The sequence below is a fragment of the Neorhizobium sp. SOG26 genome (assembly GCF_003491345.1).
In the GTDB taxonomy this organism is placed as follows: Bacteria; Pseudomonadota; Alphaproteobacteria; order Rhizobiales; family Rhizobiaceae; genus Neorhizobium; species Neorhizobium turbinariae.
Window position 1 is genome coordinate 1053165 of record NZ_CP025513.1, and the last position, 57671, is coordinate 1110835.

Sequence of the window (57671 nt, forward strand, 5' to 3'; positions counted from 1 at the left end):
GCGGCGACATGACCTTCAGCCTCGGTGCACGTTTCCTCGACTCGTACTTCCTGAACCTCACCAACACCGGATCGTCGGAAAGTGCCGTGGTTTTCGACGCTGCCTTCACCTACAAGGTGGCGGAGAATACGACGCTCCAACTGAACGCCAGCAATCTGTTCGACGAAAAGCATATCGCCAGCCAGGACAGCGGTGGCGTGTACTACAATCCGGGTCGGGCCATCTACGCAACGCTGCGCCAGACCTGGTAATCGCGAAAAGCTCGTCTTGTCTCGGCAGGACGAGCGCCGTCCCTAGGTTAGGCCTTTCTTGCGTCGCCACGCCGCCGGTGTTTCGCCGGCGGTTTTGCGGAAAACCTTCGTCAGGTGCGCCTGGTCGGAAAAGCGGAGCTGGTTCGCGATCTCTGCGAGACTCAAGTCCGTCTCCCGCAACATCGTTTTCGCAAGCTCGATCCGCTTGCCCAGCTGCCATTGCAGGGGTGTCTTCCCCACGGTCTGCTTGAAGACACAGGAGAACCAGCTTTCCGACAACCCAACCGCGGCCGCCATTTCGGCGACCGACACCCGTTGGCCACAGCGCGCGTCGACATAGGCGTTCAGCTTGTTCATTTGCGCCTGGGTCAGCCGGCCGTTGGCTTGATCCTGTTGATCGCCGGTAAGGTCAAGCAACCCGGTGACGATGCTCCCGACGAGGCTTTCGACATAAGCACTGTGCCTTGATGGAGTTGCAAGTTCATCTATCACGAGGCCAGCGAGTGTCTCGACCGCATCCGCCTGTTGAAGCTCGACCGGGCGATTGATGGCTGCCAGAGCCGCGGACCGTCCAATGGAGGGGGCCAGATACTTGACCAATCGGTCCTTGTGCAGATGCAGGTTAAGATGCCCGAAGCGATGCCCCTTCTCGCTGCTTGTCCACATCGGCACACCAGCCGGGACATACAGCGCCTTCATCATCGGCCGGTAGTACCGTTGGATGTCTCCGCCGGTGTTGGACAAGCGGATGCGTGACGACACGTCGTTCCGGAAGATCATGATGCGCGGGTCGTCGGCGAGGTAATACCCCTTGGCGCCGGCCTGGCTTTCGGCCTCCCAATACACGCCGACCATGCCATCCATCTGTCGCCACCGTGCCGGGGCGACGGGCCGGATGCCCTCCGTATGCCAGATCATCGAGTGCCAGAAGTTCAATGTCACACATCCATCTCGCGCCGGGCGTCCTGAGAATGCGCCCGGCTTGCGCCTCGCCCCTACGGGTCAGGTGCCTCAAATTGGCGACGCCCCGTATAAGATGAGCGATAACATCATGTTTATATCGATGGCAACATAAACAGGTTCGGCTTGCGCCGTCGAAGGAGGCGATACCGCGTTGTGACGACGCGGTATCGGCTGGCTAAGGTCAGGCCTTCGCAGGGAAGGCTGCTTCAAACAGGCGCGAAAGCCTGTCGGCGAAGGCACGCGGATGCGCGGGTTTGTCACCGTCCAGAATGCGGGCTTCATCCAGCAGAAGCCAAACCGCATCCTCCTTTGCAGACGTCTCGGAGATGGAGGCAAGGCCCGAGATCAGCTTGCTCTGCGGGTTGATCTCAAGCACCGGCTTCGACGCGGTCGAGAGGCGGCCTGCCCCTTGGAGGATCTTCTCCAACTGGCGGTCAGGACCCTGCTCGGAGGCGACGAGGCAGACCGCACTTTCGGTGAGGCGTGAAGAGACACGGACTTCGGCAACTTCTTCCTTCAGCGTCTCGCGGGCGAATTCAACAAAGGCGGCCACCTCGTCAGACGGCTTGGCAGTGCTGTCTTCCTTGGTCTCGCCACCAGCGACCTTATCAAGATCGCTCAGACCCTGGGTGATCGACTTGAAGCTCTTGCCTTCAAAATCCTGGACGTTTGGAGCCCAGAAGCTGTCGACCAGATCGGTAAGCAGGAGAACCTCGATGCCGCGGGCTCGGAAGCCTTCCAACTGCGGAGAAGCATTGAGCTGCTCAAGGCTGGTTCCGGCAATGTAGTAGATGGCCGACTGACCTTCCTTCATGTCCTTGAGGTAGTCCGCGAGGCTCCGGTGCCCTTCACCGGACGCCGTGGTCTTGAAGCGGGCGAGCTTCAGCAGTTGCGTGCGACGCTCGAAGTCGTCGTAGATACCTTCCTTGAGGATCGCGCCGAACAGTTCCCAGATCTTGTCGAAGTTTTCGGTGTCGCTTTCCGCCTGCTTTTCCAGCGCCGTCAGGATGCGGCTCGTCACCCCCTTGCGGATGGCGGCGAGGATCGGGCTTTCCTGGATCATTTCGCGGGAAATGTTGAGCGGCAGGTCTGCGGTGTCGACGATACCGCGCATGAAGCGCAGGTAGCGCGGCAGGAGATCGGCATCATCGGTGATGAAGACGCGCTTGACGTAAAGCTTCATGCGGCCGTGACGCTCGACGTCAAAGAGATCGAACGGCAGCGAGCCTGGCACGAAGGCAAGCGCTGTATATTCGTGGCGGCCTTCCGCCCGGAAGTGCACGTTCAGGAGCGGCTCGTCATACTGTCCTGAAACGCCACGGTAGAAGTCGTTATATTCCTCCTTGGTGATGTCGCTCCGCGACTTCGTCCAGAGTGCAACGCCATCGGTCACTTTCGCGGGTTCGGCGCCAGCCTTCTCCACAAGTTCGATCGGAACCGGGACATGGCCAGACTGCTCGCGGATGATCCGCTCGACCGCCCACTTGCCGGTGTAGGACTTCGCGTCTTCCATCAACTGGAGGGTCACCCGCGTGCCTCGCGCCGGTGCATCCGCGGGGTCGACCGGCGATATGGTGTAGCTTCCCTTGCCATCGGACGACCACTTCCAGGCCTGGTCCTGGCCGGCACGGCGCGAGACCACGTCGACGCGATCGGCCACCATGAAGGAAGAGTAGAAACCGACACCGAACTGGCCGATCAGTTCGGCCTTGTCATTGGCCTTTGCGGCTTCGAGCCGCTCCATGAAGGCGCGCGTTCCCGAACGGGCGATTGTGCCGAGAGCATCGACCAATTCCTCGCGGCTCATGCCGATGCCGTTGTCTTCGACGGTCAGCGTCCGCTTGTCTTCGTCCAGTGAGATCAGGATGCGCGACGGTGCACCGTCCGCTGCAAGTCCCGGCTGTGAAATGGCTTCGTAACGGAGTTTTTCGCAGGCATCGGCCGCGTTGGAGATAAGCTCGCGGAGAAAGACGTCCTTGTCGGAGTAAACCGAGTGCACCATCATGTGCAGAAGTCGGCTGACGTCAGCCTCGAAACTGTGTTGTTCCGCGGCGTGTTCTTGCGTCATCGTGGTCATTGTCACCCCATCATGCTGGAAATCGCGCGACAGATGGTTTTCGCGCTGGCGGATTTCAAGCACCGGACCTGGGCAAGATCAACGAGTTTTCGGCAGGGGTGGCCGAGCGCCGCATGGAACGGCGCCCGGCATTGTCATGTCTTAGGCATGCAGATCGAAGCGATCTGCATTCATGACCTTGTTCCAGGCCGCAACGAAGTCGTTGATGAACTTCTGCTTGGAATCGGACTGCGCATACACTTCGGCGATGGCGCGCAACTGCGAATGCGAACCGAAGATCAGGTCGACGCGCGTTGCGGTCCACTTCGGTGCCTTCGTCTTGCGGTCATGGCCCTCATAGACGCCATCCTTGCCTTCGACCGGCGCCCATTCCGTGCTCATGTCGAGCAGGTTAACGAAGAAGTCGTTGGTCAGGGTTTCCGGCTTGTCGGTGAACACGCCATGCTCCGGCTGGCCAGCCTTCAGCACCCGCAGACCACCAACGAGCACCGTCATTTCCGGCGCCGTTAGCCGAAGAAGCTGAGCGCGATCAACAAGCGCCTCTTCCTGCTGCATGAACTGGTGCTTCGACGTGTTGACGTAGTTGCGGAAACCGTCTGCACGGGGCTCGAGCGGAGCGAAGGAATCAACGTCCGTCTGTTCCTGCGAGGCATCCATGCGGCCAGGCGTGAAAGGTACGACGACCTCGTGACCGGCGGCCTTCGCTGCCTTCTCGATGCCGACTGCGCCACCGAGCACGATCATGTCGGCAAGCGAGATCTTCTTGTTGCCGGTCTGGGAGGCGTTGAATTCCTTCTGGATGCCTTCCAGAACCGCCAGCACCTTGGCAAGCTGTGCCGGCTGGTTTGCTTCCCAATCCTTCTGCGGAGCAAGGCGGATGCGGGCGCCGTTCGCGCCGCCGCGCTTGTCGGAACCACGGAAGGTCGAGGCAGAAGCCCAGGCCGTGGATACGAGTTCCTGGACGGAAAGGCCGCTCGCCAGGATCTTTTCTGCGAGAACCGCCAGGTCCTTGTCATCCACGAGGTCGTGGTCGACCGCCGGAATGACGTCCTGCCAGATCAGGTCTTCTGCCGGTACTTCCGGGCCGAGGTAGCGAACCTTCGGACCCATGTCGCGGTGGGTCAGCTTGAACCAGGCGCGAGCGAAGGCATCCGCGAACTGATCCGGGTTTTCGAGGAACCGGCGCGAGATCTTTTCGTAAGCCGGATCGAAGCGCAGCGACAGGTCGGTCGTCAGCATGGTGGGAACGCGCTTCTTGGACGGATCGAACGGATCCGGCACGGAAGCCTCGGCACCCTTTGCACGCCACTGGTAGGCGCCGGCCGGGCTCTTTTCGAGTTCCCATTCGAAGTTGAACAGGTTTTCGAAGAAGTAGTTGCTCCACTGGGTTGGCGTCTGCGACCAGATAACCTCCGGACCACCGGTGATGGCGTCGGCGCCGTGGCCGGTACCGAATTTGCTCTTCCAGCCGAGGCCCTGCTCCTCCAGGGCGCCACCTTCCGGCTCAGCACCGATGAAGGACGGATCGCCTGCGCCATGGGTCTTGCCGAAGGTATGGCCGCCGGCAATCAGCGCCACGGTTTCTTCGTCATTCATGGCCATTCGGCGGAAGGTTTCGCGGATATCGCGTGCTGCTACGACCGGATCAGGGTTGCCGTTCGGACCTTCCGGATTGACGTAGATGAGGCCCATCTGCACGGCGCCAAGCGGTTCGGACAGCTGGCGCTCGCCGCTGTAGCGCTCGTCGCCCAGCCAGCTGCCTTCCGGACCCCAGAACAGTTCTTCCGGCTCCCAGGTGTCGGCGCGGCCACCGGCAAAACCGAAGGTCTTGAAGCCCATCGATTCGAGGGCGACGTTGCCCGTCAGGATCATCAGGTCCGCCCAGGAGATCTTGTTGCCGTACTTCTGCTTGATCGGCCAGATCAGGCGACGGGCCTTGTCGAGGTTGGCGTTGTCCGGCCAGCTGTTGAGCGGCGCGAAACGCTGCTGTCCGCCGCCTGCGCCGCCACGGCCATCGGTGATGCGATAGGTGCCTGCGCTGTGCCATGCCATGCGGATGAAGAGGCCACCATAGTGACCAAAGTCGGCCGGCCACCAGTCCTGCGAATCCGTCATGAGGGCGCGAAGGTCGTTCTTTACGGCCTCGAGGTCGAGCTTCTTGAACTCTTCGGCATAATTGAAGGACTGCCCAAGCGGATCACCGAGGCCGGAATTGGCGTGGAGAATCTGCACGTCCAGCTGGCTCGGCCACCACTCCTTGTTCGTTCTGCCGCGGGGCGTGTGTGCAACCGGACATTTGCCGGCGTTCTCCTTGGACTGAGCATCCATGACTGTTCTCCTAGTTTCCCTTGACCCGCGCAGATCGACCGATCGCGCCTGGTTCCCGTCCGGTGCAAGCTAGGGAGACGTAACAATCGTCCCCGCTTCCCCGGAGGTCTCTTAGCCCAGCTCCACGATAATTTTAAGTTGGATTTGCTGATTGCTGCGATAAGATGAGCTTATGAAGAACGTGACCCTGAAGCAGCTTCGGTATTTTGAGGCGCTTGCTCGCGACGGCAGGTTTCGGATTGCTGCGGAAGCCTGCGCCATCTCACAGCCAGCGCTTTCCATGCAGATCAAGGAACTGGAGCAGGAGCTAGGCAGCGCACTGTTCGAACGAAACGCAAGGGAGGTTAAGCTCACAGAATTCGGCAAGCTGTTTGCCTTGCGCGTTCGCGACATCCTGCGGGCCGTCGATGAACTTGGGGATTTTGCCCGCACCTCGCGAAACCACTTCCTGAAGCGGCTGCGCATCGGCGTCATCCCGACCGTGGCGCCTTACCTGTTGCCGGTCATCATCAATGACCTGAACCGCACCTTCAGCGGCATCGAGATCGACGTCCGGGAAACGCTGACGACGAAGCTCGTCCAAGAGGTCATCCAGGGTGGGTTGGACATGGCGATCGTCGCTCTGCCCGTATCCGAGCCAGCGCTCAAGGAGATGACGCTGCTCGAAGAACAGTTCGTGTTGGTGCGGCGACGCGAGGACGAGGCAAAGCCCGTGCCGGAGCGCGAGGCGCTACGTGAGATGCGACTGCTCCTGCTTGAGGAAGGCCATTGTTTCCGCGACCAGGCACTTTCCTTCTGCAAGGCGGGGCCGATGCGACCGAAGGAGATCATGGAAGGCAGTTCGCTTTCGACGCTGGTACAGATGGTCGGCGCCGGCATCGGCGTGACGCTGATCCCGGAAATGGCAGTTCCCGTGGAAACGCGCTCGGCGCTGGTGTCCATTGCGCGGTTTCCGCCGCCCCAGCCATCGCGCCGTATCGGGATTGTCTGGCGCAACTCCGCCCCCTTGGCCATCCAGCTTCAGCAGATCGCCGACGTCATCCGCCAATCCGCCCAGTCGCATCTGGTCGCTGAGCCGTCTCAGCCAAGCCTGGCGTCAGTAGGGTAAGCCGACGTAGTTTTCGGCGAGCGCGGTCGAGGCTGCGCGGGAATGCGTCAGGTAATCCAGTTCGGCTTCCTGGATCTTCTGGTCAAACTCGTCAGTATCGGGGAAGCGGTGCATCATGGTGGTCATCCACCAGGAGAACCGCACCGCCTTCCAGACACGCGCGAGCGCCTTTCCGGAATAGGCGTCGATGCCTGCGGACGAGCGTTCGCCATAAAACTGCTGCAAGCCCTCAAAGAGGTAGTACACGTCGCTTGCGGCCAGGTTCAGCCCCTTTGCGCCCGTGGGAGGTACGATGTGGGCAGCATCACCAACAAGGAACATGGTGCCGAAGCGCATCGGTTCGGCCACGAACGAGCGTAGCGGCGCGATCGATTTTTCGAAGGAAGGCGCGGTGACCAGCGCTTCGGCATGGTGAGCCGGAAGACGCCGGCGCAACTCATCCCAGAAGCGATCGTCGCTCCAGCCCTCGATCTTCTCGTCAAGGGTACACTGGATATAATAGCGGCTGCGCGTCGGCGACCGCATCGAACACAGCGCAAAACCGCGCGGATGGTTCGCATAGATGAGTTCGTGATTGACCGGAGCAACCTCTGCGAGGATCCCGAGCCACCCGAACGGATAGACCTTCTCGAAAACCCGGATCGCACGCTCCGGAACCGCCTTGCGGCTTGCGCCATGGAAACCGTCGCAGCCGGCGATGAAGTCGCAGTCGATGCGATGAGAGATACCGTCCTTGCGGTAGGTGACATAAGGCGCAGCCGTGTCGAAATCATGCGGCTCGACATCGGACGCTTCGTAGATGGTCACGCTGCCATCCCGCTTCCGCTGCTCCATCAGATCCCGCGTCACCTCCGTCTGCCCATAGACCATGACGCGCTTGCCGCCGGTCAGGCCAAGGAGGTCGATCCGGTGGTCGCGTCCATCGAAGGCGAGCGAAAAGCCGTCATGTGGCAGGCCTTCCTCATGCATGCGTGCGCCGCAACCTGCCTTGTCGAGGAGGCCGACCGTCCCCTCCTCCAGCACGCCCGCCCGCACGCGTCCGAGAATGTAGTCCTTGCTCACACGGTCTAGGATGACGTTGTCGATGCCAGCCTGCGTGAGGAACTGGCCAAGCAGCAGCCCTGACGGACCCGAGCCTATGATGGCAACCTTTGTACGCAACGCAGACCTCCCTGAGCGTTAAGCAGGTGAAATGTGCTTGACTTAGGAAGCGGTCACAATGGACATTTGGTTCGCGAAATTGCACTTTCCAAACTTAGGGCACTCTTGATCTCATGGCGACTGTTCCAAGCTTCCACCTCTACGGAGAGAAACTTGATGAGGAGCCACGTTTCTGGATCCATTGCGAGACCATCAAGTCTCGCAGCAGCCGTCACCGGTGGGAAATCCGCCTGCACCGGCACGAGCGCTTGTTCCAGATCTTGTATATTGCTGCCGGATCTTGCGATGCCATCGTGGGCGATGAAACGCGCGTGCTTCTGCCACCGACGATCCTCACGCTTCCGCCGGGTGTCAGCCACGGTTTCCGATTTTCCAAGGATGTCGAAGGTCTGGTCATCACCATCGAGCGTTCGCAACTGGGAGAACTGACGCGAGAGCGCGGTCGTTTCGCGCAGTGGCTTTCGGCGCCACAGGCCGCGACACTCGATCCTGAGGAACCGGACCACGCCTACCTGATGGATACGCTGCAGCGGGTTGCGCACGAAAATTGGCGCGGTGACAGCGGCGACGACGAACTGCTGCGGGATTATGTGGCGCTTGCGGTGCGTCTGGCAGCGCGCACTGCGGTAGGTGACGCCTCGGCGCCCGCTGACGGTCGCGATGAAAGACTGGCCTTGCTCAACACGCTCATCCAGCAGCACCACAGGGAGCACCGGCCGCTATCGTTCTACGCGGACCAGCTTGGCGTTTCGCTGACGCATCTCAATCGTCTTGTGCGCACTGCGACGGGACAGACGCCGCACGATCTCATCACCGCGAAACTGCTCGACCAGTCAAAGCGCGAACTCACCTTCTCGATGGCGACGACGCGTGAGATCGCAATGCGGCTCGGTTTCGATGACCCCGCCTATTTCTCCCGCTTCTTTTCCAAACATACGGGAGAAACGCCTGGCGCCTGGCGACGCCGGGAGAAGGCGCGGCTGAACGCCGGCGCCGAACCTCGACTGGAAAGGGCAGCCAACGCTTAGCGAGGAGCGCTTGTGGGTTCCCTGCGACGACTTAGAAGACTGGCGCGGATCAGTTCGGCCTTGCTGAGAGCAGGCGGTGGAGGTGGCGCCGGCACGGGTGCAGGGGCAGGTTTCGCCTTTTCTGCTTTTGCGCTCTTGAGCGAGATCAGGCGGCGCTGCGCGACCGAGCGGTCTTCATCCGAAAGCGGCTCCACCGGATTGCCGTCGATATCATGCCGCATCGCGCCTGGCTGTGCGCTTGCCATGTAGTATCGCTTGCCATGCACGAAGGCGCTGACAGCCCGCCGCAGAACGGTAACGCCAACGCCCGGCTTCAGGAGGCTGCGGATCTCATCAAAGAGGCCGATGGCGAAAGGGCGAACTGGATCGCCGGGACGCTGTGGAAGCACCCCGATCGGACGCACTAGGAGTTCGTTCACGGCTTCCGCCTTGCGGATGTCAGCCTCGGTCGCTCCGATCGCGCCTTTTTGTGCCGTCTCCGTTCCACTCATCGTTCAAACATCCCAGCCAGCCGTGACGGCCAGCATCTCATCATTTCATCGCGAAGTCTGTTGTGCCGCGGTCTTGCCCTAACTCGGCAAATTTTACCAGCCAATCTTCTTCACGATTGAATGACGGATCCCCAAGAGGGTCAACGAAATGCTGCGCGGGTGTGATAGTCTGACGCAGGCAGGTCCCCCAGGACATCCTTAGCAACCTTTCTTCCCGCGACAATCGCGCCTTCCATGTAGCCGGGAAATGACAGGGCAAGTTCCGAGGAAGCGAAATATATCGGTTTATGTCCGCGACGCAGGATATCCTCGGCGTCCGTTGCATCCGGCATGACGATCACGTCGCTATAAGCACCGCCACTCCATCGGTCGTCGACCCAGTCACGGATGTGGATGTCGCGGATGTCCGTTGCCGCAGTTCCAAGAATCTCGCGAAGCTGCGAACTGATAAAGGCCTTGAGTTCTCCCTTCGAGCGACGGTGCCACTGTTTTGCTTCTGGCCCGCCGATGAAGACGGCGAGACCTGCATGCCTGTTGTCGCTTGCGTCGCAGGCGTAAAGACCCTGCGGCATCGACCACATGATCTCGCCGCTCAAGCCGTGGTCTCGCCAAAACGGCCGATCGAAGGTGACCCGGAGCTTGATGGCCTCGCCGGGAGACCAGGCTGCCAAGGCCTTCTGCAATGACGGCGGCAGTGGTGGCGAATATTCGAGCCGGCGCGCAATCGTCGGCGGCAGAGCCAGCACAAGGCGCTTTGCCCGCAGGCGCAAACCCTCAGCTTCAACCGAGACCCTGTCTGCCTCGTAGATTATGCGGTGTATGGGGGTGCTGAGCCTCAGATCGGTTCCCAGCCGTGCGGCTATCTCTTCCGCGAGTGCGTGTACGGTGCCGGGCAGGAACATCTCCATCTCGGAGTGGCTGCCGGTGATGCGTCGGTCATTGTCGGCAAGGTAAAGGAACTGCACCTCCGCCGGATCCTTGCACCACAGCCCCTTCACCATTCGCAGAAAACCTTCCTTAGCCTCCGGCGGCATGTCATGTTGCCGGGCAACCCAATCCGCGACGGACAGTCCGGCAAGTTCAGGATCCCTTAAGGCGGTGGCGGCCATGCGGCGACGCAGGGCACTCACGCCTTGCCATTGTGCCTCGCCCGCTTCGGCTGAGATCGCTGGTTGGTAGGCTGTATTCCCAGTGTAATGGGTTGTCGCGACCTCTCTTCCCGTCTCCTGGCTCAGGTTCATCAGATTGGTCATGTCGCGGGAAAAGAACTGGCCGCCGGTATCGATGCGCTGGCCACCGGAGAGCAAGGCACTTTCGACCTTACCCCCGACACGGTCTTGCGCCTCCAGCAGACAGATCTTCAGCCCCGCATCGGCCAGGTCCAAGGCGGAAGAGAGTCCTGCAAAGCCTGCACCGACGATGATGACATCGAGCATCTGAGGTTCTTCGAGTATTTGTTGCTGGGGGAGCTATAGCACGCCGCGCGGGTGGCGGCACGAGTGGAGGCTTGGCTTGAATAGCCAAGAGAAGAGGCTGATGTCCCGTTGGAAGGACATCAGCCTCTGTCAGATCAATGCGGTACGTTGGTAGAGGTAGACTGCCCGCGGTTTTCACTGCCCTTCAGGCTGCTTGCCTCCTCAGCAATGCGGTCGCGCGCGACGTCATGCACTTCGCTCGCAACGGAAGCCGCTGCGGCATAAACGTCCGATGCGACATGCTGCGCCTTGTCGACAGCGTTGGAAGCTTCAGCCGAGAGCTTGGACTTGACGCTATCGGCTGCTTCGCCGATCGCCTCGTTTTCCTGCCGGGTCGTTGGCAGCGCCGCGCCGATTGCAGCACCAACGGCAAAGGCCAGGGCGCCGCCAATCAGAGGCTGATCCTTGAAGTGCTTGACGATGCTGTCATTCAGTACGGATCCGGCGTCCATGGTGCTGCGGCCAGCATCAGCAAAAGCCGAGCCGATCTTTCCCGTCGAGGCCGTCATCTGCCGCCAGGTATGCGACGCCCAGCCCGACGCCTGGTCCAGCAGCTTTCCTGCTTCGTCGCGGATGCTGCTCACCTGTTCGCCGGACGCATTGACGAAGCCGCGGAAGGTCTGCCCGCTTTCGTCCATGAAGTGGCCCGCGCGGCGTCCGGTGTTGTCGGTCAGTGCCTTGAAGCGCTTGCCGGCGCCATCGACGAAATGGCTGTAGCGGCTGGTACCGTCGGACTGAACCGGGCCTGTGCGGCGAACTTCGCCTTCGATGGTCGCGAGCGGATATTCGACGTAGTCATCGTCGGTATCGTAGGAAGAGTAATCATCTTCCCGAGCGTAGGAGGCGATGTTCGTCTTCGGCCCAGCCATCAGCCATGCGAGGCTTACGCCCATCATGGCAAGCGGGATCGGATTGTTCTTGAACGCAGTCCCGAGGTTGGCGAGATATTCCCCGCCGCCGGAGGATTTCGTGTAAGCGAGCACCTCATCGACCATCTGGCCCGGCGACATGCGCTGCTGGATGGCGTCGATCTTTTCTTCGATCCGGCGGCGATCGGCTTCGATGTCACGTTCGATCGCGGCGGAATTCGTGTTCTCACTGCTGTAGGCCATCACGTTCTCTCCTTGATGAGTTGCGCATCACGCCGCAGCGAAGCGGAGGTGCGATCGAGCTTCAGGTTTTCGCCACGCAGGGCGGAGAGACCGCGCGAGATCATGACCCAGGCGATGATGGCCACGACAACGCCGACGATTACGGACGAAAGCGCGTCCGCGTTCGGCTCGGTCATGCCCTGGGCGACCAGGAATGCCGTCAGGCCCTTCACGAGGGCGGCCAGCAGAACACCGACTGCGCCGATCGCGATCACGAGACCGGCGGCAAATGCCTCAACGCCGGTCAACGCATGCGACATCTTCTCGGACGCTTCGGTCTTGGCGAGGTTGATCTCCTTGCGGAACAGACCGGAAATGTCCGCTACCAATCCGGATACAAGTTCCGAAAGTGGCCGGTTGTCGAGTGAACTAGCCATTGAAGCGATCCTCCGAGGTTTGGTTGAAGCTCGGGCTGGAAGAGGGCTGCATGCCGAGCGGGGTTGTGGTTGCGGACGGGGGATAAACAGCCTGCGACGCCATCGGCTCCGTAGACGAAGTCGTGGCGGTGTCTGCCGATGCCTTCAGGAAGCGGCTTGCGGCAAGGCCCGCCATGGCGGCAAGACCGAGGAATGCGAGCGGCTGCTTGCGACCGAAGTCTTCGGCGATGCGTGCGACCTGGCTGAGATCGCGATCCTTGATGTCGTCTGAAAAGCCGCGGACGCTTGAGCCGATGCTGCGGGCGATCCGGCCGATGTCCCGCTGGTCTCCCTGTTCTAGCTCGTCTGCGACCTTTTCGACCGCGCCGGCTATGCCGCTCAGCTTGTTGGCGATGACATTCTTGTGCTCCACCGCCATCTGTTCGGCAGCATGTGTCGCTTCGTTGAGCTGGCTCTTCGCCGTTTCCTTGACCGACTGCAAATCTTCCGCAAGGCGCTGTTTCATCGCGCCGCCCGAAGCGTCAGCCGACTGCGACGAGGCGCCCAGATTGGAGGAAGGCGTGCCCTGATTTAAGGATGTTCGATTTTCGTGATAGGCTGGGTAGCTGGAGGGATTGGCTCTGCCACCGTCCTGATTGAGATCTCGTTCGGTCATGGGATTCTCCGATGCGCTTAGCGATCAAGCTGCTTGCTGGCAGCAACCGGACAATCAACCCGAATGTCATGGATATGGTTCCATTTTGCTCAAATCGGATCCCTGCTCAGATCCTGCATCGCTTGAGCATGCCAGTCCCCCGCCCGCGGCCTTTCGTGACGGTTTAGGTTGCCGGCTGTGGCATCGGTAGCCTCTTAGCGAACGAGATGAAGCTGTAGCGTCCAATGCTACTGAAGATGTTCTGGGCCTGCGTGTCGGGAGGACAGTTCGTGGAGAAGCATGACGCCCTGCTCAAGCAGGAGTTCCGCTGCGTGGACATCGCAGTCGGCGAGGTTCGAAGACAGTCCCCGCAGCGTCCCGGCAACAGCCATGGTGTTCTGCCCGGCGGTCACGTCACCCTCATCCTCGGCGTCACTCGCCGCCTGCTCAAGCGCAGTCGCAACAGTGTCGAACATGAGGTGGCGTTCGTCGAGGTCCATGTCCTCGAACGCCTTGGCTGCGAATCCCATGATTGCTCCTTTCTTGTTGTTGCTGACTACGGCCAGCAACTGACATCTTGGATTTGAGTATTTCGGAATTGTCTAATATCTGGTGTTCGAGTTGCCAGTCTCAAGACCTCCTTGCAGCAACAGGTTGTGAGATGTCTGTCCGGCAATTTCGTCCTGCAAAGAAAAAGGCCGCGACCAACTCGGCCCCGACCCTATGGATTCCGTCGCTTCAAAGCGCAATCGGAGCAACTGGTTCAAGGATTGTCGCGCTTGAAAATCCAGTCATGGTCCGGATGGTTCTTGAACCGCCACTTGCGCATCGGCCCTGCCATCACGTTCAGGTAATACATCTCGTAGCCGTAGGGTGCGCCGCAGGGATGATGCCCTTTCGGCACCAGAACCAGATCGTGGTCCGCAACCGCCATGGTCTCATCCAGCGAACCGTCCTCGGTGAAGACACGCTGGAAACCAAAACCCTGCGCCGGGTTGAGCCGGTGGTAGTAGGTTTCCTCCAGATAGGTCATGTCCGGGAAGTTGTCTTCGTCATGCCGATGCGGCGGATAAGAAGACCAGTTGCCCGCCGGCGTGAAAACTTCCGTCACCAGAAGGCTGTCGGCCACATCTCGCTCTTCCATGGCAATTGGGTAGATGTAGCGGGTGTTCGCGTCCTTGCCGCGCGTATTGAGCGACAGGCCGTCCGGTCCGATCAACGTCGCCTCGCGTCCCGGCTTGGCAGGTGCGGTGCAGACGGCAAGGGTGCAGTCTGTTGTGGCGGTCGCGCTCCAATCGGAGCCGGCGGGGATGTAGACACAATGCGGCGGCTTGCGCTCGAACACGTTCATCCGGTCGCCAAGCTCGCCAAAGGTCTTGTCGCCTCCGGAAATGTCGGCCTTGCCCTCGACCAGCACGAGGATGACCTCGGTCTCGCCCGTTGGTTCCGCGGCGCTCTCGCCAGCTTTGAGACGATAGAGACCGAAGCCGACATAACCCCAGCCGGCATCCTTCGGCGTGATATCATGCACCTTTCCGGACGTGCCGTTCGGCTTGCGAAGCAGGTTCGTCATGCGTGTCCCCTTCCCTTGTCGAGTCCGGCCGCGAGTGCCATCGCTTTCAATGAAGCCAAGCCCATGCTCTGGTATTCGAACGGGTTGCGGACATCCGGATCCTGCTCCGCCTCGATCACCAGCCAGCCGTCATAACCATGCTCGGCGGCAAGCTTCAGGACCGGCGGGAAACTTACGCCGCCTTCCTTGTCACCTGGAACAGTGAACACGCCGCGCCGCACGCCTTCCAGGAAGGAAAGCCCTTCGTTGCGCACCTGCGCGGCGATCTCCAGCCGGACGTTTTTCGCGTGGATATGTCCCACGCGCGCCATGTGCTTCTTCGCCACCCGTTCCGGGTCGCCGCCACCGAACAGGGTATGGCCAGTATCGAGCAGCAGCTTGGTGTGCGGCCCGGTGTTCTCCATCAGCCGATCAATCTCGTCCTCGCTTTCGACAATTGTGCCCATGTGGTGATGGTAGACGAGGCTGATGCCCTGCCCTGCCGCAAACTCGGCCAGCGTCTCGACGCCAGCGCCAAACGTCTTCCAGTCAGCGTCCGTCAGCCTCGGCCGATCATTGACTGCCTTGCCGTCATCGCCATGGATGGCGTTGGATGTCTCGCAGACGATGATGACTTTGGACCCCATCGCCTTCAGGAGATCGAGTGCCGGCTGCATCGCCGCCTTCTCGTCCTCGATAGAGTTCACGAGCAGGTTCAGCGAGTGCCAGCCGGACACATAACGTAGCCCGCGTGGCTCCAGCACGGCCTTCAGCGCATTCGGCTCCTGCGGAAACTTATGACCCTTCTCGATGCCGTCGAAGCCGATCTTCGCGGTTTCATCAAGGCATTGGTCGAGACTGATATGCGCGCCGAGCGTTCGGTCGTCGTCATTCGACCAGGCAATGGGATTGGTGCCGTAGAGGATCATGTCAACGTCTTTCCTTGAGTGCGGCTTCATAGGCGGCGCGTGCTTGAGCAACTTCCGCGCGGGTCGAGACTTCCGGCACGGCGACATCCCACCAGTGCCCGCCACCTTCCGGGGTTGGATATGGATCGGTATCAATAACGATCACCGTTGGCACCTTCGCCTCGCGGGCGCCATTCAGCGCGGCCTCAAGATCCGCGATCGTCGATACCTTGCGGGCGTCCGCACCCATGGCGGCGGCGTGCGCAGCAAAGTCGATCTGCATCGGATTGGCCTGGTTGGTGTGCTCATAGAGATTGTTGAACTCGGCACCGCCGGTCGCCATCTGCAACCGGTTGATGCAGCCGTAGCCGCGATTGTCGGTGATCACGACGGTGATCTTGATGCCCATGGCGACCGCGGTCGCGAGTTCCGAGTTCATCATCATGTAGGAGCCGTCACCGACCATCACGATCACGTCGCGCTCGGGTTCGGCCATCTTGATGCCAAGCCCGCCGGCGATCTCGTATCCCATGCAGGAGAAGCCGTATTCCATATGGTAGGAGAGCGGCTTTCCGGCCTTCCACAGTTGATGCAACTCTCCCGGCATCGTGCCCGCGGCACACATGACGACCGTGTTGTCGCGAGACGCGCGCTGGACCGCGCCAATCACCTGCATGTCTGTCGGCAGCAGGTTGCCGTCCGCCGGCGCAGCGGTCACCGCATCCGCTTTGGCGAACCAATCCTGTTTCAGCGTCTGATCGATGGCGGGGAAGCGGTGGTCGCCGAGGGCCGCGCTGATCAGTTCCAGCCCGACCTTGGCATCGGACACGAGCGGGATGGCATCGTGTTTTGTGCTGTCATAAGGCTGGACGTTGAGCGACAGGATACGGCGGTCCGGGTTCTTGAAAAGCGCCCACGAGCCTGTCGTGAAATCCTGGAAGCGCGTGCCGACGCCGATCACCAGGTCAGCCTTCTCGCAGATCGCGTTGGCGCTCGCAGCACCCGTCACGCCGACGGGTCCGAAGTTTGTTTCATGATCCCAGGGCAGCGCCGACTTTCCAGCCTGCGTTTCGACGACCGGTATGTTGTGCTTGGTGGCGAAGGCTGTGAGGGTCTCCGTCGCATCGGAGAAATGCACGCCACCGCCGCTGACGATGACCGGATTCCTCGCCGCAAGGATCGCCTCAACCGCCCGTTTCAGTTCATTCTCGTCTGGCCGGGGCCGGCGCCAGTACCAGGTCTTCGGCTCGAAGAAGCTTTCGGGGTAGTCAAAGGCTTCCGCCTGCGTATCCTGGCAGAAGGCAAGCGTCACCGGCCCGCAATCAGCCGGATCCGTGAGCGTCCGCATGGCGCGAGGCAAGGCCGTAAGGAGATGTTCCGGACGGCTGATACGGTCGAAGTAACGGCTGACGGGGCGGAAGCAATCGTTGACGGTCGCAAGTCCATCTCCAAAGTCCTCGATCTGCTGCAGCACCGGGTCCGGCCCACGATTGGAAAAGACGTCGCCCGGAATGAGAAGCACCGGCAGGCGGTTCACGTGTGCCAGCGCCGCCGCCGTCACCATGTTAACCGCGCCTGGTCCAATCGACGAGGTGACGGCCATGGCCCGCTTGCGACGCAACTGCTTTGCATAGGCGATCGCGGCATGCGCCATCGACTGTTCATTCTGGCCGCGATAGGTCGGCAGCTGGTCGCGGATGCCGGCCAATGCCTCGCCCATGCCGGCGACGTTGCCATGCCCGAAGATGGCCCAAACGCCCGCGACGTAAGGCACGCCCTCCTCCGTCATCTGGTTCGCCAGGTAACGCACCATCGCCTGCGCGGCGGTCAGTCTTACCGTCTTCATCAGCCGTTTCCTCCGCTCTTTGTCGCCGCCCGTGCCTTGTCCCAGAGTCTACAGAGCTCACGATACTTGCGTCCCATCTCGTCCACCGCCTGCTCGTTGCTGATCATGCCGGCAAACCATTGCCGCGCTGTATCGCCGAAAATCGTGCGGCCAACGGCAAAGCCCTTCACGAGATCAAAACGGGCCGCGGTGGCAAAACTTTCCTCAAGCTCCGACATCGGCGCATCGAGGCCCAGTACGACGATCCCACGCGTATTCGGATCATGAATTTCGATCGCCGCACAGGCGTTCGCCCAGGCAGCCTCGCTTTTCATCGGCTCCAGCTTCCACCAGTCCGGATAGACGCCGATCTGGTAGAAACGCTCGATGATGTCCGCAACCGTGCGGTCATCGGTCGGCCCGACCTTGGAGGGGATCACCTCCAGCAGCATTTCAAGCCGATTGCGGCGGGTGGCGGCAAACAACCGCTGCACGACCTCTTCCTGTTTCTCCCGCATCTCGGGCGGGTCTTCCGGATGATAGAAACACAGGACCTTGGCGACATTGTCCACCGGCCATTCGGTAATGCCACCGAGGTCGACCCCGAGTTCCGGCTCCAGCGTCAGCGGGCGTGAGCCGGGCCGCTCGGTCGGCCGGCCGATCCACAGGCCCGTGCCGGTCGCCTTGTAGAGCGTCTCGCGCCCAAGTCGACCGTCGCAGAGGATGCCGAAACCATGCCTGCCGTCGGCAACTTCGAGGGCAGCCTTCAGGCATAGCGACTTGAAGACATCGATCCGCTCCGAGGTCTGTCCTGCCTCGTCGGCGATGGCTTCCAACTGCATGCGGTGGTCGAAGGCGAAGACCCGCAGCTCAGGCCAATCACCCGTCCGATTGGTCGACCAGTGTACCTGTTCAAGTGCTGCATCCTTGCGGAGTGCCTTCTCGCGGATGCCGGTGCGGAAGAAGTACTGCAGTTCCTCCCAACTCGGATAGGCCGGGGTGCAGCCATGCCGCGATACGGCGAAGGCACCACAGGCGTTTGCATACTTCAGAGCCGTCGGCCAGTCTTCGCCCGTCAGCCAGCCCTTCAGGAGGCCAGCCATAAATCCGTCGCCGGCGCCCAGCACGTTGAAAACCTCGATCGCAAAACCCTGGCCGGTTTGGCCCTTGTCAAGGCTGTCCGGGATTTCGCCTTCGAATACCACCGCACCCATTGGTCCACGCTTGCAGACCAGCGTCGCCCCGGAAATCTTGCGCACGGCCTTCAACGCTTCGAGTGTATCGGTCGTGCCGCCGGCAATATGGAACTCTTCCTCCGTGCCAACGATGAGGTCGAACAGATGCAGCGTCGATTGCAGCTTGGCGGTTACCTTGCCGGACTCGATGAAGCGGCTTTCACCCGCCTCGTGCCCCGCAAGCCCCCAGAGATTGGGACGGTAGTCGATGTCCAACGCAGTGCGAGCACCGTTTTCGCGGGCAAGTCGCAGTGCCTTCATCACGGCCGCTTCCGTTTTTGGATGCGACAGATGCGTGCCGGTGGCGCAAACGCAGCGCGCTTCTGCGATATAGGCGGGATCGATATCATCCTCGCAAAGCGCCATGTCAGCACAGTTCTCGCGATAGAAGATCAACGGGAACTGGTGCTGGTCGCGGATCCCGAGCAGCACGAGCGCCGTCAGACGCTCAGGATCAGTCTTGACGCCGCGAACGTCGACACCCTCGCGCACAAGCTGTTCGCGGATGAAACGACCCATGTGTTCTGCGCCGACCCGGGTGATCAGCGCCGATTTAAGTCCAAGCCGCGCCGCGCCGGCCGCAATATTGGTCGGTGAGCCGCCGATATACTTGTTGAAGGAAGACATGTCCTCCAGGCGCCCGCCCACCTGCACGCCGTAGAGGTCCACGGATGAACGGCCGATGGTGATGAGATCAAGTGACGCCAACATATCCTCCCTGCGGCGGATGATGCCGCCAGATGAAGCGACCGAACCTCCCCAGTCGCTTCACAAATGGATCATAAATTCCATTTCTTACGTTCGCAACACAAACGTTCACGGTGATCGCGCCGTGCCGACCGCAACTGAGAGGGTAATAGCGAGGCACAAGGTTGCCGATAGGGAGCGGAAGGCGCCGAAATCCACCTCGGAAACGGAAAGGGTGATCGCATCGAACCGCCTCAGCGGACTAACGATCGTATCGGTCATGGCAACGACCGGGATGCCACGCCTTCCAACTGCCTCCACCATCTCGATGGTTTCGGCTGCATAAGGGGAGAAGGTCACCGCAAGCAGCACATCATTCGCGCGGATGGCGTTGCGGTTGTCGAGCCCGCCCACTCCGGAATGCAGCATCGCTGGCACGTTCATCTTCTCGAACGCGTAAGCGATATAACTTGCCACCGGATAAGAGCGCCTGAGGCCGATGATGTGGATCATCTCCGCCTTCGCAAGCACCTCCACCGCTGCGCCCAGCGCCTTCGAGTCCACTGTCTTCAGGAGGTTCTCCAGCGAAACGCGACCGACGTCCACGAATTCGGCAAGCAGCGCCGCAGGGCTGCCTTCGGCTTTTTGCCGCAGGTTCTTCAGCCTGGTGGAATAATCCGGCCAGCCGGCGGTGTAGGATTCCCGGAATAACCGCTGCATATCCGAGAAGCCGGAGAACCCGAGGATGCGGCAGAAGCGCATGAAGGCCGACGGCTGCACACCCGCCCCTTCCGCCAGTTCGGCCACCGTGGAGATCGCGATGCGGTCCTTGTTCGCTGCGACATATTCCGCGCATTGCCTCAGCCGCTTCGGCAGGCTTTCGGCCACATCCATCAGCCGCTCATCGAACTGCGCGATGCTGTCCGGCGCCCTCTCCTGCATTCCCCTACTCCCGCCGCCTTGACACAGATAAGGCTGCAATCTAGCAGAATGGAATTTCTATTCCAAACTTCAGTTTGGGCAGGGAGGAAATCATGGTTGTAAGATTGGCGCTTCTTGGCGCAGGCCGGATCGGCAAGGTGCATGCGCGCGCGATTGCGGAAGACAAGCGCGCGAAACTTGTCGCGGTTGTTGACGCCATGGCAGACGCGGCGCAAGCGATTGCCGACAGCACCGGCTGCAAGGTCAGCACGATAGAGGCCGTCGAAGCCGATGGCGACATCGACGCCGTGATCATTTGTACCCCGACCAACACCCATGCCGACCTCATCGAGCGCTTCGCCACAGCCGGCAAGGCCGTCTTCTGTGAAAAGCCGATCGATCTCGATGCCGCGCGTGCCAAGGCTTGCGTGGAAGTCGTCCGCGAGACCGGCGCCAAGATCATGCTCGGCTTCAACCGACGTTTTGATCCGCATTTCCAAGCTGTGCGCAGGGCGATCGATGACGGCAAGATCGGCACGGTGGAGATGGTGACGATCACCAGCCGCGATCCGGGTCCGCCACCGGCTGAATATATCAAGGTGTCGGGCGGCATCTTCCGCGACATGACCATCCACGACTTCGACATGGCGCGCTTCCTGCTTGGCGAGGAGATCGAGACGGTCATGGCCTCGGGTTCCAACCTCGTCGACCCGAAAATTGGCGAACTCGGCGATTATGACAGCGCAAGCCTGATCCTGACCACGAAGAGCGGCAAGCAGGCCATCATCTCCAACTCGCGGCGCGCGAGCTATGGCTACGACCAGCGCATCGAGGTGCATGGATCGCTCGGCTCCGTAGCCGCCGAAAACCAGCGGCCGGTCTCGATCGAGATTGCCAACAAGGACGGCTACACGCGCCCGCCGCTGCATGATTTCTTCATGACGCGCTACACGGCGGCCTATGCTGCGGAGATCGCTGCCTTCATAGACTGCGTTACGAGCGGAACCGCTGCGTCACCCTCTGCCGAAGATGGTGTGGTTGCCTTGGCCTTGGCGGATGCAGCGCTTCGCGCCGCCAAGGAAGGCGTAGCGGTACGCGTCTCCTACTAGGATTTCGCCTCGCGGACGGAGCCGCGCCAGATCAACTGCGTCCCGAGCCGGTGCGAATGGATCTCGACCGGCCTGTGGTCGCTCAGCCACTCCACCGCCCGCACGGCGATCTCTTCTACCGGCTGCGCAAAGGTCGTCAGTTGGTAGGATGACCATGCTGCCTGCTCAATGTTGTCGAAACCGATGACGCAGAGGTCTTCGGGTACAGCCAACTTGTAGCGGTGGCGCGCGACATCCATCACGCCGCAGGCAATCAGGTCGTTGGCGCAGAAGATGGCGTCCGGCCTGTGTTCCCGCTCCAGCATACGCTCGGCTAGAACGACGCCGCTCTGGTAGGTCGTCGATCCATAGCGCTCGACCGTCACCTCCAGCCCCTTCTCGCGCGCAGCGGCTTGAAATCCGACCTCGCGGGCCATCAGGCTCGGCGTCATCACTTCGGAATTCGCAAAGGCAAAGCTGCGGCAGCCAGCCTCTAGAAAGGCCGACAACGCGCGACGTGCAGCCTCTTGATCATCGAGATTGATCATCAGGGCGCCATCCCGATCCTCATCGCGGTTGATCAACACCAGGCGCTGGCCGCTGCGCAGACAGAGGTCCGTTATTGAGCGATCCGGCATGCCGGAGAGGATGATCGAGGCATCGGCACGGTAGCTGATAGCTTGCTTCAGGGCCTGGTCGACGCTGCTGTCGGAACGATCGGTGTTGATAAGCATTGCGACTTTCGACTGGCTCTGCAGCCGACGGGTGAGCGCCCGCACCAGGCTGGCGCGATACGGCGTATCCATCTCTGACACGATGAGGCAGACGATGCCGCTCTCGTTGCGCATCAAGCCGCGGGCGAGATGATTGACATGGTATCCGAGCTCGTGGGCAGCCTCCGTCACGCGCCGCCGCGTCTCCGCGGAAACGCTGGCACCCGGCGTAAAAGTCCTTGAAACAGCCGATCTCGAGACACCGGCTCGCTCCGCAACTTCCTTCGCGCTGACGTAGATCTTGCGGCTCATCGCCACCTCCCCGCCTGTTCATGCCGCCTTTTGCAAGCCAGTGCAACACAGAGGTTAACCGCGGTCGTTAACAACGGTCGATTGAATCATGTTGACAACCAGAGCCATCACATGGAACGATTGCACACGCTTGCAAAGCGGGTGATGTGGAGGCGTCACCAACAACAGGGAGGAGAACACATGCGTCTTGCACTCATGGCAGCAACTGCGTTTGCGTCGGGTTTGGTGATGAATGCACCGGCATCCCGCGCAGCCGAGGAACTCAATCTTATTTGCTCTGCCGACGTCGTCATCTGCGAGATGCTTCAGCAGATGTTCCAGAAGGAAACTAGCATCCAGGTCAACATGGTGCGACTTTCTTCCGGTGAAACCTATGCGAAGATCCGCGCCGAAGCGCGCAACCCGAAGACTGACGTCTGGTGGGGTGGAACGGGCGACCCGCATCTGCAGGCAGCATCCGAAAACCTGACTTTGGAATACAAGTCGCCCATGCTTCCGGAACTACAGGACTGGGCGCAGAAGCAGGCGGAAGCCTCTGGCTTCAAGACGGTCGGCGTTTATGCCGGCGCTCTTGGCTGGGGCTACAACACCGACATCTTCAAGCAGAAGAACTTCAAGGAGCCGAAGTGCTGGGCTGACCTCTTGGATCCATCGCTGAAGGGCGAAATCCAGATGGCAAACCCGAATTCTTCGGGTACGGCTTACACGGCGCTTGCAACGCTTGTTCAGATCATGGGCGAGGAAAAGGCCTACGAATATCTGAAGAAGCTCAACGACAACATTTCCCAGTACACCAAGTCTGGTTCGGCACCGGTGAAGGCAGCAGCGCGCGGCGAAACGGCCGTGGGTGTCGTCTTCATGCACGATGCTGTTTCGCAGGTGGTTGAAGGCTTCCCCGTCAAGTCTGTCGCACCTTGCGAGGGCACTGGTTACGAAATCGGCTCCATGTCGATCGTCAAGGGCGCCCGTAACATGGAGAATGCCAAGAAATGGTACGACTGGGCTCTGAAGGCTGAGGTTCAGTCGCACATGAAGGACGCCAAGTCCTTCCAGCTCCCGTCGAACTCCAAGGCAGAGGTTCCGAAGGAAGCTCCGAAGTTCGAAGAGATCAAGCTGATCGACTACGACTTCGCCACCTATGGTGATCCCGCAACCCGCAAGAGGCTGCTGGAGCGTTGGGACCGGGAGATCGGGGCAAACGCCAACTAACGTTGTTTCATGGGTACCGCGCCGCCATTCGGTGGCGGCGCGGTACTGATCGTTTCTGCGCCCGAAAGCCCCGAACACCATGAACAATCGCAACCGAAGACTGAACCTCGTGCTGGCGGTAGCCGTGGCAGCTGCGATCCTGCTGCCGTGGTACCGGATCGAACGAGGTTTCTACTCCTTCTCATGGCTCGGGGACTTCCCGCAAACGGATGCGACTGCGCCCGGTATTCTGCAGCTTTTCCTGCATGGCCGCTGGTGGCTCCTTGCGGTATTCGCGGCGCTTGCCGGGGCATTTGCTGCACGGTTTGTCACTGAACCGATGCGGCGTGGACGCCTGCTCGCTTGGGCGGGGGGAATCGGGATCTTCCTGCTTGCCCTTCAGGGATTGGCGATCGGCGCGACCGGCTGGACCTGGACAATCAGCGAGACCCTGTTCGGCCAACTTGCGAACGGGCAGCCTTCCATGGGCGCCGGCGCGGTCGTCACGGCATTCGCCTTCATCCTCATCTTTTCGTTTGGCCTTGCTGAGCAAGGCGTAATGCGCGGTGATGCTTTCGTCGTGTCGATCATCGCGCTGCTGATCTTCCTGGTTGCGATCTTCGTCTTTTACCCGATCGGAAGCATGTTCGTCGGCGCATTCCAGGACTTCGACGGCTCGGTGAACTTCGACGGCTTCACGCGCAGCATCACCGATCCCTCGATTTGGAGCCTTGATTGCGTGATCGGCGGGCAACGCTGCGGTGTCGCCTGGAGAACCTTCTTCCTCGCCATCATGACGGCCGCTGGGTCGACGGCGCTGGGGCTGGCTTTCGCACTCGTTGCCACGCGCACCCGCTTCCCGTTCAAGAAGGGCTTGCGCCTCCTTACCGTCTTGCCGATCATCACCCCGCCCTTTGTGATCGGCCTTGCCCTGACGTTGTTGTTCGGTCGTGCGGGTGTGGTCACCCAAGGCCTTTCCTCTCTCTTTGGCGTCGAGCCCAGCCGCTGGCTGTATGGCCTGACTGGCATCTGGATCGCGCAGGTGCTGTCGTTTACGCCGATCTCCTTCCTGGTTCTGATCGGCGTCGTTGAAGGCGTCAGCCCCTCGATGGAAGAGGCATCGCAGACGCTGCGTGCAAACCGCTGGCGCACCTTCTGGCGAGTGTCGCTTCCTCTCATGAAGCCCGGCATCGCCAACGCTTTCCTGATCGGCTTCATCGAAAGCATGGCGGATTTCGGCAACCCGCTGGTGCTTGGCGGCAGCCACGGGGTGCTGTCGACGGAAATCTTCTTCGCAGTCGTAGGCTCCCAGAACGACCCGGCGCGCGCCGCGGTCCTCGCCATGATCCTGCTCTGCTTCACGCTCTCGGCCTTCCTCGTGCAGCGGCTGTGGCTCGCGGGCAAGAACTTCGCGACCGTCACCGGCAAGGGTGACAGCGGCCAGCACATCTCGCTGCCACGCCCGCTCTCGGTCGCCGTGCACATGGTCGTTATTCCGTGGATGATCTTCACGCTCGTGGTCTACGGCATGATCATCTTCGGCGGCTTCGTCAAAACCTGGGGCCTCGACAACACGCTGACCCTGACCCACTACGCCAAGGCATTCTCCGTTACCATCCGCGACGGCTCCATTGCCTGGACCGGCGTCGCCTGGAACTCCTTCTGGACGACGATGGAGATCGCGCTGATCTCGGCACCCCTCACCGCGATCGTCGGTCTGGCGACTGCTTATGTCATCGTGCGGCAGAAGTTCGTGGGCCGGAATCTGTTTGAGTTCGCGCTGATGATGAGCTTTGCCATCCCCGGCACGGTTATCGGCATCAGCTACATCATGGCCTTCAATCTGCCGCCGCTGGAAATGACCGGCACGGCCTTGATCCTCATCGCCTGCTTCGTGTTCCGGAACATGCCGGTGGGCGTTCGCGGCGGCGTTGCTGCCATGAGCCAGCTCGACAAGAGCCTCGACGAAGCGTCCATCACGCTCCGCGCAAACAGCTTCCGCACCATTACCAAGGTGATCCTTCCGCTGTTGCGCCCGGCTATTACCGCGGCACTGGTCTATTCGTTCGTCCGGGCAATTACTTCCATCAGCGCGGTGATCTTCCTCGTCAGCGCGGAATACAACATGGCCACCTCCTACATCGTCGGCCTCGTCGAGAATGGCGAATACGGCGTAGCGATCGCCTACTCCTCGATGCTGATCGTGGTGATGGTCGTCGTCATCCTGGCCTTCCAGTTGCTTGTCGGCGAACGACGGCTGCGCCGCGAGAACCGTGTTGCCGGCCTTGCGAAACCTGAAGTGCCCGCGTTTTCACAGGAGAAGACCGCATGAATCCCAGTTCGGGCTCCGTCGTATTCCAGAACGTGCGCAAGACCTTCGGGGCGTTCACGGCGATCCATGACCTGACGCTGACGGTCGATCCGGGAACGCTCGTGACGCTGCTCGGGCCATCCGGCTGCGGCAAGACGACGACTTTGCGGATGCTGGCCGGTCTAGAACACCCAACAGCAGGGCGCATCATCATTGGCGGCAAGGATGTCACCATGCTGCCGGCCAACGAGCGCGATGTCTCGATGGTGTTTCAGTCCTACGCGCTGTTTCCGCACATGAACTCGCTGGAAAACGTCGCCTACGGTCTGCAGTCGTCGGGTATGAACAAGAAGGAGGCGCGGCAGAAGGCAGAGCACGGACTGGAACTTGTCGGCCTTGCCGGTCTTGGCAACCGCCTTCCGGCGGAGCTTTCAGGTGGCCAGCAGCAGCGTGTCGCCGTTGCCCGTGCCCTTGTGCTCGAACCGCAGGTCCTGCTTCTCGACGAACCGCTCTCCAACCTCGACGCGCGGCTGCGCCGGCGTGTGCGCACCGAAATCCGCGACTTGCAGCAGCGGCTGCAGTTCACCGCGGTCTATGTGACGCACGACCAGGACGAGGCGCTCGCCGTGTCAGACAAGATCGTGGTGATGAAAGACGGTGAGATCGCCCAGGAAGGGAGCCCGCGCGATCTGTACGAGGCGCCGGCTTCCTCCTTCATCGCGGACTTCATCGGCGAGGCAAATGTCCTGCCCTGCGAAATCATTGATGTTTCGGGCGCTCAGGCGACCGTCTCCATTGAAGGACTTCAGCATGTTGTGCCCGCGCGCGGTGCACGGGCAGGTCGCGGCAAGCTTGCGGTGCGGCCGAGCGCGATAACCCTCGAACCCGCCGATGATGCGGCCTTTGCGGGCCGCATCAGCCACGCGGCCTATCTCGGCGACCACATCGAGTACGAAGCGGAAACAAGCGGCGGAACGCTTTTTGTCGTCGATCCCATGGTGGATCGGCCGCTATCGCCGGGAACACGTGTTTCCATTGGTCTCAAGACACGCGGCATCGCGTTGATCCTTGACTGACCGCCCCATCAGGAAAAACTGACATGACCTCATCAACATCCACGCAGATTCTGGAGCGGCATGCTCTGGCAGAGAAGATCGCACGCGAAGCAGGCGCGGTTGCCTTCGACTATTTCCAGAAACGCGAATCGCTCGTCATAGAGACAAAGGCAGACCCTCAGGATGTCGTTTCGATCGCGGATCGGGACGTGGAGAATATCATTCGCGAGCGCGTGCTGAACGCATTTCCCGACGACGGCTTCCTTGGTGAGGAATACGGTCTTGCGTCGGGCAGTTCCGGTTACACCTGGGTGGTCGATCCGATCGACGGAACAAGCCCGTTCGTCAATGGAATGCCGAACTGGTGTGTATCGATTGCGGTCCTGCATGAGCAGAAGCCGGTTGTCGGCGTCATCCATGTCCCTTGTGCGGATGAGCTATATTCGGCCGCCGAAGGGCAAGGCGCGCGCCTCAACGGGGTCGCTCTCTCGATTGCCGCCCACAAGACGATTCGCAACACGCCGACCGGGATAGGAGCCAATCACCACGTCTCTCCGGAGTTCGTTGGAAAGATTATTTCCGATCTTATGGAGAGCGGCGGAAACTTCCTGCGGCTTGGTTCGGGAGCGCTAATGCTCGCTTACGTCGCAGCCGGTCGCCTTGTTGGGTATTACGAACCTTATATGCACGCTTGGGATTGCCTCGGCGGATACTGCATCGTACAGGAGGCCGGAGGATGGCACCTGCCATTCCCGGTTGAAGGGGAGCGGCTGACCAAGGGAGCGCCCGTGCTAGCAGCCGGACCCGGCGCGGTGGAGGACATCAAACGTATTGCAGGGCTCACGTCGAAGGACGTTGCAGCCGCATAATTCGCATTCGGTCGTGACGTTCGTCGAAACGCGCGACCGCTACAGAGGGATTTTGAATACCTCTGTCATCATGGAAAAGGGAGGAAAACGTCCATGAAAATCGCCTTAGCCTCGGCAATCACTGCCACCACGTCTCTGCTGATGGCGTCCAGCGCCATGGCTGTGACCGAAATTCAGTGGTGGCACGCTATGACCGGCGCCAACAACGAAGTGGTTGAGCAACTTGCCAAGGAGTTCAACGAAGCTCACAAGGACTACAAGATCGTTCCGGTCTTCAAGGGCAGCTATCCTGAAACGCTGAATGCCGGCATTGCTGCATTCCGTGCAAAGCAGCCGCCGACAATCATCCAGGTCTTCGACGTCGGCACCGGCGTTATGATGGGCGCTGAAGGCGCCATCGTTCCGGTTGCAGACGTCCTGACGCAGGGCGGCTTCAAGTTCGACAAGTCGCAGTACCTGCCGGGCATCGTTGCTTATTATTCGAAGCCGGATGGCACCATGCTGTCCTTCCCGTACAACTCGTCTTCGCCGATCATGTACTACAACAAGGACGTCTTCCAGAAGGCTGGCCTCGATGCAGAAAACCCGCCTAAGACTTGGCCGGAAGTCTTTGAAGCAGCCAAGAAGATCAAGACCAGCGGTGCCGCACAGTGCGGCATGACCTCCACTTGGCTCACCTGGATCCAGACCGAAAACTTTGCTGCCTGGAACAACGTGTCCTACGGCAGCAACGAGAACGGCCTGGCCGGCACGGATGTGAAGCTCGCCTTCAACTCCGATATATTCGTGAAGCACTTCGAGTCGATCGCTGCACTCGCCAAGGACGGCACGTTCCGCTACGGCGGTCGTACCTCGGAAGCCAAGCAGCTCTTCACCTCCGGCGAATGCGCTATCCTGACGGAATCCTCCGGCGGTCTCGGCGACATCGTCAAGAGCGGCATGAACTACGGTATCGGCCAGCTTCCTTATTACGAAGGTGAAGGTCGTCCGCAGAACACCACCCCGGGCGGCGCCAGCCTCTGGGTCTTTGCCGGCAAGAGCGATGCCGAATACAAGGGCACCGCTGAGTTCTTCAACTTCCTCTCGCAGACCGAGATCCAGGCTCGCCTGCACCAGGTGTCGGGTTATCTCCCGGTCACGCTCGCTGCCTACGAGGAAACCAAGAAGTCCGGCTTCTATGAAAAGAACCCTGGCCGCGAAACTCCGATCTCGCAAATGATGGGCAAGGCACCGACGGAAAATTCCAAGGGTGTACGTCTGGTCAACCTGCCACAGGTGCGCGACATCTTGAACGAGGAATTCGAAGCCATGCTTGCTGGCAAGCAGGACGCGAAGGCCGCCTTGGACAAGGCTGTCGAACGAGGCAACGCTGCCATCCAGCAGGCGATCGGAAAGTAATCGCCTTGGATCACCCGCGTCTCTGGCGCGGGTGATCCACCCGCATTCCAACGGAGCCTGCCCGTGCAAACAGTCGTCTTTCCCAACAAAATACTTCCCTATTTTCTCGTCGCCCCGCAAATCATCCTGACCGTCGTGTTTTTCTTCTGGCCCGCAAGCCAGGCTTTGTATCAGTCGACGATGCGGGAAGATCCTTTCGGTCTGCAGAGCGCTTTTGTGGGACTGGCGAACTTCTCCGCCATATTCGCAGATCAAAACTATCTGCATTCGCTTCAGGTGACGGTTGTCTTCAGCCTGGCGACTGCGTTGCTTTCCATGGGCGTGGCCTTGCTGCTTGCCACCGCGGCAGACCTTGTTGTTCGCGGCAAGGGCTTCTACCGCACCATGATGATTATCCCCTATGCTGTCGCGCCCGCGGTCGCCGGCATGCTCTGGCTCTTCATGTTCAACCCGGCCATGGGCACCCTCGCCTATCTCCTGAGGCGCAATGGCATCGCATGGGATCCGCTTCTGAACGGTGATCAGGCCATGACCCTTGTGGTTGTTGCCGCAGCCTGGAAGCAGATCAGCTACAATTTCCTCTTCTTCGTCGCCGGCTTGCAGGCCATTCCGAAGTCACTGCTCGAGGCAGCGGCAATTGATGGTGCGCGTGGCATGCGGCGTTTCTGGACGATCGTTTTCCCGCTTTTGGCGCCCACGACCTTCTTCCTGCTCGTCGTCAACACCGTCTACGCCTTCTTCGACACTTTCGGCATCATCCACGCCGTGACAGGCGGCGGCCCGGCCAAGGCGACGGAAACGCTTGTCTATAAGGTCTATAACGACGGTTTCGTGAACCTGAACCTCGGCTCCTCGGCTGCCCAGTCCGTCGTGCTGATGGTGATCGTCATCGCCCTGACCGCCTTCCAGTTCCGCTTTGTCGAGCGGCGCGTTCATTACGGTTGAGGTGGAACAATGATTGAAAACCGCCCACTGGCGACCTTCACGGCACATATGATGCTGATCATCGGCATCATCATCGTCGCCTTCCCGATATACTATACCTTCATCGCCTCCACGGCGACGTCGACGGATATCATCCGCCCACCGCTGGCGTTGGTGCCGGGCGGCCACATGATGGAGAACTACAAGGAGTCGATCTCCGGCGGCGTCGAGCGCGTTGTCGGCGTCAGCCTCGAGCGCCTGCTGTTCAACAGCTTCGTCGTCGCCATGGCGATTGCGATTGGCAAGATCATCATCTCCTTCCTGTCCGCCTTTGCGATCGTCTTCTTCCGCTTCCCGTTCCGCATGATCTTCTTCTGGATGATCTTCGTAACGCTGATGCTGCCGGTCGAGGTGCGCATCCTGCCGACCTACAAGGTCATCGTGGATCTTGGTCTCCTGAACACCTATGCCGGTTTGACGCTGCCGCTAATGGCTTCGGCAACGGCGACCTTCCTGTTTCGGCAGTTCTTCCTCACCATTCCTGGTGAAATGGTCGAGGCCGCCCGGATCGACAATGCAGGACCATTCCGCTTCATGCGGGATATCCTGCTGCCGCTCTCGACCACCAATATCGCGGCGCTGTTCGTGATCCTCTTTATCTACGGCTGGACACAGTATCTTTGGCCGCTGCTCGTGACCGACAGGGCAGAGATGAACACGATCATCATCGGCTTGCGCCGCATGGTCGACTTTGCAGATGCGTCGACCCCCTGGAACTACGTCATGGTGACTGCGATCCTGGCGATCATCCCCCCCGTCATCGTGGTGGTGCTGATGCAGCGCTGGTTCGTCAAAGGATTAGTGGAGACTGAAAAGTAATGGCAACTATCGAACTCAAGGACGTCCGCAAGGTCTATGCCGGCGGCGTCGAGGCGATCAAAGGCGTCTCGCTGGACATCGAAGATGGCGAAATGATCGTTCTCGTTGGCCCCTCGGGCTGCGGAAAGTCGACGCTGCTGCGCATGGTTGCCGGGCTGGAGAGCATCTCGTCTGGCGAGGTGACGATCGCGGGCAAGCGCGTCAACGATCTGGAGCCGGCCGAGCGTGACATCGCGATGGTATTCCAGAACTACGCCCTGTACCCGCATATGACGGTTCGCCAGAACCTTGCCTACGGCTTGAAGAACCGCAACACATCGAAGGACGAGATCGACCGACGGATCACGGAAGCCGCACGTGCGCTGGAAATCGAGCCTTTCCTTGAGCGCAAGCCGCGCCAGCTCTCGGGCGGCCAGCGTCAGCGCGTCGCCATGGGACGTGCGATCGTGCGCAAGCCCGCGGCCTTCCTGTTTGACGAACCTTTGTCGAACCTCGACGCGAAGCTGCGTGTCCAGATGCGGGTGGAAATTCGCCGCCTGCAGCGTTCGCTCGCAACGACCTCGATTTACGTCACGCACGACCAGATGGAAGCGATGACGCTGGCGGATCGGCTTGTCGTGCTGAACGCGGGGCGGATCGAGCAGGTCGGAACGCCGATTGAACTTTACGAAAAGCCGGCGACGACCTTCGTTGCCACCTTCATTGGTTCGCCGTCCATGAACCTGATGAAGCTCGGCAATGGCTCCGGTTGGAATATTCCGGCAGGAGCAGGCCTGCCGCCGCAGGCCGTGACGATCGGCATCCGCCCGGAGGACCTTGTCATTGCCTCGGGAGATATGGCGGGACAGCTTGCCGCAGAGGTTCAGGTTGTCGCCGTCGAACTGGTGGGCGCCGAAAGCTACGTTCATGCGACCACTGCGGATGGCAGCCCGATCGTCTTCCGCGTTGCCGGGCGCTCCGGCATCCAGATCGGCGAGAAGATGACACTGACGGCCGATCCAAGCCGCTTCCATCTCTTTGATAAAGATGGAAAGCGCACTGCCGCTTAATGCTTGTGGGCGAGCGTCTTCAGAAGGCGCTCGTCTTCCGCAACTGCATCGTGTTCCAAGCGGAACCTCGGGGTTGCTCATGTGTTTCTAAGCCAGATCTGGAGGATAACACATGGCGCCGCAGAAAAGCCCAGCAGTTGTAGCACTTGAACAGGAACAGGCAGCGCAAAACCGCCAGCCGGCGGATGCCGAGCTCGACAAGGGCTTGAAGGACACCTTTCCCGCATCCGACCCGGTTTCGACCACACGCACGTCCATTCCCACGGGCGTAGGCCCTGCAGAATCCAACAGTGATGAAAGCCCACGTGTGGCCGAAGCTTTGGCCGCCTCTGGCGATACTGGTTCTTATGCAGGCTCAGCGACCGAAGCATCCGAGGAAGTGCAGGCTCTTCGCCGCGAAGTCGCCCGCCTCCGCGAAAGCGCTGCGGAAATCGGTTATGCTTCCGTGCGGGTAGCGCAGTCTGAAGCGGAGGTCGTGCTGGATGATGTTCGGGACCGGGTTCGGAAGCGCCCGCTGGCAGCCGTGGGCATTGCAGCGCTGATCGGCTACATCTGGGGACTAACCCGATAATAGGCGCGAGATCGCGGAGCCCTGGTTCCGCGATCTTCCCTTCAAAGACGCATCACGGCTCGGTGTAGCCGGCCGCCCGTATCTTGACCACCAGGCCCGTGGGATCTTGGGAGAAAATGAGTGCACCCGACGCGCTCGAGCCCGCTGGCACATAATCGAAAGTCGTCTCAGCACCTTCCACGGTCCCGTCTGCCTTCCTCGCCTCTCCGCGTACATTGACGGCAGCTGCGGTTGTCGTCGAGGTATTGGTAATGTCGAAGCGGATGCGATAGCCGGCGCTCGTCGGCTCCGCAGGCGTGGCCTCGATCCTAAAATCCGGCGGCGCCTGTTCCTTGGTAACCGCGTCGTACCCGACCCAACCGATCAGTCCCAGTACCAGAAGACCGGAAACCACCCCGGTCGCCCATTCGATCCAGTGTGGTTCTTGCGATTCGATACTCGGTTTGGAGGTCTTGGACATGAACAACTCGCTACAGAATAAGACGGGCAGCCGCGGCGCCGATCGCGCCGGGGAATGACAACACGATCGTCGCCATCAGCACCTGCATCATCGCGGTGTCATCAAGCCTCCCGAAGGTCCACAGGACATAGAGGCTGATCACCATCGCGACGACATAGCCAGGAAGCGTGAAGCGGATCAGCGCGTGCCACCACGGCGTATCCGGCGGCAGCTCGTGTGAACCCTTGAACGCTACGGCATAAACAAAGCCATGCATGATGAGGATCGAGACTACTACGCAAGCGAGCGCGTGGAAACCCGACATCTTGTAGGCGATCAGGATGATCTCTTCCGTCGGCGCGACATTGAGGTTGAGGAACAGCGCACCGACCGCCATGAGGAACAGTTCATGACTGTAGCTGGACGACAGGGTTCCGGAGTCAGCCTCGCCTCCCTCGTCTTCCTCATCATCGCTGCCGCTATCGCCCCCGCCTTGCAGTTGGGCGCGGCCGAGCAACGCTCCGATACTGGCCGGCACAGCCTGAATGGCGACCTTCCCCACCACGGCTGATAGAGACAGCTCAAGTCTGAGATCGGCAAAGAGAAGCAGGACGGCTGCGCTGATGAAGATCGCCAGCGCATAGGCGGTCACGGCATCACGCACTGCCTGGAGCCAGCCGGTGGTTTTCTCGAAGCCGATGCGTCGGGCGAGAAGGATGAGAAGCGGAATGTTGACGAGCAGAAGAAGCAGAAGGCGACTTCTATCGATGTAGAAGCCCATCTGCCAGAGTTCCATCGTCATCAGCATGGGAACGCCAAACAGCAGCGCTCCAGCTGCGCCGCGTGCCAGTCCAACTATGAACTGACGAGGATCATCCGTCCCTTGTCCGAAATTGGCTGCAGTCCCCAAGGTTGTCTCCGCCCATAAGCGGAGGCAAACTCCCAACTCGAAGAAATGTTCCCAAGCGTACCGTCGTTCCCTATCGGTCGAATAGGTCTTGCCACTGTTTTTCGCCAATCATGCAATCCGAGGTCGGCTGGTTTGCGACCTTCCGGATGAGCGGGGTCGGGCTGACTCCGCTGATCTCCAGCACCAGTTTTCGCCGCACCGCAGTGGCGAAGTCCTCGATCTTGTGCACCGGGAGCACAAATGATCCCGGCCCGCCTGTCACGCAGTCGGCGTAGTACTTGTCCAGCCCACCTGTTGCTCCGGACGGGCGCAGCATCAGCGCCAGACCATTGATGACGATGCCTGCTTCAATGGCCTTGTCACGCGCGGGGACCACAGGATTGCCGGCGTTGTTTGGTCCGTCGCCCGACACGTCGATCACCTGGCGCATGCCCCTGTAGGGGCCCGACACGATCATGGTTGCGCCTTGTGCGATTGCGGCGGAGATTGACGTGCGGCGTTGCGTATCGATCGGCCGCGCCTCCAGCTTTGCAGCGAAGGCCGCTGCGTCCTGCTCCGTTTCGATCACCGTCCAGTCAACGACCGATCCCGGTACGATGTCGCCAGCCCATTCGAAATAGCTGATCGCGATGCGCCCGACGAGGCCACCTCTGACCGCGTCGATGAACTCTTTATGCCGCAGCGCGTCGAGATAACCCTGCCTCTGGATGCGCGCTTCTTCATAATCCATGGAACGAGAGGTATCGACCGCCAGAACGAGTTCGACATCCACTTCACCGCCAGCTTGTTGTGCAACCATGGGCAATGGCGCTGCAGTCAAGCTGAGGAGCATCGCGAGTGTATTAAGCATGAGCAACCCATCCACTGCGTTCGGTAGCAAACTCTAACACAAGCGAAGGGATGCGCGACTGGCCGCGGCCGCGGCCGCTTCAACTTTCGGTGATGGCAGGCTCCGACGCGGCAGCGATGGCCGGGGGCTGATGCTGCAGGGCTTCAACGAGGCAATCAGCGATCGCCTGCCGCAACGCATAGGTCTTGGCGTTGGTGCGTTTGTGGTCCAAGCATTGTGCTGCCCGGATCAGGCTCATGCCTTGATGAACAACGATATGATGGGCGCGCGTCACCGCCCAATGTTCAAGCTCGTCGTGAGTGGAATGTGTCCGTCCGTCCAAACTAGCCCCCCGCTAATCATTCGCGCCCGTATGCGACTCATTCGCAGACCTGAGACTAGCGCAGTCACAACCATCACAATAGCTTTTCAGAGCTACCACTCGGCTCCGAGGTAAAAAATTCAATAAAATCAATGGGCATCAATTCTTGTGGTTCAATTCTTGGGAGCCTCACTGACATGCGCTTATTTCTTCAGGATCACCCACAAGGCGTGCACGATGCCGGGCAGCCAGCCGAAGAGCGTGAGGAGGATGTTCAGCCAGAAGTGCAGCCCGAGGCCCACCTGCAGGAAGACGCCAAGAGGCGGCAGGAGGAAGGCAAGAAGAATGCGAATGATGTCCAAGATGAGCCTCCAGAGGTCGTGAATCTGGCAGGACAACGTCCACCGCTTGCGATGGTTTCAGGGTTGTAGCCGACTGTTCTCGCTCGCAAAGATCTGCACTGCCGCAATGCCAAACGCTAATGTATTTGATGGCGGCTCATTCACCCTTGACGAGACAACAGGATAGGTCCTTAGCTTGGCCTAGCCACCATGATGGTGGTTAGAGGCTCACGCTGCGGCTCGTTCGCAGATGGTGGGCCTCGTCTCGTTTCGCGACGGATTTCCTGCATTGCTACATATTGCGTCGAGTGGTGCTTCAAGCGACCGTGAGAGATCGTGCGTTCCCACTTCACATCGGTGCGCTAGATAGACCGGCAATGAACTGGAGAAACTGCGTGCTGCGCCGAACGATCATCACCTCTTTCATCATCGTCACAAACTTGTTTGGCTCTGTCGTGGCTCAAGAGTCCGGCGAACGGGAGCGCGGGCCGCGAACCGAACAGAGCGAGGCGAGCGGCATCTTCAGCCTCATTCCAGCGGATTCGACCACCGAGCATGTCTTCAAGTCGCCGGCCGGCGATGTCCCCTATACGGCGACGGCGGGCACGCTCGACCTCTTCGGACAGGACGGTAAGCGGACCGCCAAGGTCTTCTACACCGCTTATTCCGCCAAGAACGGCGGCGCGGACCGGCCGCTGACTTTCGCCTTTAATGGCGGTCCCGGAGCGGCATCAGCTTACCTTCACCTTGGCCTCGTCGGGCCGAAGATCCTGGGGTTTGGTACGAGCGGCGACGATGGCACGAGACCGGTCCTACAAGACAACCCGCAGTCCTGGCTCGCTTTTACCGATCTGGTGCTGATCGATCCTGTCGGGACGGGCTGGAGCCGCGCTGCAAATGATGACGCTGCGAAAGGCTTCTACGGCGTGCGTCAGGACGCGGAAAGCCTCGCCAAGGTCATTTCGCTTTACGTGCAGAAGAACAATCGGCTGCAGTCGCCAAAATATCTGCTTGGCGAAAGTTACGGGGGCTTCAGGGCGGCGAAGGTGGCACTGGCGCTGAAGAACACGCAAGGCATCCTGCCAACCGGCATCATCATGTTGTCGCCCTTGATCGAGGGCAAGTTCCTGGCGAACTCAGACGATCCGCTGTCCGCCGCACTGCAGTTCCCGTCCCTTGCGGCGGCCGAACTCGAACGGACGCAGGATTTTACACCCGAGAAGCTTTCTGAGGCTGAGCGCTTCGCAATGACGGATTATCTGGTGGCCCTCGCCGGCGCGCCGGCTCACGGACCAGACGCGGACGCTTTCTATGAGCGCATCTCGACCTGGACAGGCATTCCGCGCGAGGCCGTGGAGCGGGCAAGAGGCTTTGTCGGCGATGTCTACGCGAAGCAAATGGCGGGCGCGGGCAAGGTCGTCAGCCCCTATGACGCAGCCTATGCGGTTCCGGACGCCTATCCCGAAGATCCGTACACCCGCAATGACGATCCCATCCTGGAAGGTTACACCCGCGCTTACGGTGCAGCCTTCAACAGCTATGCGCGCAATGAGCTCGCCTTTGCCAGCGAGATGACCTACTCGCTGCTCAACGAGGACATCAACCGTCGTTGGGAGTGGAATGGCAGCCGTGGCGGTGATAGCCGGGCGCTTGCCAGCGCCTCGACCGACATCCGCGACCTGCTGTCAGTGATCCCGTCCTTCAAGCTGATGATCGCGCATGGATATAGCGATGCGCTGACGCCTTATGGCGCCAGCCGCTACGTGCTGGACCACCTGCCCCCCGAGTTGTCGAAAGGGCGGGTGGATCTCAAGGTCTACCGCGGCGGCCACATGTTCTACACGAAGGCAGACTCTAGACGTTCATTCGCCGCGGACGTCCGTAGGTTCTACGGCGCCGAGGATCGATGACGCCGACGCAGTGAGATCACTTGCGGCGGTCGTTCCCGCCGCTCTTGGCCTTCGGCTTGCCCTTGTCGAACGGCTTTGGTCCCCGTGCTTCAGATGATTTGCCGGCTGAGGGTTTCCGACCCGCGAAGCTCTTCGATTTCGGCGCCGCGCCCCAGACTTCGTCGTCCATGCGGCGGTCGTCACGCGGTCCGGATCCGGTGGCTCTTGCCTTGGCCGGGCGCTCCTTCTGGTCCTGGTCGCGCCGCGGGGTGTCCTTCCAGGGTTTGTCCTTGCGCGGCTTATCCTTCCACGGCTTGTCCATGCGGGGGCCGTCGCGAACCGGTCCGTCCTCGCCACGGGTGAAGCTGTTGAAATCCGGTGCGCCGGCGAGACGGGTTACCTTGATACCCCGTTCCATCATGGCGTCCTTGCCGAGCTTCTTCAAAAACGCATCCGCCTGGGCAGCTGCAATCTCAACGAAGGTCTCGTCAGGCTGCATCTTGATCGCGCCGATCTCGTTCTTGGTGAACCCACCAGCGCGGCAAAGGGTGGGAATGAGCCACCGCGGCTCGGCGCGCTGCTTGCGGCCAACCGACAGGGAGAACCACACGGCTGGGCCGAAATCACCACGCGGCGTCAACGGCCGCGAAGCCGGATCGCCAGCATCGCGAGGCTTCCTCGCTTCAAGCGAGACTTCGGCGATTTCTTCCGGCGCGGAATACTTCGAGCGGTAAAGTGCGATGAAGGCTGCGGCAAGCTTCTCTGCGCCGTGGCTCGAAACAAGCTTTTCGATCAGTTCCTGCTCGTCTTCGCGCGGTGCATCATCAAAAATTGAGTCCGACAATAGGCGCTCGTCGTCGCGCGCAGCGACTTCGTCGGCAGAAGGTGGACGTGCCCAGGTCGGCGTGATGCCGGCGCCGCCTAGCAGGCGCTCGGCCTTGCGGCGGGCGTTTATCGGGACGATCAAGGCGCTGATGCCCTTGCGACCAGCACGTCCCGTGCGTCCGCTCCGATGAAGCAGTGTTTCCGAGTTGGTCGGCAGGTCGGCATGGATGACGAGGTCGAGGCCAGGAAGATCAATCCCGCGCGCTGCGACATCGGTTGCTATACAGACGCGTGCGCGGCCATCCCGCATCGCCTGCAGGGCGTGCGTACGTTCATTCTGCGTCAGTTCGCCGGAAAGGGCGACGACGTCGAAGTTCCGGTTATGGAAACGTGCCGTCAAATGATTGACCGCAGCGCGCGTCGAACAGAAGACGATGGCGTTCGTGGCGTCATAGTAGCGAAGTACGTTGATGATCGCATTCTCGCGATCCGACGACGCGACCATCAGCGCCCGGTATTCGATATCGACATGCTGCTTCTCTTCGGCAGCCGTTGCAATTCGGACGGCGTTGCGCTGATAGCTCTTGGCGAGCTTAGCAATCGCCGCGGGAACGGTTGCCGAGAACATCAACGTGCGGCGTTCCGGCGGAGCGGACTCAAGAATAAACTCGAGGTCTTCGCGAAAGCCGAGATCAAGCATCTCATCGGCTTCGTCGAGTACCGCCACCTGAAGTGAGGAGATATCCAGCGCGCCACGCCGAATATGGTCGCACAGGCGGCCAGGCGTGCAGACCACGATGTGCGTGCCGCGTTCAAGTGCACGGCGTTCGGTCCGGATATCCATGCCGCCGACACAGCTCGTGATCGTCGCGCCGGTCATCTCGTAAAGCCAGTCGAGCTCGCGCTTGACCTGCATGGCAAGCTCGCGCGTCGGCGCGATGACCAGGCCCAAGGGGCTTCCGGCCTGCGAGAAACGTTCAGCGCCCTTCAATAGCGTCGGCGCCATGGCGATGCCGAAGGCGACAGTCTTGCCTGACCCCGTCTGCGCCGAAACCAGCGCATCGGCATCAACGAGCGCAGGGTCGAGCATGGATTGCTGTACGGGCGTCAGCGTCTCGTAACCGCGCTTCGCCAATGCCTTGGCAATCGCCGGCACGGCGTTGTCATATTCTGTCATCTTCTTGTCTTCCGGAGTTTCAGTGCGCAGACGCGCCAGCGCTGCAACACACGCAGCACGATCGTGTCGCGGTCCTATCGGCTCGCGGCTGAAAAGTCAAAGGCAGAAGAATGGACGTGTGGCTGCAGCTTGGCAGCGGAGGTCAGCAGACAAGGTTCGTTTAGAGGGATGCGGCAGACTGAGGCTGCCGCATCCGACGGCGAAACGCTACTTCGCGTTCGGGTCCTTGATCTTCGGGAAGGTAGCAAACTCAACGTTATAGAGTTCGCCGTCGACTTCCTTCACTTCGCGCATGTAGATGTCCTGCACGATGTCGCGTGTCGCCGGATCGATGGTGATCGGCCCGCGCGGACTCGTCCACGACATGCCCTTCATCGCTTCGACAAGCTTGGTGCCGTCAGTGTCACCATTGGTCTTCTTCAGCGCTTCGTAGGCCAGGCTGATTGCGTCATAGCCGCCGACGGCCATGAAGTTCGGCCGCATGTTGTTGTTGGCTTTCCGTACTTCGGCGACAAATGCCTTGTTCTCCGGGCTGTCGTGCAGCGCCGAATAGAAATGCCCGGTGATGACGCCCTTGGCGGCCGGACCGATGCCATTCAGCAGGTCGTCGTCGGTGATGTCGCCTGTGCCAATCAGCTTGATGCCGGCTTCGGCAAGGCCACGATCGATGAACTGCTTCATGAACAGCGAGCCGACGCCCGACGGGACGAAGGCGAATACGGCATCCGGCTTTGCGTCACGGACGCGCTGGAGGAACGGGGCGAAGTCAGGGTTGGCGAGCGGAACGCGGATCGCCTCGACGATCGTGCCGCCTTCCTTCTTGAACTGGTTGGTGAAACCCTGCTCGATGTCGATGCCCGGGCCATAGTCGGAGACCAGCGTCACGACCTTCTTCATGTTGTTCTGCACGGCCCAGGTTGCGACCGGGACTGCCGATTGGGGTCCAGCCATGGAGGTTCGCACGTAATACTGCGACTGCGCCATGATCGCCGAGGTCGTGGCCGAGGTGATGATCGCCGGTATCTTCGCCTGATTAAGGACGGGTGCAACGGACATGGCAAGTGGTGTCAGGCCGAAGCCCATCAGCATCTTCACGCCATCATTGACGACGAGCTCCTGGGCGATACGGCGCGTCTGGTCCGCAACGCCAGCGTCATCGCGTAGCACGACCTCGATCTTCTTGCCGGCAACGGTATCACCGTTCAGCGCCATATACGCCTTGATACCGGCTTCAACCTGGCGTCCGGTTGACGCAAAGGGTCCGGTCATCGGCAGGATCAGACCCACCTTGACGGCCTCCTGGGCAACAGCCGGCATTGCCGCCAGCCCGCTCAGCGCCAAGCAGGCAGCGCCCAAAAAAGTTCTTCTGATCATTCTCATCCTCCTCCAGAGATAAAGCTGGCGCGCAACACCTCCCTGCCGCCGCCACTCGCACCCACATTTTCAATGAAAGAACCGTCCGTCAACTGGGGAAAATCTTAAGCGACATCAAAGCGCCAGGTCCGATACGGGCTTCGGTCCCGCGACCTTCCCGTATGACCAGTTTAGAACGTTCATCTATTTGTCCGGAACGATTCCTCGGCCGCCCCGTTAGGGTGCCGGACGAAGGGGAACCGGATGAACAAGCGCATCCTGATCGTGGAAGACCAGTTTCTGATCGCAATGGCGATCGAGGACGCTGTTCTCGAACTCGGGCATCATGTCTCAGGCATCGCCGCCAGCCGCCGGGATGTCGAGCGACTGGATGAGGAAGCCGATATCGCCTTCGTGGATGTCAATCTTCTCGATGGGCCGACTGGTCCACTGATTGGACGAGATTTGGCTGCAAAAGGCTGCTGCGTGATCTTCATGACGGCTAATCCGGAATCGGTGGCAAATGGCATAGAAGGCACCCTCGGCGTGATCTCCAAGCCCGTCAGAGACCTCGATCTCATCAGCGCCATAGAGTTTGCCTCCTGCCGCTGCGAGGGCCGTGTCGGATTGGCGCCAAGAAACATGAAGGTCTTCGAACCCTCGTTCCAGTGACACGGACCGGTCTCATTTCCCCGATGCGGTTGATTAGCGAATGCTCATCCTTGGCCGCACAAGCTTCAGCTCATACAAGGCCGCCTCGTCCCGCCGCCAATCGGGACACAGCGGGAGCTGCTCACGCCTGGGTGGCTCCCGCATCTTCGTCTGCTCCCGTATACGATCTCGACATTGGGATGCGCAGGCTTTTCCCGGGAACGCGCAAGTCGCCGATCGTCCCATTGTAACTTTCCGCTCGAGTCTTATTCTAACACCGAGATTCACGGCCTCGGAGGGCCTTTTGAACAGAACGCGCCCTGCGCTCCTCCTCGTCACTGCATCGCTCATTCCGGTCATCATCCTGGCTGCCGTTATGGGGTGGTTCTTTATTCGCGAACAGCAGAAGAACCTGGATGATTCAGTGCGCGGGAGAGCGGCAACTTTGGCCGGTGTCCTGCAGCGCGAACTGAACAGCCAGATGCAATTGCTGGCGATCGTGGCAGAATCCCCGCGCCTCGACCCACCGATCGTCCGCTCCGCATTTTCCGAGCTGGCACGGCGTCTTCGCGAGCGCGTGCCGGAATGGGAGCAGATCAGGGTCTCGGATCTTGAGGGTACGGTCGTGCTCGCGGTGCCGCCGGTGCAGGGCAGCAAGCGCGTTGTCGAGATGGAAAGCCACGAAACCGCCGTTCGCACTGCCGCGCCGGTGATCGGCAACGTGGCGATGGGGCCGCGCGATCAGCCCGCCTTCCCGATCCGCGTTCCGGTGATCCGCAAGGACAAGACGCGCGCGATCCTTTCGGCTGTGATGCGCCCGACTGTCGTGACCAACCTTCTCTACTCCAGCGGCTTGCCAGAAACTTGGACGGCATATGTGGTCGACGGACAGGATCGGCTGGTGGCATCCACGGGATCACCGGCGCTTGCCGGCAAGCCCGCGACGGAATTCGCAGCCTTCAGCGGCGGCTCCTTCGGGTCAGCGACCACGACATCGGGCGCAATGTTGCAGATGGCAGAGGTTCCGCTAGATACCATTCCCTGGCGCGTGCGGATCGGCCTCCCCCTTGCCGAGTATGAACGTCTCGCGCGCAACGCCACCATTCTGATCGCCGTGGCGAGCCTCTGTACGATTTTGCTGTTCGGTTCTGCCGCCTTCCTTTTCCAGCGCGAGGTTCGCGCTCGAAACCGCGAACGTGAAAGTATGGCCAATTGGCAGCGGATGGATGCGCTGGGCAAGCTGACGGGCCAGGCGGCGCACGACTTCAACAACCTGCTTATGGTGTTCCAATCGGGCGTCGAGGGCATCAAGCGGCGACGCCATGACGAGCAACGCGTCAACCAGATGCTGTCGCACATGAGTGAAGGCGTAACGCGCGGCAAGGCGATCACCCAGCGGCTTCTTTCATTTTCGCGCCGGTCCAATCAAGGCGCGACCACGGTCGAGCTGGACCTGAAACTCGCCGAACTCGCGCCTCTGTTGAGACAAGCGGTCAATGATACTGTGGTGATGGACATCAAGTTGCCGGACGATATCTGGCCAATTCATGTGGATCCGGCGGGTCTGGAGATTGCGCTTATCAACCTGCTGACCAACGCCCGCGATGCACTGGGGTCCGGCGGCCACGTCACCATTTCGGCGCGCAACGTGCTGGACGGCAAGGCGGAAGTGCCGACGCTTCACGGCTCGTTTGTCGTGCTCACCGTTTCGGACACGGGGCGCGGCATCGCACCAGACGACCTCGGCCGCGTGTTTGAACCGTTCTTCTCGACCAAGAACAACAACGGCACGGGTCTGGGGCTCACCCAGGTTCACAGTTTTACGCAGGGCAGCGGCGGCGCGGTGAAGGTCACCAGCGTCGTTGGCCATGGCAGTGCGTTTACCTTGCTTCTCCCGAAGGCGAACGAGCAACAGATGTCGACTGACGACACCCGGCAGTCTCTTGATTTACCGCAGACGATCCTCGTCGTTGACGATACCCCCTCCTCGCTGGAATCCGTGCGCCTGGCGCTTGAGGAGCTTGTCGCGAATGTTATTACCGCCTCCAGCGGGCGGGAGGCGCTCGATATTCTGGAGCACCAGTCGGGGATCGAAGCGTTGGTCAGCGATATCATGATGCCCGGCATGTCCGGTATCGAGTTGGCGGACGAGGCGAGCAGACGACACCGTCGGCTGCCGATCGTGTTGATGACGGGTTATAGCGACAAGTTGGAAGCTGGCGCCGAGATCGGACGTCCGGTCGTGGGCAAACCGTTCAAGGTGGAAGACCTGGCGAGCGCGCTAGGCGCTGCAAAGGCAGCGATCGCCGAACCTGTAAACGTCATTCGTCTGGAGAGGCCCGCGAAAAGCTAACCGCCGGTCAGCGATAGCGAATACGGCCATCAGTCGTCGTTCAGTTCCCGGATGCGATTGTGCGCAGCCACGGCGGCAACTTCGCCTTGGGCCATCGAAACGCCAAGCTGGTTGAGGCCTGTCACGACGTCGCCCACCGCATAAAAGCCGGGCACCGATGTCCCCTGATGCCCGTTCACCTTGATCCGACCATCCTCTTCCAGCTCGACGCCCAGCTGTTTTGCGAGAGCCGAACGAGGCGTGACGCCGAGGGCGGAATATAGCACCACCTTGTGCATCGGCTCGGATCCGTCGAGGAGAAGGTCGACGGCGCCGTTCTCCACCGGCACACAGTCGCGAAGGGGCTCCTGCCGGATTGCGATGCCGCATTCAGTAAGGCGACCGATTGTCTTGTCGCTCATGTGGAGCGGTTGTCCAAGGGTGGCAATGGTGATGACCTGGGTAAAGGAGCGGATGAATTTGGCCTCGGCAGCAGCCCTTTCGGTCGCGCCGATGACAATAACCGGACGTCCGGCGATCTCGAACCCATCGCAGATGGGGCAAAGGCGAATATGCCCGGAACGGACGAGGTCATGGGGATGATCCACGGGCGGCAGGTTATCTTCAATGCCCGTGGCGAGGATAACGTTCTTCGTTTCGAGTTGCCCATCCTGGAGATCGACCAGCAAACCGTCGCCGTCTTGGCGAAGAGCGGATACGGCGGTGTGCCTGATCTCGACGCCGTAGTTGCCCAACTGATTCCTCATCCGCTCCAATAGTTCCGGCCCCTCGATGCCGTTCGGAAAGGCGGGATGGTTGTGCGAGCGCGGGATCAGCGACGCGCGGCTCTGACGGGAATCGAGCACCACGACCTTGCGGTGCAAACGGGCAAGATAGATGGCTGCGGTTAATCCGCCCGGTCCGCCACCTATGACAACTGCATCTAACGCGGAAATCGCCAGCTCCTTTGGATGAAACAAGGGCTGCCTTAACAACTAGCGGAGCCGGTGGTTCCGCTCCCGTATCCTCTCCAGACAAAGCGAGACCGCGCGGGCTCCCGGTGGACAGAACCCGCGCGGCCTGGAGGCCAGCTTACTCGGCTGGAGAGAAAGCCGGTTCGGCGACCTCCTTCCCGTGCTGGCGCAGGGGGCGGTTACCGGTAATCACCCGAGCCAGCATGTAGAAGACGGGCGTCATGAAGATGCCGAAGAAGGTGACGCCGATCATGCCGGAAAAGACGGCGATACCCATGGCGACGCGCATTTCAGCACCCGCACCGGTCGAGAAGACCAGCGGCACGACACCCATGATGAAGGCCATCGACGTCATCAGGATCGGGCGAAGGCGAAGCCGGCTAGCCTCGACCGCGGCCTGGAAGGGCGTTCGGCCCTGGAACTCCAGCTCTCGCGCGAACTCCACGATCAGGATCGCGTTCTTCGCCGATAGCCCGACAAGCACCACCAGCCCGATCTGGGTGAAGATGTTATTGTCTCCACCTGTCCACCACACGCCTGTCAGCGCCGCCAGCACACCCATCGGAACGATCATGATGATCGCGAGTGGGAGCGTGAGGCTTTCATATTGCGCCGCCAGCACCAGGTAGACGAGCAGTAGTGCGAGCGGGAAGACGATGACGCTCGAGTTGCCGGCGAGGATTTGCTGGTAGGTCAGGTCCGTCCACTCGAAGTCGATGCCCGGCGGCAAAGTCTCGTCGAGGATCTTTGTGATCGCAGCTTCCGCCTGGCCGGACGAGACACCGGGTGCTGGACCCCCGTTGATGTCGGCTGACAGGAAGCCGTTGTACCGGGTGGCGCGCTCCGGCCCTGTCTGAGCCTCAACCTTCAGCAGGGCCGAAAGCGGGATCATCTCGCCTGCCTGTGAGCGGACCTTCAACTGCCCGATGTCTTCCGCCTTTGCCCGGAACTTCGTGTCCGCCTGGACCCGCACGCTGTAGGTGCGGCCAAACGCGTTGAAGTCGTTGACATAAAGCGAGCCGAGGTAGATCTGCAGCGTGTCGAAGACATCCGTTACCGAGACACCGAGCTGCTGCGCCTTTGCCCGATCAAGATCCGCATAAAGCTGCGGCACGTTGATCTGGAAGCTCGAGAAGATGCCGGCAAGCTCAGGCGTCTGGTTCGCCTTGGCGAGCACCGCCTTGGTCGCTTCGTCCAGCGCCGTGGCACCCAAGCCGGCACGATCTTCGATCTGCAGCTTGAAGCCACCCGTCTGACCAAGCCCGTTGACCGGTGGCGGCGGGAACATGGCGATGAAGGCATCCTGGATCGCGCCGAACTTCTGGTTCAGTTGCATCGCGATGGCGCCACCTGACAGCTCCGGCGTCTTGCGGTTCTCGAAATCGTCGAGGACGGCGAAGACGATGCCAGCGTTGGAGCCGATGGTGAAGCCGTTGATCGAGAGCCCCGGGAAGGCAATGGCATGCTCGACCCCCGGCTGCTCCAGCGTGATGTCGCTCATGCGCTTGATCACGTCCTCTGTCCGGTCGAGCGTTGCACCGTCCGGCAATTGAGCAAAGCCGATCAGGTACTGCTTGTCCTGCGCCGGCACGAAGCCGCCGGGTACTGCGTTGAACATGCTGTAGGTCGCGCCAACGAGTGCAAGATAGATGATCATCACCAGGCTCTTGCGTGACAGGAGGCCACCTACCGTCCGGCCGTAACCGTTCGAGGCGGCACCGAATGCGCGGTTGAAGCCACGGAAGAACCAGCCAAGGATGGCGTCCATGAACCGCGTCAGCCAGTCCTTCTTGGCATGGTGGTCCTTCAACAGCAGGGCCGCGAGCGCAGGCGACAGCGTCAGGGAGTTGATCGCCGAAATCACCGTCGAGATTGCGATCGTCAGCGCGAACTGCCGGTAGAACTGTCCGGACAGGCCGCTGATGAACGCGAGCGGAACGAAGACCGCGACCAGAACCAGCGCAATCGCGATGATCGGGCCGGAGACTTCCGTCATCGCCTTATAAGTCGCCTCGCGTGGCGAAAGACCGTTCTCGATATTGCGCTCGACATTCTCCACCACGACGATCGCGTCATCCACCACGATCCCGATCGCCAGCACGAGTCCGAAGAGCGTAAGCGCATTGATCGAGAAGCCGAAGGCATACATCACGGCGAAGGTGCCGATGATCGATACCGGAACGGCGATCAGTGGAATGATCGAGGCGCGCCATGTCTGCAGGAAGAGGATGACCACGAGCACGACAAGTGCGATCGCTTCCAGCAGCGTGTCAACGACCTTCTCGATCGAGGAACGCACGAACTTGGTCGTGTCATAGACGATCTCGTACTTCACGCCTTCCGGCATGGAGAGCTGGAGTTCGTCCATGGTCGCCTTGACGTTGTCAGCAATCTCGATGGCGTTCGAACCGGGTGCCTGAAGGACGGCGACGGCGACCGCCGGACGACCATCGAGAAGCGACCGCAGCGTGTAGTCGGCCGCACCAAGCTCGATGCGGGCAACATCACGTAACCGGGTGATTTCGCCATTTGCGCCGCTTTTGACGATGATGTTGCCAAATTCCTCCGGCGTGCGCAGACGACCCTGGGCATTGACGTTGAGCTGCAGGTCGACATCCGGCTGGGTCGGCGACGCACCAATGATGCCCGCCGCAGCCTGAACATTTTGTCCACGAATGGCGTTTGTGATGTCGCTTGCGGCAAGCGAACGTTCGGCTGCCTTCTGCGGATCGATCCAGACACGCATGGAGTAATCGCCGGCCCCGAAGACCTGCACCTGGCCAACGCCCTGGATGCGGGTCAGCCGGTCCTTGACGTTCAGCGTCGCATAGTTGCGCAGGTAGGTGATATCATAGCGGTCGGTATCGGAAACGAGATTGACCACCATGATGAAGTCAGGCGAACTCTTGACCGTGGTGATCCCGAGCGCGCGGACTTCAGCCGGCAACCTTGGCTCAGCCTGCGAGACGCGGTTCTGAACGAGCTGCTGGGCCTTGTCGGCATCCGTGCCAAGCTTGAACGTGACCGTCAGCGTCAGCACGCCGTCGGAAGTCGCCTGGCTGTTCATGTAGAGCATGTCTTCGACGCCGTTGATCTGCTCTTCAAGCGGTGTCGCCACCGTTTCAGAGATCACAGTCGGGTTGGCGCCGGGGTATACCGCTCGCACGACAATCGATGGAGGAACGACCTCCGGATATTCCGAAATTGGCAGTGCGCGAAGGCCGATTAGGCCAGCCACCACGATCAGGATCGACAGAACGCCGGCAAAGACCGGCCTGTCGACGAAGAAGCGGGAAATATTCATGTCGAAACCCTCTCTCCAGGGTGAAGGATGCAAAGGCCCGCCCCGCGGCTAAACGGCCGCAGGTGACAAGGGCTGAGGTTTTGCTGCAGTCTGACCGGCGTCCGCCGGTCAGGTGTTACTTGTGGGCAAGCTGTGCTTCGTCTTCGGGAGCAACCACGGCGCCCGGGCGAACACGCTGAAGGCCGTTGACCACGATGCGATCACCGGGGTTCAGCCCCTTCTCGACGATCCGCAGACCGTCTACCGTCGAGCCCAGCTCCACCTGCCGGTACCCAACCGTATTCTTGGCATCCACCACGAAGACGAACTTCTTGTCCTGGTCCGTGCCGATCGCCTTTTCGCTGACCATCAGGTGCTCGGAGGCCTTCGGCTGGCCCAGCCGGACACGAACAAACTGGCCGGGAAGAAGCTTGCCGGTCGGATTGTCGAAGACAGCCCGAACGCTGATCGTACCGCTCGTGGTGTTTACTTCATTGTCGATCAGCTGCAACTTGCCGCGGATCTTGGTGTCCTCACCGGCCAGCGTACTGACCTCGACCGGAACACGGTCAATGGCGGGAAAACCGTTCTCCACCGGAAGATCCGCCAGGATCTTTGCCACCAGTTCTTCGTTGGCCGCGAAACTTGCATAGATCGGATCGATCGACACCAGCGTCGTCAATGGAACGGAGGTGGAGCCGGCGGCGACAAGGTTGCCGACGGTTACTTCCAGCTTGCCGATCCTGCCGTCGATCGGGGCACGGATTTCGGTGTATCCGAGCTCCAACTGCGCTGTCCGCAGGCCCGCCTTGGCCGATTGCAGGTTCGCAAGAGCCTCGCTGTAGGTGCTCTGGCGTTGCGCAAGATCGCTTTGCGAGATCGTGTTCTTGGAAGCGAGGTTCTTGCCACGCTCGAGCTCGGTCTTCGCGTGGTCGACCTTGGCTTCGGCAGAGGCGACCAGCCCTTCCGCCTGAGCAACTGCCGCCTTGTAAGGTTCGGGATCGATGGTGACGAGCAGATCACCTGCTTTGACGAGCCCGCCTTCCCGGAAGTGGACGGACTGCACGGCGCCGGAAACCCGGGGGCGGATTTCGACCCGATCAACGGCTTCAAGCCGTCCGGAAAATTCCTGCCAGGTGGTGACATTGCGCGGAGTTACGGTGGCGACCGTCACCGGGACGGCCGGGGCCGGTGCGGTTTCGGTCGTCGGCGCTGCATTGGCGCCCTGTGGCATGTCCAGGTAAAAAGAAGCGCCAACGATAAGCGCAGCCGTACCCAGCCCGGTGCCCCACAGGGCCCAGTTTGATAGTCTCGATGCCATTGGTAGTCTCCTTACGGCCTTGGGAGGCGGCCGTTATTCCGTTTCAAATACGTCATGCTACTAATTTAAACTGTCCACGAAGGCGGTGAATTCGGAACAGAGCGTTGCCATCCACTCGCCATCGCCTTCGCTATAAATACCGGTCCAGCCACAGCTGGCCGGGAAAACTTTCTGCCTCACCGTTACGCCGGAGGCCTTGAGACGGCTGGCATAACCAACTGTCTCGTCGTGCAGCGGATCATCTTCCGATGTCACGACCAAAGCGGGTGCGACACCCGAAAGCCGCGAACAGAGGCATGGCGCCGCATAGGGGTGCTGGAAGCCGCAGTGGGAGCCAAGATAGTGGCTCCAGCCTTCGGCCCAACGTTGGCCCATGCCGATCTTGTCAGCCTTGCGGATCGATGCCGTCGCCATCATCGGGTCGATCATCGGCGACAGAAGCACCTGGCCGCTCAACTCACCCGGCATCTGGTCCCGCGCCTTGAGTGCGACGCTGGCGGCGAGGTTGCCACCAGCCTCATCTCCGGCGACAAGGAGCCGCGACCGCGGGCCGCCGAACTGTTTGCGCCGTCCCGAAAGACACTTCAGTGCCATGAAGGCGCATTCCATCGCCTGCGGAAAGACGTTGTGCGAAACGCGGGAATAATCTGCCTCGAGAACGACGGCGCCCGTTTCCGCAAATGCTTTCCCGATGGGTCTTTCTATCTCCTTTCGATCCCGGCTGAGGAACGCTCCGCCACGCAGATACAAAACAAGAGCGGGAGCCTTGCCTTTGGCTGCTCCTTCATAAAGCCGCATCGGCACCGATGGCTTAGTCGTTGCAAAATCGACGTTTTCCCACTGTACCGACATTCATTGTTCCTCCGGCTTACAATCCCACTTTAACGGGTCGCTTGCCGTTGAGTTCGCATCTGATATTATTGTTCAACGCCGGTCGCACAAGTTTGCATTTTTGGCAACACTATTCCAAGTCGGCGGATAATTCGGGAGGCAGAGGAGAGCGCTATGGATCAGCTGTCTGCAATGCGGGTGTTCGTGCGCGTTGTTGAGACCGGGAACTTCTCTCGTGCGGCCGCGACGTTGAACATGCCGAAGACAACAGTGACCAACATGGTGCAAAGCCTCGAACGGCATTTGCGTACCACCCTGCTCAACCGCACGACGCGTCGCGTCATGGTGACAACGGATGGCGCGCTTTATTATGAGCGGGCGGCCCAGATCCTTGCCGAGCTGGATGAACTCGACGGCAGCATGTCGAACTCGCAGACTCAACCGACGGGACGCGTGCGCGTGGAGATGGCGGGCGCATTCGCGGATCTGCTTGTGATCCCCAACCTTTGTGACTTCCACACACGGTACCCGCAGATCACGTTGGATATCGGCGTGGGCGACCGGCTTGTTGATTACATCGCCGAGAACGTCGATTGCGCCCTGCGCGGTGGCACCCCGACCGATCAGTCGCTGATAGCGCGCAAGGTTGGCGAGATCGGCTTTCGCTTCTATGCGGCGCCGCGATACATCGAAAAATTTGGCATACCGAACCATCCGAACGAGTTGACGGAAAGCCACTACTGCATCGGTTACCTCAACGCGACGAGCGGCAGGATCATGCCAATGGACTTCTGCCGTGGTGACGAGAAACTCGAGATCAACCCGCGCTACGTGATCTCGGTCAACGATGCCCGATCCTATGTCAACGCCGCAATCTCCGGCATCGGCATTGCCCAGGCCGTCGAGTTCATGGTTCGCGATGCGGTGGCCAGAGGAGAACTGATCGAGGTGCTGCCGGACTGGGATTGTGAGCCCTTGCCGCTCTACATCGTTTATCCGCAGACACGGCACCTTTCCAACAAGGTGCGGGTCTTCGTTGATTGGCTGGCACGACTTGTTCAGAACTTGAAGGCCGAGGAGCAGCGGGCGCAGATACGCAGGGCGAGCTAACCCGGACGTTCGCGCGGTCAAATAAAATCGGGGGACACGGTGTAGGATCGTCCCCGGCATCAACGTCATCCTGACGTGAGCTGCAGAGGTGCAGCGCCAACCAAGGGAGAGTATGATGACGAAGAACACGATTTGCCTCTGGTACAATCATGATGCGGAAGAGGCAGCCCGCTTCTACGCAACCGTCTTTCCGGACAGCGAAGTGACGTCAATCATCCGTGCGCCGGGCGATTATCCTGACGGCCGGGAGGGTGATGTTCTGGTTGTCGAGTTCCGTGTCGCCGGCGTGGCATGCATCGGCTTGAACGGCGGCCCGATCTTCAAGCACAACGAAGCCTTTTCCTTCCAGATCTCGACCGAAGATCAGGAAGAAACCGATCGTTACTGGAACGCCATCGTCGGCAATGGCGGCCAAGAAAGCGAATGCGGCTGGTGCAAGGACAAATGGGGTATCTCGTGGCAGATCACGCCGCGTGTCCTCACTGACGCTCTGGCTGTCGGCGGCGCCGAGGCAAAACGCGCCTTTGACACCATGATGACGATGAAGAAGATCGATGTTGCCACGATCGAAGCGGCACGCCGAGGCTGAAACAGAAGCCTATAACGTGGTGACGCTAGAGCGTTGACACGCTGAAGATGTTTCTGCATCTTCGCGCTATTCCGAGGGGGGCATCGCAACGATGCTGAGATGGCGGTGAGCCGGACCCTTGAACCTGATCCGGGTCATACCGGCGTAGGAACGGAAACGGCGTCACCTTTCGCGACGGCACTTTCTCTTCTCGCTTCACCTGGATCTCCGTGAACGCCTGGGTTCGGAGACCATCTGATGTGGCCAAATGCAGCGACCCGCTCCCGCCCCGGAGCAAGCCGAGGAAGCGACGTTTCGCTTGCACGAGCGGCGGATCGGGTTCTTGGCTTCGTCGAGGCGGGTCTCGCGACCGTTGCCGCGGTCATTCTGCTGGCTTTGCTCGCCTTGGTGACGATCAATGTCGTCCTGCGCTATTTCTTCCACACCGGCATTATCGGCGCAGAAGACGCGGCAATCTGGCTGCATGTCGCCCTGATCGGACTTGGTGCGCCCATTGCCTTGAACGGTCCCCTGGCAATGCGGCTTGATGTGTTCACCCGTCTCTTGCCCAAGGGGTTGGACACCGTCGCACAGATGTTGGCTGACGTCTTCTCCATCTGCGCTGCATTGGTTTTGATCTCTGGGGGACACGAAATCATCGCCATGCTGGGCGGTGTTTCGCCGACGCTCGGGCTTCCGGAATGGATACGTTTTTCGTTCCTCGCCGTCGGCGGTGGACTGATCGTCATCGTCCTGACCCTCAGGCGTGCGGCGGACGGCCAACTGACACGACTGATCGTTTCAATGTCGATTGGCATCACCGCGTATTCGATCATTCAGAGGTTCGAGATCAACAGCGAGCTCCCGGCGAGCATCTTCCTGGCGGCGACGGCAGCACTCGGTATGTTGCTTGCGGCGCCACTCGCCCACGCCTTCCTCGCCGCCGCCTATGTCGCAACCGCTGTCGGAAGCGCACTGCCGGAGCCAGCGATCGTTTCCACCGCCGTGGCGTCGATGTCAAGATTCCTGCTGCTGGCCATCCCCTTCTTCCTGCTGGTCGGCAGCCTGTTGACGGTGTCGGGCGTCGCCAGTCATCTGGCTACGTTCGCTGCCTCCATGGTCGGACATCGCCGCGGAGGTCTGGCACAGACGACATTGCTGACGAGCATTTTATTTTCAGGCGCATCGGGCTCGTCTGTCGCCAATGCCGCCTTCGGTGCTTCGACCTTCCAGCCGCAGTTGGTGAAGCACGGTTATCCGCCCGCCCAGGCCGGTGCCATCATTGCCGCGACGTCCGTCCTCGACAACATCATTCCGCCCTCGATCGCCTTCCTGATCCTTGCGGCCGCGACCAATCTTTCCGTCGGCGCCTTGTTGCTGGAAGGACTGTTCGCAGGCCTGGTCATGGCTGTATGCCTCGCCGTCGCTATCCACCTCACGGTGCGTGGGCAGCCGCGCATGCCCGCTGCGACGAGCGGGGAGCGACGGCGCGCGGCGATCGCCGCTTTGCCCGCATTCGGCTTGGGACTGATCGTGGTGCTCGGCATTCGCTTCGGGATTGTCACGACCACCGAGGCTGCAGCACTTGCTGCATTCTATACCCTATGCCTTGCCATCCGCGCCAAGCTTGCGAGAGGCGCGATTTTCGGCGCCTTTGGCCAGGCGGCTCGGGAGGCTGCAGCAATCGGGCTCCTGATCGGCACGGCGGGACCGTTCGCTTTCCTTTTGGCTGTGGACGATGTGGCCGGCCTCGTCAGCGACTTCGTATCGCTTCTCGGCGGCAGCGCCTTCGCCGTCATCCTGCTTTCCAACCTCATTCTGCTGCTGGTTGGCCTGGTGCTGGATATCGGCGCAGCGATTCTCCTGTTCGGCCCGATCCTGCTGCCGTCGGCAGTTGCCGCGGGTATCGATCCCATACATTTCGGCGTGGTCCTAGTGGTGAATCTGATGATCCACGGGCTGACGCCGCCGCTCGGCATGCTGGTGTTTGTCGTCAGCGGCGTCACGGGCGTGCCGGCCACCGCCCTTTTCCGTAACGTCCTGCCTTACCTCTTCGCCTTGCTCATCTCGCTTGCGCTGCTCTGCGCCTGGGCGCTCATCTTCCAACGCATCAATCTCGGGAACTGATCATGATCAAGCTCAAACGTCGCCGACTTCTGAAAGCAACGGCAACTGCTGCCATGGCACTTGCGGCACCCAATCTGGCCCGCGCATCGATCCGGGCCAAGACGATAACCATCGCGTCGCTGCTGGGTGAAGACAAGCCGGAAACGCTGGTGTGGCTGAAGATCCGCGACCTTGTCGAGAGCAAGCTGCCCGGCGAGTTTCGATTCAACATCGTGAAGAACAGCGCCCTTGGCGGCGAGAAGGAAGTCCTGGAAGGCACGCGGCTGGGTTCGATCCAGGCGAGCCTGTCCACCGTCTCATCACTCTCCGCCTGGCTGCCGGAACTGCAGATTCTCGATCTCCCCTTCCTGTTCCGCGATGCGAACCATGTTCGCAAGACGGTTGAGGGCCAGTTGGGCGATGATCTGAAGCACAAGCTTGCAGCGCAGGGATTTGTTGTCGGCGACTTCATCAACTACGGGGCACGCCATCTTCTGACCAAGGAGCCTGTGACACGGCCCGAGCAACTTGCTGGCAAGAAGATCCGGGTCATCCAGAGCCCACTGCACACAACGCTCTGGAGCGCATTCGGTACGACCCCGGTCGGCATTCCCATTCCGGAAACCTACAACGCTCTCTCCAGCGGCGTCGCGGACGCGATGGACCTGACCAAATCCGCCTATGCCGGGTTCAAGCTCTATGAAGTGGTGCCATACATGACGGAGACCGGGCACATCTGGGCCTCTGGTGTCATTTTCTACGCCGCGCCTTTCTGGAAGCAACTGACCGAAGAGCAGAGGACGGTCCTTGGGGACGCGTCACGCGAAGGCGCGCGATATTTCGACCGGCTGATGGCGGAAGATGAGGCGAAATCAGTTGAACAGGCACTTGGCCACGGCGGCAAGATCGTTGCACCGGAGACCCCCGACGAGTGGCGAAAAGGCGCCCGCGGAACCTGGGAACGATTTGCCGAGACGGTGGGCGGAATGCCGCTCATCGAGTCCGTCCAGCAGATCGGCTGAATTCCGTTGCGCTTATGTTGGCGCGGCCGGGTGGTAGAACGGCCAGGGTGAGGTATCGGAGCCCGTCGGGATCGGCACCTCGATCACCACCGGGGCGTCCGCCGCGAGAGCCTCGGTGAGCGCGACCTCGAGTTCGGCCGGAGAGTTTGCCCGCATCCCGAGAACACCAAAACTCTGCGCCAGCGCGACAAAATTCGGGTTCGCCAGATCAGACCCGATAAGCCGGTTGCCATAGACCTGCTGCTGGTCGCGCCGCACGTTGCCATAGGCGTTGTTGTTGAAGACGATCGAGACGACGTTGATGCCGAACTGGCGCGCCGTTGCCAGTTCCTGCACGCCGAACAGGAAGCCCCCGTCGCCGGAGATCGAGACGACAGCCTTGTCCGGATGCGCCACCTTGACCCCCAGCGCGGTATTGAATCCGAAACCAAGATTGTCCTGATAGCCGCAGGTTACGTAGTGCCGCGGTGCGTACACCGGGAAGCACATTCGCGCGGTAAACCCAACCTGCGAGACCTCCTCCACGAAGAACCCATCGCGCGGCAGAACCTTGCGGATCACCCGAAGATATTCCTCTTGGGGCTGCACGCTCCTCAGGGCTTCCGCGGCTTCCGCCTTCAGCTGCCGATATTCCCCAACTCGAGAAGGTCGTTGCCCGACCCTGTCTTGGAGCGCGTCAACGAGAGCAGCGACGCCAGCCTTGGCGTCCGTCACCAGCCCGAGATCCGGCTTCAGTCGCACCATTTCGGTCGGATCAATGTCGAGGCGCAGAACCTTCAGGCCCGGCGGAAGCCAGCGCCAGCGGAAATACTGCAGCTCGAGCCGGCTGCCGACGCCAATCAGGAGATCGCATTGCGGCCAGAAACGCCACGCTGCATGCGCCATCATCGCAAGATCTTCGTCATCGCTGACGATGCCCTTGCCGTTGCGATGTGCGGTCACGGGTGCCTGGAGAAGCTTTGCAAGCGCCAGCACCTCATCACCGGCATCAACTGCGCCCGACCCGACCATGATCATCGGGTTCTTCGCAGCCGCGATCATGGAGGCGGCTTTTTCGATGAGTTCTGCATCGATCTGTGGCGCCGGCAGCGACGTTGCCGCTTCAGGAGTCGGAACTTCAGATGCCATGCCGAATACGTCCCAGGGCGCCTCGATCGCGACCGGCCGAGGACGCCCCGAATGCATCTGGGAAAATGCCTGGCGCATGATTTCGCCGGCCCCGGTGGGATGGTTGATCCGCTCAGCCCATTTCGTCAGGCCGCGCATCGTGCCAAGATGATCCGGCAGTTCATGTAGCTGCCCCCTGCCCTGCCCGATCAGGTGGGACATGATATTGCCGGTAAGGCAGAGAACCGGCGCGTTGGCGCCATAGGCGGTGCAGATGGCGGCGCCCGAATTCAGAAAGCCCGGGCCGGGAACCACAGTATAGACGCCCGTCCTGCCGGTCGCCTTGGCATAACCGTAGGCCATGTAGCCTGCGCCCTGTTCGTGGCGCGTATGAATGAACCGGATGCGGCTTTCGCGCGCCATGGCGTCGATGAGGTCGTACATATGCGCGCCGGGTATGCCGAAGACCGTATCCACCCCGTTCGCGACGAGCGAGTGCGTGATGATCTCCCCGGTCGTCATTTTCGGCATACGGCACCCTCCCCATGATCGTCGCGACTCCGAGTCCTATCGATCACCTCGCGGCCCATCAAGGCCACGCGGTGGGTATGGTTGTCTCTTGATGCGCTAGACCGTGAGGTGTCGCCTCGCATCCGGCGTATCCAGCGTCTCGGCCGGACCTTCATGCACGATTTCACCGCGATCCATGATGTAAACCTGGTCGGCAAGTTCCCGGCAGAAGTCGAGATACTGTTCCACGAGCAGGATTGCCATGCCGGTTGAATCCCGGAGATAGCGGATGGCGCGGCCGATATCCTTGATGATCGACGGTTGGATACCTTCCGTCGGCTCGTCCAGCACCAGGATCTTGGGCCGGGTGACCATGGCGCGCCCAATGGCAAGCTGTTGCTGCTGCCCGCCGGAAAGATCGCCCCCGCGTCGCCCGAGCATTGATTTCAGCACGGGGAAAAGTGAGAAGATCTCGTCCGGAATGAACCTGTCCTTGCGGGCAAGCGGTGCGTAACCGCTTTGCAGATTTTCCTGCACGGTAAGCAGTGGAAAAATCTCCCGCCCTTGCGGCACATAACCGATGCCTTGCCTCGCCCGGGCATAAGGAGGAAGGCCGTTCAGCACTTCATTCTGAAAGCTGACGGTTCCTGATGAAACGGCGTGCTGCCCGGTGATCGCGCGCAGGAGCGAGCTCTTGCCCACCCCGTTGCGGCCCAGCACGCAGGTGATCTTGCCCATGTCCGCGGTGAGGGAAACGCCACGCAGGGCCTGGGCCGCACCGTAATGAAGATTGAGATTGTTGACTGTCAGCATCGTTCTTAACGCCCCAGATAATTCTCGATCACCTTGGGATCGCTCGACACGAAGTCGATCGAGCCTTCGGCAAGCACGGACCCTTCAGCAAGGCAGGTCACCTTCACCCCAAGGTCCCGGATGAAGCCCATGTCATGTTCAACGACGACGACGGATCGCGTCTTGGCGATTTCCTTCAACAGGATCGCGGTCTCTGCCGTTTCCGCATCCGTCATGCCGGCGACAGGCTCGTCGACTAGCAGAAGCTTTGGCTCCTGTGCGAGCAACATGCCGATCTCCAGCCACTGCTTCTGGCCGTGTGACAGGTTGGCAGCGAGTTCGCCCCTGCGGTGGGTGAGGCGGATGGTGGTCAGGATTTCCTCGATCCGCTTTTGGTCTTCCGGTGTCAGCGTGTAGAAGAGGGTGGCGAAGACGCCGCGCTTGCGGTTG

Annotated in this window: 50 protein-coding genes and 1 riboswitch (2 of these 51 cut by a window edge); of the genes, 20 read left to right on the forward strand and 30 right to left on the reverse strand. The window is 60.7% G+C overall.

Features of this window, described 5'->3' with window-relative positions:
• Positions 1-251, forward strand: the final stretch of a protein-coding gene (locus CYG48_RS21650; protein ID WP_118852712.1) for a TonB-dependent siderophore receptor. 1891 nt of this gene lie to the left of the window's left edge; only the last 251 of its 2142 coding nucleotides appear in the window; its start codon lies beyond the left edge, outside the window; its stop codon occupies positions 249-251.
• A 42-nt stretch (positions 252-293) separates the two neighbouring features.
• Here CYG48_RS21650 and CYG48_RS21655 read toward each other — a convergent pair whose 3' ends face one another.
• The 3 genes from CYG48_RS21655 to katG all read right to left on the reverse strand — a co-directional run bounded on the left by CYG48_RS21655 (position 294) and on the right by katG (position 5619).
• Complete coding sequence (locus CYG48_RS21655) at positions 294-1187, reverse strand: helix-turn-helix domain-containing protein (protein WP_118852713.1); 894 nt, start codon at positions 1185-1187, stop codon at positions 294-296.
• Between the two features lie 208 nt (positions 1188-1395).
• On the reverse strand, positions 1396-3291 hold the full coding sequence (gene htpG, locus CYG48_RS21660) for a molecular chaperone HtpG (RefSeq protein WP_118852905.1): 1896 nt from the start codon (positions 3289-3291) through the stop codon (positions 1396-1398).
• A 141-nt stretch (positions 3292-3432) separates the two neighbouring features.
• Positions 3433-5619, reverse strand: coding sequence for a catalase/peroxidase HPI (gene katG, locus CYG48_RS21665; RefSeq protein WP_118852714.1), 2187 nt, complete (start codon positions 5617-5619; stop codon positions 3433-3435).
• Positions 5620-5791: 172 nt separating this feature from the next.
• Here katG and CYG48_RS21670 point away from each other — a divergent pair, with 172 nt between their 5' ends.
• Positions 5792-6727 carry a hydrogen peroxide-inducible genes activator gene (locus CYG48_RS21670; RefSeq protein WP_118852715.1) on the forward strand — a complete coding sequence of 312 codons (936 nt, stop codon included), beginning with the start codon at positions 5792-5794 and terminating at the stop codon, positions 6725-6727.
• On the opposite strand, the gene pobA is transcribed toward CYG48_RS21670, so the two are convergent.
• Positions 6716-7888, reverse strand: coding sequence for a 4-hydroxybenzoate 3-monooxygenase (gene pobA, locus CYG48_RS21675; protein ID WP_118852716.1), 1173 nt, complete (start codon positions 7886-7888; stop codon positions 6716-6718). The two genes, CYG48_RS21670 and pobA, sit on opposite strands and share 12 nt — an antisense overlap.
• 113 nt (positions 7889-8001) lie before the next feature.
• Here pobA and CYG48_RS21680 point away from each other — a divergent pair, with 113 nt between their 5' ends.
• Positions 8002-8916 carry a helix-turn-helix domain-containing protein gene (locus CYG48_RS21680; protein ID WP_118852717.1) on the forward strand — a complete coding sequence of 305 codons (915 nt, stop codon included), beginning with the start codon at positions 8002-8004 and terminating at the stop codon, positions 8914-8916.
• On the opposite strand, the gene CYG48_RS21685 is transcribed toward CYG48_RS21680, so the two are convergent.
• The 11 genes from CYG48_RS21685 to CYG48_RS21735 all read right to left on the reverse strand — a co-directional run bounded on the left by CYG48_RS21685 (position 8913) and on the right by CYG48_RS21735 (position 20193).
• Positions 8913-9407 (reverse strand): ProQ/FINO family protein, encoded by a 495-nt coding sequence (locus tag CYG48_RS21685; protein WP_118852718.1) that lies wholly within the window; start codon positions 9405-9407, stop codon positions 8913-8915. The genes CYG48_RS21680 and CYG48_RS21685 overlap by 4 nt on opposite strands.
• Before the next feature lie 140 nt (positions 9408-9547).
• Positions 9548-10843 carry a flavin monoamine oxidase family protein gene (locus tag CYG48_RS21690; RefSeq protein ID WP_118852719.1) on the reverse strand — a complete coding sequence of 432 codons (1296 nt, stop codon included), beginning with the start codon at positions 10841-10843 and terminating at the stop codon, positions 9548-9550.
• A 134-nt stretch (positions 10844-10977) separates the two neighbouring features.
• Positions 10978-11994 carry a DUF3618 domain-containing protein gene (locus CYG48_RS21695; RefSeq protein ID WP_118852720.1) on the reverse strand — a complete coding sequence of 339 codons (1017 nt, stop codon included), beginning with the start codon at positions 11992-11994 and terminating at the stop codon, positions 10978-10980.
• The gene (locus tag CYG48_RS21700) at positions 11994-12410 is read right to left on the reverse strand and encodes a phage holin family protein (protein WP_118852721.1); all 417 of its coding nucleotides are present in this window, start codon (positions 12408-12410) and stop codon (positions 11994-11996) included. The genes CYG48_RS21695 and CYG48_RS21700 overlap by 1 nt, the downstream gene beginning before the upstream one ends.
• Positions 12403-13065, reverse strand: coding sequence for a nutrient deprivation-induced protein (locus CYG48_RS21705; RefSeq protein ID WP_118852722.1), 663 nt, complete (start codon positions 13063-13065; stop codon positions 12403-12405). Before CYG48_RS21705 ends, CYG48_RS21700 begins: the two co-directional genes overlap by 8 nt.
• 227 nt (positions 13066-13292) lie before the next feature.
• Positions 13293-13574 (reverse strand): hypothetical protein, encoded by a 282-nt coding sequence (locus CYG48_RS21710; protein ID WP_118852906.1) that lies wholly within the window; start codon positions 13572-13574, stop codon positions 13293-13295.
• A 233-nt stretch (positions 13575-13807) separates the two neighbouring features.
• Positions 13808-14617: a 5-deoxy-glucuronate isomerase gene (iolB, locus tag CYG48_RS21715; RefSeq protein ID WP_118852723.1), complete on the reverse strand. Its 810-nt coding sequence runs from the start codon at positions 14615-14617 to the stop codon at positions 13808-13810.
• Positions 14614-15525, reverse strand: coding sequence for a myo-inosose-2 dehydratase (iolE, locus tag CYG48_RS21720; protein WP_118852724.1), 912 nt, complete (start codon positions 15523-15525; stop codon positions 14614-14616). Before iolE ends, iolB begins: the two co-directional genes overlap by 4 nt.
• 1 nt (position 15526) lies before the next feature.
• Entirely contained in the window at positions 15527-17350 is a 1824-nt protein-coding gene (gene iolD, locus CYG48_RS21725) for a 3D-(3,5/4)-trihydroxycyclohexane-1,2-dione acylhydrolase (decyclizing) (protein ID WP_118852725.1), read from the reverse strand.
• Positions 17350-19275: a bifunctional 5-dehydro-2-deoxygluconokinase/5-dehydro-2-deoxyphosphogluconate aldolase gene (locus CYG48_RS21730; protein WP_199925327.1), complete on the reverse strand. Its 1926-nt coding sequence runs from the start codon at positions 19273-19275 to the stop codon at positions 17350-17352. Before CYG48_RS21730 ends, iolD begins: the two co-directional genes overlap by 1 nt.
• 105 nt (positions 19276-19380) lie before the next feature.
• Positions 19381-20193 (reverse strand): MurR/RpiR family transcriptional regulator, encoded by an 813-nt coding sequence (locus CYG48_RS21735; RefSeq protein WP_118852726.1) that lies wholly within the window; start codon positions 20191-20193, stop codon positions 19381-19383.
• Positions 20194-20285: 92 nt separating this feature from the next.
• On the opposite strand from CYG48_RS21735, the gene iolG reads away from it, so the two are divergent.
• Positions 20286-21281: an inositol 2-dehydrogenase gene (gene iolG, locus CYG48_RS21740; protein ID WP_118852727.1), complete on the forward strand. Its 996-nt coding sequence runs from the start codon at positions 20286-20288 to the stop codon at positions 21279-21281.
• On the opposite strand, the gene CYG48_RS21745 is transcribed toward iolG, so the two are convergent.
• Positions 21278-22285, reverse strand: a complete 1008-nt coding sequence (locus tag CYG48_RS21745) for a LacI family DNA-binding transcriptional regulator (protein ID WP_118852728.1) — start codon at positions 22283-22285, stop codon at positions 21278-21280. The genes iolG and CYG48_RS21745 overlap by 4 nt on opposite strands.
• A gap of 180 nt (positions 22286-22465) precedes the next feature.
• On the opposite strand from CYG48_RS21745, the gene CYG48_RS21750 reads away from it, so the two are divergent.
• The 9 genes from CYG48_RS21750 (at position 22466) to CYG48_RS21790 (ending at position 32529) form a co-directional block, all read left to right on the forward strand.
• Positions 22466-23494 (forward strand): ABC transporter substrate-binding protein, encoded by a 1029-nt coding sequence (locus tag CYG48_RS21750; protein WP_118852729.1) that lies wholly within the window; start codon positions 22466-22468, stop codon positions 23492-23494.
• A gap of 79 nt (positions 23495-23573) precedes the next feature.
• Positions 23574-25805, forward strand: a complete 2232-nt coding sequence (locus tag CYG48_RS21755; protein ID WP_118852730.1) for an ABC transporter permease — start codon at positions 23574-23576, stop codon at positions 25803-25805.
• Positions 25802-26860 carry an ABC transporter ATP-binding protein gene (locus tag CYG48_RS21760; RefSeq protein ID WP_118852731.1) on the forward strand — a complete coding sequence of 353 codons (1059 nt, stop codon included), beginning with the start codon at positions 25802-25804 and terminating at the stop codon, positions 26858-26860. The genes CYG48_RS21755 and CYG48_RS21760 overlap by 4 nt, the downstream gene beginning before the upstream one ends.
• 23 nt (positions 26861-26883) lie before the next feature.
• Positions 26884-27708 carry an inositol monophosphatase family protein gene (locus tag CYG48_RS21765; protein ID WP_118852732.1) on the forward strand — a complete coding sequence of 275 codons (825 nt, stop codon included), beginning with the start codon at positions 26884-26886 and terminating at the stop codon, positions 27706-27708.
• Between the two features lie 93 nt (positions 27709-27801).
• Positions 27802-29106 (forward strand): sn-glycerol-3-phosphate ABC transporter substrate-binding protein UgpB, encoded by a 1305-nt coding sequence (ugpB, locus tag CYG48_RS21770; protein WP_118852733.1) that lies wholly within the window; start codon positions 27802-27804, stop codon positions 29104-29106.
• A gap of 63 nt (positions 29107-29169) precedes the next feature.
• Positions 29170-30051 carry a sn-glycerol-3-phosphate ABC transporter permease UgpA gene (gene ugpA / locus CYG48_RS21775; protein ID WP_118852734.1) on the forward strand — a complete coding sequence of 294 codons (882 nt, stop codon included), beginning with the start codon at positions 29170-29172 and terminating at the stop codon, positions 30049-30051.
• A gap of 9 nt (positions 30052-30060) precedes the next feature.
• A complete protein-coding gene (gene ugpE, locus CYG48_RS21780) occupies positions 30061-30909 on the forward strand; it encodes a sn-glycerol-3-phosphate ABC transporter permease UgpE (protein WP_118852735.1) in 849 nt (282 codons plus the stop codon).
• The gene (locus CYG48_RS21785; protein ID WP_118852736.1) at positions 30909-31958 is read left to right on the forward strand and encodes a sn-glycerol-3-phosphate import ATP-binding protein UgpC; all 1050 of its coding nucleotides are present in this window, start codon (positions 30909-30911) and stop codon (positions 31956-31958) included. Before ugpE ends, CYG48_RS21785 begins: the two co-directional genes overlap by 1 nt.
• A gap of 112 nt (positions 31959-32070) precedes the next feature.
• Positions 32071-32529, forward strand: a complete 459-nt coding sequence (locus tag CYG48_RS21790) for a hypothetical protein (RefSeq protein WP_118852737.1) — start codon at positions 32071-32073, stop codon at positions 32527-32529.
• Positions 32530-32581: 52 nt separating this feature from the next.
• Here CYG48_RS21790 and CYG48_RS21795 read toward each other — a convergent pair whose 3' ends face one another.
• The 5 genes from CYG48_RS21795 to CYG48_RS21815 all read right to left on the reverse strand — a co-directional run bounded on the left by CYG48_RS21795 (position 32582) and on the right by CYG48_RS21815 (position 35391).
• Complete coding sequence (locus CYG48_RS21795; protein ID WP_118852738.1) at positions 32582-32989, reverse strand: TIGR02588 family protein; 408 nt, start codon at positions 32987-32989, stop codon at positions 32582-32584.
• Between the two features lie 10 nt (positions 32990-32999).
• On the reverse strand, positions 33000-33878 hold the full coding sequence (locus CYG48_RS21800; RefSeq protein ID WP_118852739.1) for a TIGR02587 family membrane protein: 879 nt from the start codon (positions 33876-33878) through the stop codon (positions 33000-33002).
• Positions 33879-33948: 70 nt separating this feature from the next.
• Positions 33949-34728 carry a DUF1194 domain-containing protein gene (locus CYG48_RS21805; protein ID WP_118852740.1) on the reverse strand — a complete coding sequence of 260 codons (780 nt, stop codon included), beginning with the start codon at positions 34726-34728 and terminating at the stop codon, positions 33949-33951.
• 79 nt (positions 34729-34807) lie between these two features.
• Positions 34808-35050 carry a hypothetical protein gene (locus CYG48_RS21810; RefSeq protein ID WP_118852741.1) on the reverse strand — a complete coding sequence of 81 codons (243 nt, stop codon included), beginning with the start codon at positions 35048-35050 and terminating at the stop codon, positions 34808-34810.
• Between the two features lie 182 nt (positions 35051-35232).
• Positions 35233-35391, reverse strand: a complete 159-nt coding sequence (locus CYG48_RS21815; RefSeq protein WP_118852742.1) for a YqaE/Pmp3 family membrane protein — start codon at positions 35389-35391, stop codon at positions 35233-35235.
• A gap of 377 nt (positions 35392-35768) precedes the next feature.
• Here CYG48_RS21815 and CYG48_RS21820 point away from each other — a divergent pair, with 377 nt between their 5' ends.
• Complete coding sequence (locus CYG48_RS21820; RefSeq protein ID WP_445304370.1) at positions 35769-37280, forward strand: S10 family peptidase; 1512 nt, start codon at positions 35769-35771, stop codon at positions 37278-37280.
• Between the two features lie 16 nt (positions 37281-37296).
• Here CYG48_RS21820 and CYG48_RS21825 read toward each other — a convergent pair whose 3' ends face one another.
• Both CYG48_RS21825 and CYG48_RS21830 read right to left on the reverse strand, forming a co-directional pair.
• Positions 37297-39261: a DEAD/DEAH box helicase gene (locus CYG48_RS21825; protein WP_118852744.1), complete on the reverse strand. Its 1965-nt coding sequence runs from the start codon at positions 39259-39261 to the stop codon at positions 37297-37299.
• 207 nt (positions 39262-39468) lie between these two features.
• On the reverse strand, positions 39469-40635 hold the full coding sequence (locus CYG48_RS21830; protein ID WP_118852745.1) for an ABC transporter substrate-binding protein: 1167 nt from the start codon (positions 40633-40635) through the stop codon (positions 39469-39471).
• Between the two features lie 243 nt (positions 40636-40878).
• Here CYG48_RS21830 and CYG48_RS21835 point away from each other — a divergent pair, with 243 nt between their 5' ends.
• Together CYG48_RS21835 and CYG48_RS21840 are read left to right on the forward strand one after the other, a co-directional pair.
• Positions 40879-41286, forward strand: coding sequence for a response regulator (locus CYG48_RS21835; RefSeq protein WP_118852746.1), 408 nt, complete (start codon positions 40879-40881; stop codon positions 41284-41286).
• Between the two features lie 283 nt (positions 41287-41569).
• Entirely contained in the window at positions 41570-43618 is a 2049-nt protein-coding gene (locus CYG48_RS21840; protein ID WP_245450567.1) for an ATP-binding protein, read from the forward strand.
• Positions 43619-43647: 29 nt separating this feature from the next.
• On the opposite strand, the gene CYG48_RS21845 is transcribed toward CYG48_RS21840, so the two are convergent.
• The 4 genes from CYG48_RS21845 to CYG48_RS21860 all read right to left on the reverse strand — a co-directional run bounded on the left by CYG48_RS21845 (position 43648) and on the right by CYG48_RS21860 (position 50027).
• Positions 43648-44577: an NAD(P)/FAD-dependent oxidoreductase gene (locus CYG48_RS21845; RefSeq protein ID WP_245450568.1), complete on the reverse strand. Its 930-nt coding sequence runs from the start codon at positions 44575-44577 to the stop codon at positions 43648-43650.
• Between the two features lie 112 nt (positions 44578-44689).
• Entirely contained in the window at positions 44690-47875 is a 3186-nt protein-coding gene (locus tag CYG48_RS21850) for an efflux RND transporter permease subunit (RefSeq protein WP_118852747.1), read from the reverse strand.
• A 115-nt stretch (positions 47876-47990) separates the two neighbouring features.
• Positions 47991-49175 carry an efflux RND transporter periplasmic adaptor subunit gene (locus CYG48_RS21855; RefSeq protein WP_118852748.1) on the reverse strand — a complete coding sequence of 395 codons (1185 nt, stop codon included), beginning with the start codon at positions 49173-49175 and terminating at the stop codon, positions 47991-47993.
• Positions 49176-49235: 60 nt separating this feature from the next.
• Positions 49236-50027: an alpha/beta hydrolase fold domain-containing protein gene (locus CYG48_RS21860; protein WP_118852749.1), complete on the reverse strand. Its 792-nt coding sequence runs from the start codon at positions 50025-50027 to the stop codon at positions 49236-49238.
• A gap of 153 nt (positions 50028-50180) precedes the next feature.
• On the opposite strand from CYG48_RS21860, the gene CYG48_RS21865 reads away from it, so the two are divergent.
• The 4 genes from CYG48_RS21865 (at position 50181) to CYG48_RS21880 (ending at position 54812) form a co-directional block, all read left to right on the forward strand.
• Entirely contained in the window at positions 50181-51116 is a 936-nt protein-coding gene (locus CYG48_RS21865; RefSeq protein WP_118852750.1) for a LysR family transcriptional regulator, read from the forward strand.
• Between the two features lie 115 nt (positions 51117-51231).
• On the forward strand, positions 51232-51705 hold the full coding sequence (locus tag CYG48_RS21870; RefSeq protein WP_118852751.1) for a VOC family protein: 474 nt from the start codon (positions 51232-51234) through the stop codon (positions 51703-51705).
• A 64-nt stretch (positions 51706-51769) separates the two neighbouring features.
• A riboswitch (TPP riboswitch) is annotated at positions 51770-51873 on the forward strand.
• A 69-nt stretch (positions 51874-51942) separates the two neighbouring features.
• Complete coding sequence (locus tag CYG48_RS21875) at positions 51943-53811, forward strand: TRAP transporter large permease (RefSeq protein ID WP_118852752.1); 1869 nt, start codon at positions 51943-51945, stop codon at positions 53809-53811.
• Positions 53812-53813: 2 nt separating this feature from the next.
• A complete protein-coding gene (locus tag CYG48_RS21880) occupies positions 53814-54812 on the forward strand; it encodes a TRAP transporter substrate-binding protein (protein ID WP_118852753.1) in 999 nt (332 codons plus the stop codon).
• A gap of 12 nt (positions 54813-54824) precedes the next feature.
• Here the strand turns inward: CYG48_RS21880 and CYG48_RS21885 are convergent, their stop codons facing one another.
• From CYG48_RS21885 to urtD, 3 genes are all read right to left on the reverse strand, one after another.
• Positions 54825-56450 (reverse strand): thiamine pyrophosphate-dependent enzyme, encoded by a 1626-nt coding sequence (locus tag CYG48_RS21885; protein ID WP_118852754.1) that lies wholly within the window; start codon positions 56448-56450, stop codon positions 54825-54827.
• A 96-nt stretch (positions 56451-56546) separates the two neighbouring features.
• A complete protein-coding gene (gene urtE / locus CYG48_RS21890; protein WP_118852755.1) occupies positions 56547-57242 on the reverse strand; it encodes an urea ABC transporter ATP-binding subunit UrtE in 696 nt (231 codons plus the stop codon).
• Between the two features lie 5 nt (positions 57243-57247).
• On the reverse strand, positions 57248-57671 hold the 3' portion of the coding sequence (gene urtD / locus CYG48_RS21895; protein WP_118852756.1) for an urea ABC transporter ATP-binding protein UrtD. 338 nt of this gene lie beyond the right edge of the window; only the last 424 of its 762 coding nucleotides appear in the window; the start codon falls outside the window, past its right edge — the gene reads right to left on this strand; its stop codon occupies positions 57248-57250.

Coding starts and splice junctions, on each gene's coding strand:
- htpG (WP_118852905.1), bottom strand. CDS start 3,291: ATGACCACGATGACGCAAGAACACGCCGCGGAACAACACAGTTTCGAG.
- katG (WP_118852714.1), bottom strand. CDS start 5,619: ATGGATGCTCAGTCCAAGGAGAACGCCGGCAAATGTCCGGTTGCACAC.
- CYG48_RS21670 (WP_118852715.1), top strand. CDS start 5,792: ATGAAGAACGTGACCCTGAAGCAGCTTCGGTATTTTGAGGCGCTTGCT.
- CYG48_RS21680 (WP_118852717.1), top strand. CDS start 8,002: ATGGCGACTGTTCCAAGCTTCCACCTCTACGGAGAGAAACTTGATGAG.
- CYG48_RS21685 (WP_118852718.1), bottom strand. CDS start 9,407: ATGAGTGGAACGGAGACGGCACAAAAAGGCGCGATCGGAGCGACCGAG.
- CYG48_RS21690 (WP_118852719.1), bottom strand. CDS start 10,843: ATGCTCGATGTCATCATCGTCGGTGCAGGCTTTGCAGGACTCTCTTCC.
- CYG48_RS21695 (WP_118852720.1), bottom strand. CDS start 11,994: ATGGCCTACAGCAGTGAGAACACGAATTCCGCCGCGATCGAACGTGAC.
- CYG48_RS21700 (WP_118852721.1), bottom strand. CDS start 12,410: ATGGCTAGTTCACTCGACAACCGGCCACTTTCGGAACTTGTATCCGGA.
- CYG48_RS21705 (WP_118852722.1), bottom strand. CDS start 13,065: ATGACCGAACGAGATCTCAATCAGGACGGTGGCAGAGCCAATCCCTCC.
- CYG48_RS21710 (WP_118852906.1), bottom strand. CDS start 13,574: ATGGGATTCGCAGCCAAGGCGTTCGAGGACATGGACCTCGACGAACGC.
- iolB (WP_118852723.1), bottom strand. CDS start 14,617: ATGACGAACCTGCTTCGCAAGCCGAACGGCACGTCCGGAAAGGTGCAT.
- iolE (WP_118852724.1), bottom strand. CDS start 15,525: ATGATCCTCTACGGCACCAATCCCATTGCCTGGTCGAATGACGACGAC.
- iolD (WP_118852725.1), bottom strand. CDS start 17,350: ATGAAGACGGTAAGACTGACCGCCGCGCAGGCGATGGTGCGTTACCTG.
- CYG48_RS21730 (WP_199925327.1), bottom strand. CDS start 19,275: ATGTTGGCGTCACTTGATCTCATCACCATCGGCCGTTCATCCGTGGAC.
- CYG48_RS21735 (WP_118852726.1), bottom strand. CDS start 20,193: ATGCAGGAGAGGGCGCCGGACAGCATCGCGCAGTTCGATGAGCGGCTG.
- iolG (WP_118852727.1), top strand. CDS start 20,286: ATGGTTGTAAGATTGGCGCTTCTTGGCGCAGGCCGGATCGGCAAGGTG.
- CYG48_RS21745 (WP_118852728.1), bottom strand. CDS start 22,285: ATGAGCCGCAAGATCTACGTCAGCGCGAAGGAAGTTGCGGAGCGAGCC.
- CYG48_RS21750 (WP_118852729.1), top strand. CDS start 22,466: ATGCGTCTTGCACTCATGGCAGCAACTGCGTTTGCGTCGGGTTTGGTG.
- CYG48_RS21755 (WP_118852730.1), top strand. CDS start 23,574: ATGAACAATCGCAACCGAAGACTGAACCTCGTGCTGGCGGTAGCCGTG.
- CYG48_RS21760 (WP_118852731.1), top strand. CDS start 25,802: ATGAATCCCAGTTCGGGCTCCGTCGTATTCCAGAACGTGCGCAAGACC.
- CYG48_RS21765 (WP_118852732.1), top strand. CDS start 26,884: ATGACCTCATCAACATCCACGCAGATTCTGGAGCGGCATGCTCTGGCA.
- ugpB (WP_118852733.1), top strand. CDS start 27,802: ATGAAAATCGCCTTAGCCTCGGCAATCACTGCCACCACGTCTCTGCTG.
- ugpE (WP_118852735.1), top strand. CDS start 30,061: ATGATTGAAAACCGCCCACTGGCGACCTTCACGGCACATATGATGCTG.
- CYG48_RS21785 (WP_118852736.1), top strand. CDS start 30,909: ATGGCAACTATCGAACTCAAGGACGTCCGCAAGGTCTATGCCGGCGGC.
- CYG48_RS21790 (WP_118852737.1), top strand. CDS start 32,071: ATGGCGCCGCAGAAAAGCCCAGCAGTTGTAGCACTTGAACAGGAACAG.
- CYG48_RS21795 (WP_118852738.1), bottom strand. CDS start 32,989: ATGTCCAAGACCTCCAAACCGAGTATCGAATCGCAAGAACCACACTGG.
- CYG48_RS21805 (WP_118852740.1), bottom strand. CDS start 34,728: ATGCTTAATACACTCGCGATGCTCCTCAGCTTGACTGCAGCGCCATTG.
- CYG48_RS21825 (WP_118852744.1), bottom strand. CDS start 39,261: ATGACAGAATATGACAACGCCGTGCCGGCGATTGCCAAGGCATTGGCG.
- CYG48_RS21830 (WP_118852745.1), bottom strand. CDS start 40,635: ATGATCAGAAGAACTTTTTTGGGCGCTGCCTGCTTGGCGCTGAGCGGG.
- CYG48_RS21835 (WP_118852746.1), top strand. CDS start 40,879: ATGAACAAGCGCATCCTGATCGTGGAAGACCAGTTTCTGATCGCAATG.
- CYG48_RS21850 (WP_118852747.1), bottom strand. CDS start 47,875: ATGAATATTTCCCGCTTCTTCGTCGACAGGCCGGTCTTTGCCGGCGTT.
- CYG48_RS21855 (WP_118852748.1), bottom strand. CDS start 49,175: ATGGCATCGAGACTATCAAACTGGGCCCTGTGGGGCACCGGGCTGGGT.
- CYG48_RS21860 (WP_118852749.1), bottom strand. CDS start 50,027: ATGTCGGTACAGTGGGAAAACGTCGATTTTGCAACGACTAAGCCATCG.
- CYG48_RS21865 (WP_118852750.1), top strand. CDS start 50,181: ATGGATCAGCTGTCTGCAATGCGGGTGTTCGTGCGCGTTGTTGAGACC.
- CYG48_RS21870 (WP_118852751.1), top strand. CDS start 51,232: ATGACGAAGAACACGATTTGCCTCTGGTACAATCATGATGCGGAAGAG.
- CYG48_RS21875 (WP_118852752.1), top strand. CDS start 51,943: ATGTGGCCAAATGCAGCGACCCGCTCCCGCCCCGGAGCAAGCCGAGGA.
- CYG48_RS21880 (WP_118852753.1), top strand. CDS start 53,814: ATGATCAAGCTCAAACGTCGCCGACTTCTGAAAGCAACGGCAACTGCT.
- CYG48_RS21885 (WP_118852754.1), bottom strand. CDS start 56,450: ATGCCGAAAATGACGACCGGGGAGATCATCACGCACTCGCTCGTCGCG.
- urtE (WP_118852755.1), bottom strand. CDS start 57,242: ATGCTGACAGTCAACAATCTCAATCTTCATTACGGTGCGGCCCAGGCC.